The 57,671-nt window shown below is 65.6% G+C and carries 50 protein-coding genes and 1 pseudogene (2 of these 51 cut by a window edge); 23 read left to right on the top strand and 28 right to left on the bottom strand.

Annotation, left to right across the window (positions count from 1 at the left end; genetic code table 11):
* The 3 genes from BST27_RS00625 to BST27_RS00615 all read left to right on the top strand — a co-directional run.
* On the top strand, positions 1 to 2,766 hold the 3' portion of the coding sequence (locus BST27_RS00625) for a DEAD/DEAH box helicase (RefSeq protein WP_069420594.1). It extends 459 nt beyond the left edge of the window; the window shows 2,766 of its 3,225 coding nt (coding positions 460–3,225); its start codon lies off the left edge, out of view; its stop codon occupies positions 2,764 to 2,766.
* 217 nt (positions 2,767 to 2,983) lie between these two features.
* Entirely contained in the window at positions 2,984 to 4,210 is a 1,227-nt protein-coding gene (locus BST27_RS00620; RefSeq protein ID WP_069420595.1) for an FAD-dependent oxidoreductase, read from the top strand.
* A 191-nt stretch (positions 4,211 to 4,401) separates the two neighbouring features.
* Positions 4,402 to 5,781 carry an FAD-binding oxidoreductase gene (locus tag BST27_RS00615; protein WP_069420596.1) on the top strand — a complete coding sequence of 460 codons (1,380 nt, stop codon included), beginning with the start codon at positions 4,402 to 4,404 and terminating at the stop codon, positions 5,779 to 5,781.
* Positions 5,782 to 5,809: 28 nt separating this feature from the next.
* Here BST27_RS00615 and BST27_RS00610 read toward each other — a convergent pair whose 3' ends face one another.
* Both BST27_RS00610 and BST27_RS00605 read right to left on the bottom strand, forming a co-directional pair.
* A complete protein-coding gene (locus tag BST27_RS00610; protein WP_069420597.1) occupies positions 5,810 to 7,270 on the bottom strand; it encodes a serine/threonine-protein kinase in 1,461 nt (486 codons plus the stop codon).
* A 62-nt stretch (positions 7,271 to 7,332) separates the two neighbouring features.
* Positions 7,333 to 8,031 (bottom strand): mycothiol-dependent nitroreductase Rv2466c family protein, encoded by a 699-nt coding sequence (locus BST27_RS00605; RefSeq protein WP_069420598.1) that lies wholly within the window; start codon positions 8,029 to 8,031, stop codon positions 7,333 to 7,335.
* 107 nt (positions 8,032 to 8,138) lie between these two features.
* On the opposite strand from BST27_RS00605, the gene BST27_RS00600 reads away from it, so the two are divergent.
* Positions 8,139 to 9,257: a DUF5685 family protein gene (locus BST27_RS00600; protein ID WP_069420599.1), complete on the top strand. Its 1,119-nt coding sequence runs from the start codon at positions 8,139 to 8,141 to the stop codon at positions 9,255 to 9,257.
* 63 nt (positions 9,258 to 9,320) lie between these two features.
* Positions 9,321 to 10,931: a Na+/H+ antiporter gene (locus BST27_RS00595; RefSeq protein WP_069420600.1), complete on the top strand. Its 1,611-nt coding sequence runs from the start codon at positions 9,321 to 9,323 to the stop codon at positions 10,929 to 10,931.
* Here the strand turns inward: BST27_RS00595 and BST27_RS00590 are convergent.
* Both BST27_RS00590 and BST27_RS00585 read right to left on the bottom strand, forming a co-directional pair.
* The gene (locus tag BST27_RS00590; protein WP_069420601.1) at positions 10,910 to 12,205 is read right to left on the bottom strand and encodes a cytochrome P450; all 1,296 of its coding nucleotides are present in this window, start codon (positions 12,203 to 12,205) and stop codon (positions 10,910 to 10,912) included. The genes BST27_RS00595 and BST27_RS00590 overlap by 22 nt on opposite strands.
* Positions 12,202 to 12,687, bottom strand: coding sequence for a TetR family transcriptional regulator (locus tag BST27_RS00585; RefSeq protein WP_232007350.1), 486 nt, complete (start codon positions 12,685 to 12,687; stop codon positions 12,202 to 12,204). The genes BST27_RS00590 and BST27_RS00585 overlap by 4 nt, the downstream gene beginning before the upstream one ends.
* A gap of 97 nt (positions 12,688 to 12,784) precedes the next feature.
* Here BST27_RS00585 and BST27_RS00580 point away from each other — a divergent pair, with 97 nt between their 5' ends.
* Entirely contained in the window at positions 12,785 to 13,657 is an 873-nt protein-coding gene (locus BST27_RS00580; protein WP_069420603.1) for an LLM class F420-dependent oxidoreductase, read from the top strand.
* On the top strand, positions 13,654 to 14,385 hold the full coding sequence (locus tag BST27_RS00575; RefSeq protein WP_069420604.1) for a hypothetical protein: 732 nt from the start codon (positions 13,654 to 13,656) through the stop codon (positions 14,383 to 14,385). Before BST27_RS00580 ends, BST27_RS00575 begins: the two co-directional genes overlap by 4 nt.
* A gap of 16 nt (positions 14,386 to 14,401) precedes the next feature.
* Here BST27_RS00575 and BST27_RS00570 read toward each other — a convergent pair whose 3' ends face one another.
* The 3 genes from BST27_RS00570 to BST27_RS00560 all read right to left on the bottom strand — a co-directional run bounded on the left by BST27_RS00570 (position 14,402) and on the right by BST27_RS00560 (position 16,634).
* Entirely contained in the window at positions 14,402 to 15,625 is a 1,224-nt protein-coding gene (locus tag BST27_RS00570) for a PE-PPE domain-containing protein (RefSeq protein ID WP_069420605.1), read from the bottom strand.
* Positions 15,626 to 15,732: 107 nt separating this feature from the next.
* Positions 15,733 to 16,008 (bottom strand): DUF4190 domain-containing protein, encoded by a 276-nt coding sequence (locus BST27_RS00565; protein ID WP_069420606.1) that lies wholly within the window; start codon positions 16,006 to 16,008, stop codon positions 15,733 to 15,735.
* 152 nt (positions 16,009 to 16,160) lie between these two features.
* Positions 16,161 to 16,634, bottom strand: a complete 474-nt coding sequence (locus tag BST27_RS00560; RefSeq protein WP_232007351.1) for a hypothetical protein — start codon at positions 16,632 to 16,634, stop codon at positions 16,161 to 16,163.
* A gap of 88 nt (positions 16,635 to 16,722) precedes the next feature.
* On the opposite strand from BST27_RS00560, the pseudogene BST27_RS00555 reads away from it, so the two are divergent.
* Positions 16,723 to 17,469, top strand: a pseudogene (locus BST27_RS00555) (DUF429 domain-containing protein); the annotation flags it as partial.
* A gap of 239 nt (positions 17,470 to 17,708) precedes the next feature.
* Positions 17,709 to 18,551 carry a sulfurtransferase gene (locus BST27_RS00550; protein WP_069420607.1) on the top strand — a complete coding sequence of 281 codons (843 nt, stop codon included), beginning with the start codon at positions 17,709 to 17,711 and terminating at the stop codon, positions 18,549 to 18,551.
* A 2-nt stretch (positions 18,552 to 18,553) separates the two neighbouring features.
* Here BST27_RS00550 and BST27_RS00545 read toward each other — a convergent pair whose 3' ends face one another.
* Positions 18,554 to 19,465 carry a 5'-methylthioadenosine/S-adenosylhomocysteine nucleosidase family protein gene (locus BST27_RS00545; RefSeq protein WP_079219666.1) on the bottom strand — a complete coding sequence of 304 codons (912 nt, stop codon included), beginning with the start codon at positions 19,463 to 19,465 and terminating at the stop codon, positions 18,554 to 18,556.
* A 126-nt stretch (positions 19,466 to 19,591) separates the two neighbouring features.
* Between BST27_RS00545 and BST27_RS33395 the strand changes: the two genes are divergently transcribed.
* Positions 19,592 to 20,923, top strand: coding sequence for a M23 family metallopeptidase (locus tag BST27_RS33395; RefSeq protein ID WP_069420608.1), 1,332 nt, complete (start codon positions 19,592 to 19,594; stop codon positions 20,921 to 20,923).
* Positions 20,924 to 20,933: 10 nt separating this feature from the next.
* On the top strand, positions 20,934 to 21,938 hold the full coding sequence (locus BST27_RS00535; RefSeq protein ID WP_069420609.1) for an alpha/beta hydrolase: 1,005 nt from the start codon (positions 20,934 to 20,936) through the stop codon (positions 21,936 to 21,938).
* Positions 21,939 to 22,234: 296 nt separating this feature from the next.
* Here the strand turns inward: BST27_RS00535 and BST27_RS00530 are convergent, their stop codons facing one another.
* Positions 22,235 to 23,431, bottom strand: coding sequence for a cytochrome P450 (locus tag BST27_RS00530; protein WP_069420610.1), 1,197 nt, complete (start codon positions 23,429 to 23,431; stop codon positions 22,235 to 22,237).
* Positions 23,428 to 24,423 carry an LLM class flavin-dependent oxidoreductase gene (locus BST27_RS00525; protein ID WP_069420611.1) on the bottom strand — a complete coding sequence of 332 codons (996 nt, stop codon included), beginning with the start codon at positions 24,421 to 24,423 and terminating at the stop codon, positions 23,428 to 23,430. The genes BST27_RS00530 and BST27_RS00525 overlap by 4 nt, the downstream gene beginning before the upstream one ends.
* Before the next feature lie 150 nt (positions 24,424 to 24,573).
* On the opposite strand from BST27_RS00525, the gene BST27_RS00520 reads away from it, so the two are divergent.
* The 4 genes from BST27_RS00520 to BST27_RS00505 all read left to right on the top strand — a co-directional run bounded on the left by BST27_RS00520 (position 24,574) and on the right by BST27_RS00505 (position 28,840).
* Positions 24,574 to 25,419: an SDR family oxidoreductase gene (locus tag BST27_RS00520; RefSeq protein WP_069420612.1), complete on the top strand. Its 846-nt coding sequence runs from the start codon at positions 24,574 to 24,576 to the stop codon at positions 25,417 to 25,419.
* A gap of 101 nt (positions 25,420 to 25,520) precedes the next feature.
* The gene (locus BST27_RS00515; RefSeq protein ID WP_069420613.1) at positions 25,521 to 26,636 is read left to right on the top strand and encodes an NAD(P)H-dependent amine dehydrogenase family protein; all 1,116 of its coding nucleotides are present in this window, start codon (positions 25,521 to 25,523) and stop codon (positions 26,634 to 26,636) included.
* 136 nt (positions 26,637 to 26,772) lie between these two features.
* Positions 26,773 to 27,927: a MalY/PatB family protein gene (locus tag BST27_RS00510; protein WP_069420637.1), complete on the top strand. Its 1,155-nt coding sequence runs from the start codon at positions 26,773 to 26,775 to the stop codon at positions 27,925 to 27,927.
* 67 nt (positions 27,928 to 27,994) lie between these two features.
* A complete protein-coding gene (locus BST27_RS00505; protein WP_079219667.1) occupies positions 27,995 to 28,840 on the top strand; it encodes a DUF3159 domain-containing protein in 846 nt (281 codons plus the stop codon).
* A gap of 46 nt (positions 28,841 to 28,886) precedes the next feature.
* Here the strand turns inward: BST27_RS00505 and BST27_RS00500 are convergent, their stop codons facing one another.
* Positions 28,887 to 30,071 carry an acyl-CoA dehydrogenase family protein gene (locus tag BST27_RS00500; protein ID WP_069420614.1) on the bottom strand — a complete coding sequence of 395 codons (1,185 nt, stop codon included), beginning with the start codon at positions 30,069 to 30,071 and terminating at the stop codon, positions 28,887 to 28,889.
* Here BST27_RS00500 and BST27_RS00495 point away from each other — a divergent pair.
* A complete protein-coding gene (locus BST27_RS00495; RefSeq protein ID WP_232007352.1) occupies positions 30,070 to 31,359 on the top strand; it encodes a serine/threonine-protein kinase in 1,290 nt (429 codons plus the stop codon). The two genes, BST27_RS00500 and BST27_RS00495, sit on opposite strands and share 2 nt — an antisense overlap.
* On the opposite strand, the gene BST27_RS00490 is transcribed toward BST27_RS00495, so the two are convergent.
* Both BST27_RS00490 and BST27_RS00485 read right to left on the bottom strand, forming a co-directional pair.
* Positions 31,356 to 32,141: an SDR family NAD(P)-dependent oxidoreductase gene (locus tag BST27_RS00490; RefSeq protein ID WP_069420615.1), complete on the bottom strand. Its 786-nt coding sequence runs from the start codon at positions 32,139 to 32,141 to the stop codon at positions 31,356 to 31,358. The two genes, BST27_RS00495 and BST27_RS00490, sit on opposite strands and share 4 nt — an antisense overlap.
* A complete protein-coding gene (locus BST27_RS00485) occupies positions 32,138 to 32,584 on the bottom strand; it encodes an SRPBCC family protein (RefSeq protein WP_069420616.1) in 447 nt (148 codons plus the stop codon). The genes BST27_RS00490 and BST27_RS00485 overlap by 4 nt, the downstream gene beginning before the upstream one ends.
* Positions 32,585 to 32,629: 45 nt before the next feature.
* Here BST27_RS00485 and BST27_RS00480 point away from each other — a divergent pair, with 45 nt between their 5' ends.
* Positions 32,630 to 33,526: a haloalkane dehalogenase gene (locus BST27_RS00480; protein ID WP_069420640.1), complete on the top strand. Its 897-nt coding sequence runs from the start codon at positions 32,630 to 32,632 to the stop codon at positions 33,524 to 33,526.
* 6 nt (positions 33,527 to 33,532) lie between these two features.
* Here BST27_RS00480 and BST27_RS00475 read toward each other — a convergent pair whose 3' ends face one another.
* Together BST27_RS00475 and BST27_RS00470 are read right to left on the bottom strand one after the other, a co-directional pair.
* The gene (locus BST27_RS00475; protein WP_069420617.1) at positions 33,533 to 34,324 is read right to left on the bottom strand and encodes an MBL fold metallo-hydrolase; all 792 of its coding nucleotides are present in this window, start codon (positions 34,322 to 34,324) and stop codon (positions 33,533 to 33,535) included.
* A complete protein-coding gene (locus tag BST27_RS00470; RefSeq protein WP_069420618.1) occupies positions 34,321 to 35,166 on the bottom strand; it encodes a hypothetical protein in 846 nt (281 codons plus the stop codon). The genes BST27_RS00475 and BST27_RS00470 overlap by 4 nt, the downstream gene beginning before the upstream one ends.
* A 120-nt stretch (positions 35,167 to 35,286) precedes the next feature.
* Here BST27_RS00470 and BST27_RS00465 point away from each other — a divergent pair, with 120 nt between their 5' ends.
* Entirely contained in the window at positions 35,287 to 35,667 is a 381-nt protein-coding gene (locus tag BST27_RS00465) for a DoxX family protein (protein WP_069420619.1), read from the top strand.
* Here BST27_RS00465 and BST27_RS00460 read toward each other — a convergent pair.
* Complete coding sequence (locus BST27_RS00460; protein WP_079219671.1) at positions 35,664 to 36,029, bottom strand: bleomycin resistance protein; 366 nt, start codon at positions 36,027 to 36,029, stop codon at positions 35,664 to 35,666. The genes BST27_RS00465 and BST27_RS00460 overlap by 4 nt on opposite strands.
* A gap of 54 nt (positions 36,030 to 36,083) precedes the next feature.
* Between BST27_RS00460 and BST27_RS00455 the strand changes: the two genes are divergently transcribed.
* Positions 36,084 to 38,768, top strand: coding sequence for an ATP-binding protein (locus BST27_RS00455; RefSeq protein WP_232007353.1), 2,685 nt, complete (start codon positions 36,084 to 36,086; stop codon positions 38,766 to 38,768).
* On the opposite strand, the gene BST27_RS00450 is transcribed toward BST27_RS00455, so the two are convergent.
* The gene (locus BST27_RS00450; RefSeq protein ID WP_232007354.1) at positions 38,765 to 41,932 is read right to left on the bottom strand and encodes an adenylate/guanylate cyclase domain-containing protein; all 3,168 of its coding nucleotides are present in this window, start codon (positions 41,930 to 41,932) and stop codon (positions 38,765 to 38,767) included. The genes BST27_RS00455 and BST27_RS00450 overlap by 4 nt on opposite strands.
* Before the next feature lie 45 nt (positions 41,933 to 41,977).
* Positions 41,978 to 42,505: an NPCBM/NEW2 domain-containing protein gene (locus BST27_RS00445; protein WP_069420622.1), complete on the bottom strand. Its 528-nt coding sequence runs from the start codon at positions 42,503 to 42,505 to the stop codon at positions 41,978 to 41,980.
* A 389-nt stretch (positions 42,506 to 42,894) separates the two neighbouring features.
* Between BST27_RS00445 and BST27_RS00440 the strand changes: the two genes are divergently transcribed.
* Both BST27_RS00440 and BST27_RS00435 read left to right on the top strand, forming a co-directional pair.
* On the top strand, positions 42,895 to 44,841 hold the full coding sequence (locus BST27_RS00440; RefSeq protein ID WP_069420623.1) for a methyltransferase domain-containing protein: 1,947 nt from the start codon (positions 42,895 to 42,897) through the stop codon (positions 44,839 to 44,841).
* Positions 44,841 to 45,653: a glutamate racemase gene (locus BST27_RS00435; RefSeq protein ID WP_069420624.1), complete on the top strand. Its 813-nt coding sequence runs from the start codon at positions 44,841 to 44,843 to the stop codon at positions 45,651 to 45,653. Before BST27_RS00440 ends, BST27_RS00435 begins: the two co-directional genes overlap by 1 nt.
* 5 nt (positions 45,654 to 45,658) lie before the next feature.
* Here the strand turns inward: BST27_RS00435 and BST27_RS00430 are convergent, their stop codons facing one another.
* The gene (locus tag BST27_RS00430) at positions 45,659 to 47,152 is read right to left on the bottom strand and encodes a bifunctional aminoglycoside phosphotransferase/ATP-binding protein (RefSeq protein ID WP_232007355.1); all 1,494 of its coding nucleotides are present in this window, start codon (positions 47,150 to 47,152) and stop codon (positions 45,659 to 45,661) included.
* A gap of 67 nt (positions 47,153 to 47,219) precedes the next feature.
* Positions 47,220 to 48,236, bottom strand: a complete 1,017-nt coding sequence (locus tag BST27_RS00425) for a 1-phosphofructokinase family hexose kinase (RefSeq protein WP_069420643.1) — start codon at positions 48,234 to 48,236, stop codon at positions 47,220 to 47,222.
* Between the two features lie 242 nt (positions 48,237 to 48,478).
* Here BST27_RS00425 and BST27_RS00420 point away from each other — a divergent pair, with 242 nt between their 5' ends.
* Positions 48,479 to 48,913: a pyridoxamine 5'-phosphate oxidase family protein gene (locus tag BST27_RS00420; protein WP_069420625.1), complete on the top strand. Its 435-nt coding sequence runs from the start codon at positions 48,479 to 48,481 to the stop codon at positions 48,911 to 48,913.
* Here BST27_RS00420 and BST27_RS00415 read toward each other — a convergent pair.
* Genes BST27_RS00415 through BST27_RS00395 form a run of 5 tightly spaced genes read right to left on the bottom strand, consistent with a single transcriptional unit; the run spans position 48,910 to position 53,393 of the window.
* The gene (locus BST27_RS00415) at positions 48,910 to 49,395 is read right to left on the bottom strand and encodes a hydrogenase maturation protease (RefSeq protein ID WP_069420626.1); all 486 of its coding nucleotides are present in this window, start codon (positions 49,393 to 49,395) and stop codon (positions 48,910 to 48,912) included. The genes BST27_RS00420 and BST27_RS00415 overlap by 4 nt on opposite strands.
* On the bottom strand, positions 49,392 to 50,684 hold the full coding sequence (locus tag BST27_RS00410; protein WP_069420627.1) for a Ni/Fe hydrogenase subunit alpha: 1,293 nt from the start codon (positions 50,682 to 50,684) through the stop codon (positions 49,392 to 49,394). The genes BST27_RS00415 and BST27_RS00410 overlap by 4 nt, the downstream gene beginning before the upstream one ends.
* On the bottom strand, positions 50,681 to 51,439 hold the full coding sequence (locus tag BST27_RS00405) for an NADH-quinone oxidoreductase subunit B family protein (RefSeq protein WP_069420628.1): 759 nt from the start codon (positions 51,437 to 51,439) through the stop codon (positions 50,681 to 50,683). Before BST27_RS00405 ends, BST27_RS00410 begins: the two co-directional genes overlap by 4 nt.
* On the bottom strand, positions 51,440 to 52,294 hold the full coding sequence (locus BST27_RS00400) for an FAD/NAD(P)-binding protein (RefSeq protein WP_069420629.1): 855 nt from the start codon (positions 52,292 to 52,294) through the stop codon (positions 51,440 to 51,442). It lies immediately after the preceding gene.
* Positions 52,287 to 53,393, bottom strand: coding sequence for a 4Fe-4S dicluster domain-containing protein (locus tag BST27_RS00395; RefSeq protein WP_069420644.1), 1,107 nt, complete (start codon positions 53,391 to 53,393; stop codon positions 52,287 to 52,289). The genes BST27_RS00400 and BST27_RS00395 overlap by 8 nt, the downstream gene beginning before the upstream one ends.
* A 191-nt stretch (positions 53,394 to 53,584) precedes the next feature.
* Between BST27_RS00395 and BST27_RS00390 the strand changes: the two genes are divergently transcribed.
* The gene (locus BST27_RS00390; protein ID WP_083148360.1) at positions 53,585 to 54,457 is read left to right on the top strand and encodes an alpha/beta fold hydrolase; all 873 of its coding nucleotides are present in this window, start codon (positions 53,585 to 53,587) and stop codon (positions 54,455 to 54,457) included.
* Between the two features lie 330 nt (positions 54,458 to 54,787).
* Here BST27_RS00390 and BST27_RS00380 read toward each other — a convergent pair whose 3' ends face one another.
* The 3 genes in view from BST27_RS00380 to BST27_RS00370 are tightly spaced (each overlapping or abutting the next) and all read right to left on the bottom strand, a layout consistent with a single transcriptional unit that may run on beyond the window.
* The gene (locus BST27_RS00380; RefSeq protein WP_069419222.1) at positions 54,788 to 55,621 is read right to left on the bottom strand and encodes a mycofactocin-coupled SDR family oxidoreductase; all 834 of its coding nucleotides are present in this window, start codon (positions 55,619 to 55,621) and stop codon (positions 54,788 to 54,790) included.
* Positions 55,618 to 56,421 (bottom strand): mycofactocin-coupled SDR family oxidoreductase, encoded by an 804-nt coding sequence (locus BST27_RS00375; protein ID WP_079219977.1) that lies wholly within the window; start codon positions 56,419 to 56,421, stop codon positions 55,618 to 55,620. Before BST27_RS00375 ends, BST27_RS00380 begins: the two co-directional genes overlap by 4 nt.
* Positions 56,418 to 57,671, bottom strand: partial view of a flavin-containing monooxygenase gene (locus BST27_RS00370; protein WP_170062250.1) — the 3' portion only. It continues 396 nt past the right edge of the window; the window shows 1,254 of its 1,650 coding nt (coding positions 397–1,650); the start codon falls outside the window, past its right edge — the gene reads right to left on this strand; its stop codon occupies positions 56,418 to 56,420. Before BST27_RS00370 ends, BST27_RS00375 begins: the two co-directional genes overlap by 4 nt.

The raw sequence follows: 57,671 nt of genomic DNA, 5'->3' as shown, positions 1-57,671 counted from the left end.
ATGCGGCCCGCGAAACGAGGCGGTTGGGTGGCCGACCATCTGACTTGGGACAAGGTGCGGACGCTGGAACGCGACGGCTATCTCGGCGCTCACGTCCAGGCGTTGCGTGAGTTATATGTGACCTATCGGGCGTCGATCTCGAACCCTTATGGCGTTTACCACTATTCGGACAGTTACGAGGACGACGTAAAGGTCGTCTCGCTGCTGCGGTTCGGTTCCCCGCAGCTGTGGCCACTGCTCGCCGAGGCGCGCCGAGTGGGGGTCCGACTCATCCAGCGAGAAACCCAACGGGAGGTGCCATCGCCCTGCGACGCCCAGTTATGTCTGGACGTCACCGCCGACCCGATGGGTGATCTCGTGGTTGAACCGATGCTGCGGATAGACGGCGCCACGGCGCGGCCGCTGGCATTCATCGGATCGTCAGGGCATGGGGCGGTCTACGACGACGGCGGACTGCGCCTGGCCCGATTGGACAAGCCCGCGCCCGAAGCGTTGCAGTGCATGGCGCTCGGCGGCCATCCGGTGGTCATCCCCGCATCCGAGGCGGCGCGTTTCACCGCGGAGTACTACCCGAGGTTGCGCCACACCGCCACCGTCACATCGTCAGACGATTCGGTCGCGCTCCCCGAGATCACCGGGCCGACCTTGGTGCTGCGCGCCGACTACCAGGACGGTCATGAACTCGAGGTGAGCTGGGAGTGGGAATACCATCTCGGCGACAAGGACTTTCGCGTACCGATCGGCACGTTGGACCATGTCGGCTACCGCGACCCGGAAGCTGAGAAAATGCTCGCCTCCACCTTGGAAGCGCCGTTGGAAGAAGCCAGACTGCGCGCCGCGGACGGCAGGCTCGTCCCCCGGGTCCGGCTGTCTGGCTTGGACACCATGCGGTTCGCCACCGAAATTCAACCGCTGCTCGCCGAACTCCCCGAGGTAGACATCGAGGTAACGGGCGATCCGGCTGACTACCGAGAGGCCACCCTCGCCGTGGCGGTAACCACGGATGCGGTTGCCGGTCAGACGGACTGGTTCGACCTTGGTGTCACGATCAGCATTGAGGGCAAGCAGATTCCGTTTGTCAGCGTGTTCACCGCGCTGGCTTCCGGCCAGTCCCATCTCCTACTGGCCGACGGCGCCTATTTCTCGCTGGACAAACCGGAGTTGGTCAAGCTGCGCGAACTCATCACCGAAGCCCGCTCCCTCACCGACGCCGAGGACGGGCCAGCCCGGATCAGCCGATTCCAGGTCGGGCTGTTCGACGAACTGTCCGAACTCGGAGTCGTCACGCGCCAGGCCGACGAGTGGCGCCGCCAGGCCGACGGACTTCGCGCCCTGAACGGCGTGGCGCCGGCCGCGGTGCCGGCCGAGTTGCGCGCGGACCTGCGGCCGTATCAGGCCGAAGGTTTCTCCTGGCTTGCGACCCTGTTTGCGCACGGGCTCGGCGGAATTCTCGCCGACGACATGGGACTGGGTAAGACCATCCAGTCGCTGGCGTTGATCTGCCATGTCCGGCAACAGAATCCGAGCATGGCGCCGTTTCTGGTGGTGGCGCCGGCCAGCGTGGTGGCCAACTGGGCCACCGAGGCCGCACGATTCGCACCCGAGCTCAACATTGTGCCCATCACCGACACGCTGCGGCGCGCCCGTACCGACCTCGACGAGCTGACGACCGGCGCCCACATCGTGGTCACCTCGTACACGCTGTTCAGGCTCGACTTCGAGGCTCACGCCGGTAGAACCTGGTCGGGGCTGATTCTGGACGAGGCGCAGTTCGTCAAGAACCACCGCGCCAAGACCTACCAATGTGCACGCAAGCTCGCCACACCATTCAAGCTGGCAATCACCGGTACCCCAATGGAAAACAACCTGATGGAGTTCTGGGCACTGCTGTCAATCACCGCTCCTGGGCTGTTCCCCAGCCCGACGAAGTTCAACGAGTTTTACGCCAAGCCCATCGAAAAGAACCGCGACGCTGAGCTTTTGGCTCTGTTCCGCCGACGCATCAAGCCGTTGGTCAAGCGCCGCACCAAGGAGCACGTCGCCGCCGAGTTGCCCGCCAAGCAAGAGCAGGTCCTCGAAATCGAGTTGCCGCCGCGGCACCGCGCGCTGTACGACAAGCGCCTGCAACGCGAGCGGCAGAAGGTGCTCGGCCTGCTCACTGACATGCAGCGCAACCGCGTGACGATTCTCAGATCCCTCACCGTGCTGCGACAGATGGCCCTGCATCCCGGATTGGTCGACCCCGAACACGACCAGATGGCCAGCGCGAGGATCGACGCGCTGGCCGAGCATCTGCGTGATGTCGTCGCCGGCGGCCACCGCGCGCTGGTGTTCAGCCAGTTCACCCGCTTCCTCGGCCGAGTCCGCGATCGCCTCGACACCGAGGGCATCGCGTATTGCTATCTCGACGGGCAGACCCGCGACCGCGCCAACGTGATACAGCGGTTCAAGGACGGAGACGCCCCGGTATTCCTGATCAGCCTCAAAGCCGGCGGGTTCGGGTTGAACCTCACCGAGGCCGACTACTGCTTTCTGCTCGACCCGTGGTGGAATCCTGCGACCGAGGCGCAGGCGATCGACCGTACCCACCGTATCGGCCAAACTCGCAACGTCATGGTCTACCGGCTGATTGCCCGCGACACCATCGAGGACAAGGTACTGGCCCTCAACGCACGTAAGGCCAAGCTCTTCGCCAGCGTCGTCGACGACGGGAATGCGTTCGGCTCCACCCTCACCGCCGACGACATCCGCAGACTGATCGCCTGAGGTGGACTTGCCTGCGACGCCCGGACTCAGCGGTGGGCAATTCGCGTGGGGGTTCCGCCGCCGGCTGCCCGATTTTGCTCGCCGAATGTGGGTCCTATAGCCCAAACATCTTGGGAAGAGGTACATTTCCCCCACACTCGACGAGCCTTCACGGCCAAGCCGCACGCCGGTAGAGTTCAGACGTGGACTGCCCGTCGGTGAACGTAGACCCGTCGCCATGACAGCCGAGCTGAAAACGCGCTGCTGTATCGCGGGTGGCGGGCCGGCAGGCATGATGCTCGGTTACCTGCTCGCCCGCGCCGGGATCGACGTCATCGTCGTGGAAAAGCACGGTGATTTCCTACGGGATTTCCGTGGTGACACCATCCATCCATCCACCCTCGAGGTGATGAACGAGCTCGGCCTCTATGAGCGGTTACTGCAACGACCGCATTACCCGACACCGACGATCAGCGCCAGTTTCGGTGATTTCAAAGTGACAGTGGCCGATTTCCGCCATCTGCCGGTGCGGGGAAAGTTCATTGCCATGATGCCGCAATGGGACTTTCTGGATTTCGTTGCCAAAGAGGCACAACGCTATCCGACCTTCCAGCTCATGATGGCGGCGGAGGTCAAGGACCTGATCGAGGAGAACGGCCGCATCGCGGGCGTCATCGTCAGCACCCCCGACGGCGAGACGAAGATCTTCAGTGACCTTGTGATCGGCTGTGACGGCAGGTCCTCCACCGTGCGCGCCCGTGCAGCCCTGGCAGTCGTGAACCTCGGAGCACCGATAGACGTGCTCTGGTTCCGGATTCCGCGCCTGCCAAGCGATCCCGACGAATCGATGGGCAGCTTCGGCCAGGGTGTCATCCTGGTCATGATCAACCGCGGCGACTATTGGCAATGCGGCTATGTGATCGCCAAGGACTCCCTGGAACAGGCGCGCGAGCGCGGAATTCACTTCTTTCGCAACCAGATAGCGAAGCTGGCGCCGTTCATCGCACAGCGCACCGAGAAACTCGCCGACTTAGACGATCTGGCGTTGTTGACCGTCAAGGTCGACCGTCTCAAGCAATGGCATCGGCCCGGCTTGCTTTGCATCGGCGATGCCGCTCACGCCATGTCGCCGATCGGCGGAGTAGGTATCAACCTGGCGATCCAGGACGCAGTAGCCGCAGCCAATCTCCTGACCCCACCATTACGTCGAGGCCAGCTAACCGACGACGATCTGCACCGCGTGCAGAAGCGGCGTGAACTCCCCACCCGCGTCACCCAAGCGGCGCAGGTCTTCATCCAAAAGAACGTCATCACCGCTGTGCTGGGCGGCCCGGAACAGATCAGGTCACCGCGGGTGGTACGGCTGGTTGCGCGCTGGCCCCGGCTCGCGCGCATCCCCGCCCGCATGGTCGGCATGGGCGTGCGACCAGAACATCCCGATCTGGCCGTGATCGATGCGTCATGACAGCGTCTGAGCGCTCGGTCGCCGGCACGCCGGCAGCACCTTGATCCCCCGTCGCGCCGGCGACAGTGGCAAGTGCATTTTGCACAACCCTGCACGAAGAGGGGCCCAAGTGACCCTTACCGACCCCCGACGACCAGGTTTAGAGTGAATCGCTGTCCAGTAGCCGAAAGTCGCAGGAAAGGGGAGCTCGGATGAGTGACGCAGCGACGCGGTTCGCCGAGATCGTCGGGAACAACAACCTGCTCACCGGCGAGGCGATCCCTGAGGACTATGGGCACGACGAGGAGCTGGCCCTTCCGCCGCAGTTGCCGGCCTACGTCGCCAAGCCGGCGACCGCGCAAGAGGTCGCCGAACTGCTGAAAATCGCCACCGAATTCGCCGTCCCGGTGACGGCCCGCGGGTCGGGTTGTGGCCTGTCCGGGGCGGCGCGACCCCTCCCGAACGGTCTGCTGATCTCGTTCGAGCGGATGAACAAGGTCCTCGAGGTCGACACCGAAAACCAGGTCGCCGTGGTCCAGCCCGGCGTGACGCTGACCGAACTCGACGCCGCCACCATCGACCACGGGCTCGGCTACATGGTCCATCCAGGCGAGCTGTCCTCCAGCGTCGGCGGCAACGTCGGAACCAATGCCGGCGGCATGCGCGCGGTCAAGTACGGCATCGCCCGACACAACGTGCTCGGCCTGGAGGCGGTGCTGCCGACCGGCGAGATCATCCGCACCGGTGGCAAGATCGCCAAAGTCTCCACCGGCTACGACCTGACCCAGCTGATCGTCGGCTCCGAGGGCACCCTGGCCCTTGCCACCGAGGTGATCGTCAAGCTGCATCCACGCCTGGAACACCAAGCCAGCGTGCTTGCCCCCTTCGCCGACTTCGACCAGGTCATGGAGGCGGTGCCGAAGGTGCTCGCCAGCGGCATCGCGCCCTACATCGTGGAATACATCGACAACATGACGATGGCGGCGCTCATCGCCACCCAGAATCTAGAGTTGGGCATTCCCGACAACATCCGCGACAGCTGCCAGGCATATCTGCTCGTGGCAGTGGAGGACCGCACCAGCGACCGACTGTTCGAGGACGTCGAAGCTGTCGGTGAGATGCTTGCCGAACTGGGCGCGGCCGACGCCTACGTGCTGGAAGGGGGTGCGGCGCGCAAGTTGATCGAGGCCCGCGAGAAGGCATTCTGGGCGGCAAAAGCATTGGGTGCACACGACATCATCGACACCGTCGTCCCCCGCGCGTCGATGCCGAAGTTCCTTTCCACCGCACGGAGTCTGGCGGCAGCCGCGGGCGGCGGCGCCATCGGTTGCGGGCACGCCGGTGACGGCAACGTGCACATGGCCATCGTGTGCGAAGACAACGCGAAGCGCAAGCAACTCATGACCGAAATATTCGGGCTGGCAATGGAATTGGGTGGTGCCATCTCCGGCGAGCACGGCATTGGCCGCGCCAAGACACCGTACTACCGCAAGCTGGAGGATCCGGCCAAAATCGCCCTCATGCGTCGGATCAAGGAGAGCTTCGACCCGGCAGGCATCCTCAACCCCGGCGTGGTATTCGGAGAAGCCTGACCGCGCGTGGCGCGCAGCGCCGGAAGACTTAGTTCGCGGTGGCGTACTGCAGCACCGGTTCCGCCGAATCGACATGACTACCACTGAGAATCGTGAGTTGCTGCGGACGCACTTCATAGCGGACGCCGTTGGCCGGGTTTGTGACGTCAAACCCGCCGTCGGTGCGCACCGCGTTGGCAAGTTCGATGTTGGCGCCATCACGGATCCGCTCGCCCCGATAGTAGTAACTCCCGGTGCCGGTTTGGCATATCACCACGAGCGACTGAGCCGTTCGCACCACCATCGCGGGAGGATTCCCGGGATCGCACCGGGCAGTGTGCCCAACGAAGCCAAGCCCGTCGGCGCCATCCACCGGACGTGACAGCGTGGGCGTGGCCGTGGTCGTCTGCGGCGGCGCCTCCGCCGCAGGGGTCGACTTGAAAAAGGTGTTGCGGACAATCAGGATCGCCACCAAGACCGCTGCGAGCACCAGCATGGTCACGGCCACACCCCCGACGATGACCGTCGTACGCCCGTAACGCGGCCTCCGGGAAGCCCTTTGAGACGCAGGAATGGCCGGCGGATACGGGCTGAAACCCGTGTCATCCGGGTTTTGATACCTCGCCGGGAACGGCCGGGTTTGCGACGGCCGGCTCACCGGGGCCGGGGAATTGGCACCCAACGCCTCGGAGGCCGCCCTGGCCAGCTCGCCCGCGGACGCGAACCTCGCAACGGGCCGCTTGGCCATCCCGATCGCGATGACGTCATCGAACGCCGTTCTGATCCCCCTGCGCATGATGCTCGGCCGCGGCGGCGGCGACATCAGGTGCGCGGTCATCAGCTGCGGGGCCTCCGTGCCCGGGAACGGCGGCTCGCCGGTGAGGCACTCGTACAGCACGCAGGCCAGCGAATAGACGTCGGCCGGCGGCCCGACCGGCACCTTGTCGAACCGTTCGGGCGCCATGTAGGCACACGACCCGAGCAACGCCCCGCTCGCCGTCACGCTGGGATCGTTGCCGGCGCGGGCGATACCGAAATCGACCAGATACGCGAAGTCCTCGGCGGTCAGCAGCACGTTTTCGGGCTTGACGTCGCGGTGCACCAGCCCGTCGGCGTGCGCGGCATCCAGCGCGGACGCCACCTGGGCGATGATCGAGACCGCCCGCGCGGGCTCGAGCGCACCACGCGCGCGCAGCAGGTCTTTCAGACTGCCGCCGTTGACCAGGCGCATATCGATGAAGAGCACCCCATCGATCTGGCCGAAGTCGTGGACCGGGATGACATGGGGTTCCTGCAGCCGCGCCGCCCTCTCCGACTCCAACCGGAACCGTTGCTGGAATGACGGGTCCGCGGCCAGCTCGGAGCGCAACAACTTGAGCGCGACCATCCGACCCTTGCGGGTGTCGTAGGCCTGGTAGACCTCACCCATGCCACCCACACCGAGCAGTGATCGCAGTTCGTACGGGCCGAACCGGGTGCCGACTCGGGAGCCGCCATGCGGCCTAGACATCGATCATGCCATCCGAAATCTACTCGGCGACTTGGTAATTCGATCCATAGCGGTCACCGCGGTCAGGCGCGCCCCACCAGCTTGTCAACATCGACCACCTCCCCGCGGTTGATGCTCACCCAATCACGCCCATCCAGATACGGCCGCAGACTCCGGCCGATCAACTCGGCATCGGCCGCCGACTTCGGCCGCTGCAGCTCGTACACGTGCGGCAGTTCGGCCATACCGGTGACGACGTCCCACAGCTTCAACGACGCCGCGCCGGTGGGTGGGTCCACCAGCACCGGCCCGAACAGGCACTGTCCGTCGGCAAGGAACAACGTCGGCACCCCGAACCCGCCCGCATCGACGACTCGCTGATGCTCGGCGCGTACTTCGTCGTGCGTCGTCGAATCGGCCAGCGCGGCATCCAGAACCCCTGGTTCGGAGCCGATTTCCCCCAGCAGCCGGCGCGCCACCTCCGGGTCGTGGGGTTTGCCACCAAGACCGTGCAGCTCGTGTCCGATCGCGCGATACCACTTGTCCAGCAACGACATATCAGTCCGGCGCAACAGCGCGCCGATGCGCATCAGCGACCAGCCGTAGGACCACTCCCGTTCCCACGGGTGCTTCTTGCCCTCGACCCGGTTGATCTCTTCCAAGCTGAAGAACCGCCAGTTGACGGTGATCCCCAACTGCTCACGCACGTCGCGTATCCAGATCGACGTCTGATATGCAAAGGGGCACATGGGATCAAAGTGAAAATCTACCTCGGTCGCCATGAGCGGACTCCTCTCCCGCGAGTGTTCATTCGACCTTACGTGTTACCTGTGACAGTAGTGCGGCGTTTCCTGACGCCTGACCCCGCACGGTCGGGTAGCTTCGATTCGTGTTTGGCATCATCCGGCCCTGCCGCCATCGTCTGGGCAGCGAACTCACCGCGGCCTGGCGAGCGCAGTTGTGCGGACTGTGCCTGGCTTTGCGCGACGACTACGGACAGGCCGCGCGGATCGCCACCAACTACGACGGCTTGGTGGTTTCCCTGCTCGTCGAAGCGCAGTCCCAGTCGAAGCCGACGCGCCGCACCGCCGGGCCGTGCCCATTGCGCGGCATGAAGCGCGCCGACGTGGCGACCGGCGAGTGCGTCAAGCTGGCCGCGGTGGTGTCGTTGGCGTTGGCCGCGGCACGGGTGCGCGACCACGTGGACGACCGCGACGGCTTGGTCGGCGCCGCCCCGGTGCGGCCCGCTGCGCGGCGGCTCGCCGAACGGTGGGTGCGCCAGGGCACCGAGACGGGGCATTCGCTGGGATTCGACACCGGGGTGCTGGTCGCTGCGATCGACCGTCAGACCGAGCTCGAGGCGGCGGCAGGCCCAGGCAGCTCGCTGTCGGCGGTCACCGAACCCACCGAGACGGCGGTCGCCGCGGCCTTCGCGCACACCGCCGTCTTGGCCGGCCGCCCCGCCAACGCCGAGCCGCTGCGTGAAGTCGGCCGGCTGTTCGGCCGGATCGCGCATCTGCTCGACGCGGTCGAGGACTACCGCGACGACGTGGTCCGCGGGAAGTGGAACCCCTTGGTCGCCACGGAAACCTCCATGGCCCAGGCCCGCGCCCTGTGCGACGACGCGGTACTCGGCATCGAGCTGGCGCTGGCCGACGTGGACTTCACCGACGGTCGGCTCCCGCGACGGCTGCTGACCCGAGAGGTCCGCCGCGCGGTATCCCGCACCTTCGACATGCGGCGCGGCGGCGGAACGCCGCACGGCGAGCAAGAAGGCATCAGCTGGGGCAACGAGGTCATCGGCTCCGGCGCCGTCCCGGGCATTCCTGGTGAGCTGCCACCACCCTCGCCGCAACGCAAGCAGGGCTGCTGGGACAGGTTCACGGACGTCTGCTGCTGTGAGTGCGAAGGTGAGTGTTGCTGCGACTGCTGCGACGACGGCTGCTGCGACTGCGGCGACGGCTGCGACTGCGACTGCGACTGCGGAGACTGCTGCGACTGCAGCTGAGCCCCCGCGCGGGCGGCGGAGGTTGGCGGGCAGCCAATCCCTTGGTACGGCAGGATTGGGCGGGTGTTCGGGCTTGTCGTCATCGTCACGCTGGTCGCCGCCGTGGTTATCGGGACGGTGGTGGGCCGACGTTACCGTGTCGGTCCGCCGGTCCTGCTGATCCTGCTCGGAGCGCTGCTGGGCTTGATCCCCAGCTTCGGAGACGTCGAGATCCACGGCGAGATCGTGCTGCTGTTGTTCCTGCCCGCGATCCTCTACTGGGAGAGCCTGAACACCAGCTTCCGCGAACTTCGCTGGAACATTCGCGCCGTGATCATGTTCAGCATCGGCCTGGTGATCGCCACCGCGTTCGCCGTGTCGACGACGGCACGACTTCTCGGCATGGAACCCCACGCGGCAAGTGTCCTGGGCGCCGTCCTGTCCCCCACCGACGCGGCGGCCGTGGCCGGGCTGGCAAAGAAACTGCCGCGCCGTGCGCTCACCGTCCTACGCGGGGAAAGTCTCATCAATGACGGGACCGCCCTCGTGCTGTTCGGTGTCACCGTCTCCGTCGCGGTCGGCGGTTCGCCGGTCGGCCCCGCCGCGCTGACCGGACGATTCATCCTTTCCTACCTCGGGGGCATCGTGGCCGGGCTGCTGGTCGGCGCGCTCGTGACCTTGTTCCGCCGCGGCATCGATGCTCCGCTGGAGGAGGGTGCGCTCAGTCTGCTGACACCGTTCGCGGCATTCTTGCTCGCCGAAGCCATCGAGTGCAGCGGCGTGGTCGCGGTGTTGGTTTCGGCCCTCGTGCTGACCTATTCCGGGCCGAAGGTGATCCGGGCACGTTCCCGCCTGCAGTCCTACGCCTTCTGGGACATCGCGACGTTCCTGCTCAACGGTTCACTGTGGGTGTTCGTCGGGGTCCAGATTCCCGGCGCAGTGCGCCACCTCTCCGACAGCGAGGGCGGGCTTCGCGACACGCTCGTGATGGCCTTCGCGGTCACCGGCGTCGTCATCGTCACCCGGTTCCTCTGGGTGGAATTCAGTTCGGTGTTGGGCCGCATCATCGACAAGACCTTCAAGAAGCCCAGCCATTACGCGCCCTTCCGCCAACGGTTTGTCACCAGCTGGGCGGGGTTCCGTGGCGCGGTGTCGCTGGCCGCGGCGTTGGCAGTTCCGTTCACCACCCACGGCGGCACCGCGCCGTTCCCGGAACGCAATCGGATCATCTTCATCGTCGTAGTGGTCATCTTGGTGACGGTCCTGGTTCAAGGGAGCACACTGCCGGCAGTCGTTCGGTGGGCAGATATGCCCGAAGACGTCGCCCAGGCTGACGAACTGCACCTGGCCCAAATCCGCAGCGCCGAAGTCGCCCTCGAAGCGCTGCCCGAAGTGGCCGCCGAGGTCGGGGTTGGCCCAGAGGTCCTGAAGCGCCTGAAGAAGGAATACGAGGAACGTGCCGTGCTGGCCAACGGTGACGGCGACGCGGCCAGTGACATGGCCGAGCGCAGCGATCAGATCCGGCGGGTCCGTCTTGCCGTGCTCGATCGCCAGCGACGGGCCATCACTCAGCTGCGTAACCAGAACCTCATCGACGACATCGTGCTGCGCGAGCTGCAGCGCGATATGGATCTCCAGGAAGTGCAGCTGCTCGATCCCAGCGAGACGGAAGCCTACGAAGGGAGCGGGGAGTAGGTAGCGCGGCCGCCGACACCCTGACCAGTACTACACGGCAGCCGCTTGATCCCGTGAAAGAACGAGGACCGCAGCCGATCCGGTGCTCCAATCACGGTCAACTCCGGCACATTCGAATACAACTCCTCAAGCATCACCCGCAGTTCGAGACGGGCGAGCTGGGCACCCAGGCAGAAGTGCACTCCCCCGCCGCCGAACGCCGCATGCCCCGCATCAGTTCGGGTGATGTCGAATTCGTCGGCGCGGTCGAAAACTTCCTCGTCGCGATTAGCCGACAGGTAGTGCATCAGCACCCAATCGCCGGCCGAAACAGCCTGACCGCGGATCACCACATCCCGGGTGGCGGTGCGACGGAAGTGCAGCACCGGCGTGGCCCAGCGCAACAGCTCCTCGACGGCGGCCCTGGATGCCGCGCCTGGGTCGCGCGCCAATGCCGCCTGCTGCTCCGGATGCTCGGACAACGCCAAAATGCCGTGGCTGAGCGTGTTTCGGGTGGTCTCATTGCCGGCGACGGCCAGCAGCAAGAAGAACTCGTTGAGCTGGTCGCGGTTGAGCCGTTCACCGTCGACCTCGGCGGCGAGCAGCGCCGACAGGATGTCGTCAGTCAGCCCGTACTTGCGCCGGTGCTCCACCAATTCACCGCAGTAGGCGAACATTTCGGCCGCGGCCAGGCCGAGGGCTTCGGGCGTGGGGGCGTAATCGGGGTCCTCGATGCCCAGGCTGCCGATCGCGTTGCTCCAACGAAAAACCTCCAGCCGATCTTCGGCCGGCACCCCCAGCACGTCGGCGATCACCTGTAGCGACATCTCCGCGGAAATGTCTAGAACGGCGTCGAATTCGCCCTTCTCGGTGATGGTGGCGACGATGTCGCGGGCAACCTTGCGCATGTGGGGTTCCAGGCGTTGCACATTGCGCACCGTGAAGCCCTGGTTGATCAGCTTGCGGATCTTGACGTGTCGCGGCGGGTCGATGCCCGGGAGCATCGCCGAATTCGGCGCCGCTTCGACCTCGACGAGGGTGTTGCCACGACTGCTGGTGAAGGTTTCCGTGTCACGGCTGACGAGTCGCACGTCGGCGTGCCGGGTGAGCAGCCACGCCCGCGGCAACCCGGAGAACTGCACCGGATGCACCGGGGAGTTGGCCCTCAGGCGGGCCAGCGCATCGAACGGTGCACCGGCCACGAATGTGTCGGGGTCGAGCACCGCCGCAGCGTCGCGGTCGCTGGGACCGTCCTGGTTCGTGACGACGAGTGAGCGAAGCTTCGGGGTGCTCATGACGCCTTTACCCCAGCGATGATCACTTCCAGCCCGGCGCGAAACCGCGCCGTCGTCTGACGCCTGCCGCGCAACTCCTCCATGCCAACCGAACCGAGCAGATAGGTGTACAGCACCGTATGCGTGGCATTGACAACAGGTTTCGCTACCCCGGCTTCGGCGAGCAGTGAGCGGCTGAGCTTGTCGAGGCGCCGGGCGGCTTCTCCTCCGCCGCTGGTCTGCAGGATGTTCACGAGTCCAGGCACTTCAAGCATCACTTCGCGTGCGGCGCAGTACAGTTCGATGATTCGGGCGTCCCACGGCCCCGCCGCCGGGGCGGGGATCTCGGAGAGTACGGTCTCGGCAAGCAGATCAAGCGCGGCTTGTTTTCCCCGGACGTGGTAGTAGACCGACGGCACGGCGGCGCCGAGTTCGGCAGCGAGATCGCGCATCGTCACCCGCTGAACGCCGACGCGCCGCGCCAGGCCGTGCAGCGACGACACCACCTGAGCGCGGTCTAGTTCACCGTACGGACGCCGCGCTGACGCCGTCATTCCAGCCCGGTTCGCATCAATTCGAGCACTGTTAGAATCTAGCCCGATGAGCGATCCCATCGCAAAGCTGTCCATCGCCTCACCCATTGTCACGTCGGTGCCAGGTATGAACGCCGACTGGGAAAAAGACGCCTCGATCGAGGAACTGGCGCAGGTCGCCGAAGCCGCAGACCGACTGGGCTATCACCACCTGACATGCAGCGAGCACGTCGCGCTTCCCGCCGGCGACGGTGAACAAGCCCGCCGCGGGTCGCGCTACTGGGATCCGCTGGCCACGCTGGGGTATCTGGCCGCGCGCACCCGGCGCATCCGGTTGGTCACCAACGTGTTGGTGCTCGGCTACCACCACCCGCTCGAAATCGCCAAGCGTTACGGCACTTTGGACGTCGTGAGCAATGGCCGACTGATCCTCGGCGTGGGCGTGGGCAGCCTCAAGGAAGAGTTCGATCTGCTCGGCGTCCCGTTCGAGGACCGCGGCCCCCGCGGCGACGATGCGCTGCGGGCGCTGCGGGCATCGCTGTCACGCACAGAGCCCGAGTATCACGGCGAGTTCTATTCGTTCGGCGGCATGGTCGTGGACCCCTGCGCCATCCAAGAACACGTCCCCATCTGGGTCGGCGGGCGCACGCTGCGATCGCTGCGGCGGGCGATCAACCTGGCCGACGGCTGGACACCGTTCGGCGTGCCCCTCAAGCAGGCCGGAGACTGGCTGGCTCGTGAAACGATTCCGCCATCATTCGACGTCGTGCTGGCGCCATCGTCTCGTCTAGATCCCATCGGCAACCCCGAGCGCAGCCGCGAACTCATCGCCGACACCGTCGCGCACGGCGCCACGATCGTCAACGCCAACTTCGCCAGCACCTCCCTGCAGCACTACCTGGAGAACTTGCAGGCGCTCGCCGAGCTCAACACAACGTGAACCGCGTCAAGGCAGGCATTTTCAGCCTCACCGCGCCCGAGTCACCCGACGACGACGGTGGCTACCTGCGTTGGCATCTGCTCGACCACATGCCGGAACAGTACCGGCTGCCCGGAATCGTGCACGGCCTACGGTGGATCGCCGACGGCGACTACCTAGACCATCGATTGGTCGCGGAGGGGCCGTTGGGCCAGATCGGCAACGCCGTGCACTACCTGGTCGGCGATCCCGTTCGACAGACCTTCGACGACTTCGTCGCCCTCGGCCGAACCCTGCGCGACGAGGGACGCTTCCCGGTCTGGCGCCCACTACTGCAGATCGCCGGACTGCAACTGCTGCAATGGCATGCCGCCCCACGGGCGCTGGTCTCGGCCGAGGTCGTGCCGTTTCGCCCGCACCGTGGTGTGCTGCTGATCGTCGAGGAGCCAACTGCCGACGCAGCTGCGGAATGGCTGGAATGGCTACGCGCCGAACACTACCCACGACTGCTCGCAACCCACGGTACCGCGGGCGCCTGGACCTTCGGCGCTACAAACGCCTACGACCCCCAACCACGAGGCTGGCGCACCAACCGACAATTCATCACCGTCGTCTACCTCGATGACGACCCGCTCGCCACCACCACCTATCTGGCCCCATTGGTCGAAAAGCGTTGGCAGTCAGGCGCGGTGCGGCCCGTGTTCGCGGGTCCGATGCGGACGATGGCCAGCTGGGAAGTCTGGCCCTAGACCCGAAAACCTGGCGTCACCACAGCAGCCGAGGCAACCCGACCAGCGCTCCACCGGAGAAGTACGGCCCAGCATTGGGATCCAGCGTCGAATAGCCGGCGTTGACAATCGGCTGCAGAATCGAGTTGAGGCCGTTGACAATTGGCTGCGGGACGCCGATATCCTGCAGCGGCAACAACATCGGCAGAATCGGCGACGGGATCATGTACGTGGTGATCGTGCCACCCAAAGGGGTGACCTCGCTGGACAGCATTACCACGTCCGACATGGAGGCCAGTGCCGCGGTGTTGTGGTGGTAGGCCATACCGAATAGCGAGTTCACCACCGAGAGCAGATTCCACGGCCGGTCCGGCGGGTTGGACCAGGCGTCGTATTGTCCGAACACCAAGTTGACGTCGTACTGGGTGTTCGCCAGGGCGTGCACCGTGTAATCGACTATGGGCAGGGTCGCCCCGGTGGGCAGGTAAGTCTTGAACAGGCCGAACTCGGGGCTGGCGAACAGCGTGAACTGCAGGGCATTCGGCGCTGGGGCGTCCGGAGCGGTTGCCAGGTAAGCCAATTCGCGGTTGGCGGCGAGGGTTCCGTGCGACAGCGCGGCGATGTGTACCGGCGTGCCGTTGGCCACCGCGGCCATGATCTGGTCGTGGAGCATCCCCTGCCCGATGGCGACGGCCTCATTGACCGTCGGCGCAGTCAGGCTGCCGCTCACAATGCCCATGCTGGCGGGGAAGTTCACCACTTGCGCGACGGTGCCCGGAAACCAGTTCTGCCCGATGGCGTAATTGAGCAGGTCGTAGGCCTGCACCAGCGAAACCGTGGGCGGCCCTGCCACCCCGCCCTGCAGGAATATCTGTCCCAGATAGGGCAGCCGAGTGATCAGCCCGGGGTAATAGAGCGGGCTCGCCCCCGGGACCGTAATCCTCGTACTGGCCGCCGCCAACGGACCGGCGTTGGTCGCGTTAGCAAATTCGGCACTCAGGTAGGCGTTCGCATTGGCGGTCAAATTGCGCACAAATTGCTCGTTGAACTGCACGAGTTGCGCTTGGACCGCTTGATATTCCAGCGCATGCGCACGGAAAAACGCGGCAATACCGGTGGATACCTCGTCGGCGGCGGCGGCGAGCAGGGACGTGGTGGAGGTTGCCGCCGCCGCGTTGGCAGCCGCGATCGCCGAACCCACCGCGACCAAATCCTCGGCAGCAGTGGTCAGCAGCTCAGCCGCCGCTACGACATAGGACACAGATGACCCCTCCGACTAGGTGTCCATGAGGCTACCGCAGCCCCGGACCCCTATCCGGCGATTGGGACGACTGAAACCACAGTGACACATGTGATTTCAGCCCTAATTCACGGGATATGCGTGAAGAACACCGAGGTGTCGCTCGACGGTACGTAGGACGGCTCGAAGTCGGACTCGTGGGACGCGACGAAGACACCAAAGATGATGAGCAGCACCACCGTGAGGACCCAGACGCCCGTCAGGACGTAGCCGATGATCAAGCCTGCGGTGGCCAGCCCGCGTCCGCCTTCACCGGTGCGCCGTATCTGTCCGCGGGCGATGTGCCCGAAGACGATTCCCAGCGGGGCGAACACGAGGGCACCCACAAGAGCGACGATCGCCATGGTGTTTGTGGTAGCCGCCGGCGAGTAGGCAGGCGCGTACCCCGGCGAATACCCGGGAGGCTGTCCGCCCCACTGCTGGCCTCCATACGGAGGCTGATTAGGGTCCTGCGGATTCATAGCTGAATGTCCTTTCATGCCAGGCGAGTCGCGGCCTAGAAGCCAGCAGCAGCCCACGTGCCTTGCGGATAGGGTGGCACCTTTCCGGCGAAAACGCCGTCCGTGAATGTGCAGAGAGTATCGGACACTGTGCCCGCATTCGCCAACACTTTGGCCTCCTCACCTGGCGTGACGCGCGCAATGACGGCCTGCCAGAAGTAGTCGAAGCCGCCGTGCTCGTACCAGAGGAACCAGTCGGTCCCGCGACTGCCGGCCCGAATCAACCGGCGGAACGGCAGCGTCGGGTGGTTGACCGCGTCCGTCTTGTTGAACGGCGCGCCGATCTCGGCGATGCGCGGTAGAAGCTGGAGCAGCTCGGCCGGCAATTGCGAGGTGCTCTGCACCTCCTGCACCGGCGTCGTCAGGGTGCACTGCGTATTGGGTACCGCCTCAGCCGGTGCCGCCGGAATAGGCGCCAGGACACCCAGTACCCCCACTGCCGGCGCAACGCGCTTGCAGACCCGCCTCACCATGGTCTCCCTACCCCGATCGGTGTTCCCGAGGTTATCGCCTCAACCCTTCGCTCTGAGACTAGGGTGCGTTGCGGGAGGTTCGCAGATGTACTTCGTCGGATTGGACCTGGCCTGGGGTGAACGCAATCCCAGCGGGGTCGCGGTGCTGGACGATCAAGGTCTCTTGCAGTTTGCTGACGCGGCGACAAGCGACGCGGCCGTGCTGGCCGCGTTGGCCCCCTACGTCGACGGGCCGTGCTTGGTCGGGATCGATGCGCCGTTGGTGGTCAACAACCCGACCGGCATGCGGTTGGCTGAAAGTGAACTGAACCCGCACTTCCGACAGTTCCACGCCGGCGCACATTCGGCGAACACCGGCATGGACTGGTTCCGCGACGCTCCGCGCGGCGCCCGGCTCGCCGCACGGCTGGGCTTGGACATCGATCCGTATTCGACCTCCAGACGGCGCGCCATCGAGGTCTACCCGCACCCGGCAACCGTTGTCCTGTTCCGGCTGGGACGCACGTTGAAGTACAAAGGCGCCCGAGGCAGAAGCGTCGCGGACCGCAGGGCCGCGCTGCTCGAGCTCATGCGCCTCATCGAAGGACTGGCCGCTGCGTCACCGCGAATGCAGGTCAGTGCCAGCACCGACTGGGCGCGGCTGCGAGGCGCCGTGGAGCAGGCCGAGCGGCAAGTCGACCTGGACAGGGCGGAGGACCCGATCGATGCCGTGCTCTGCGCCTATATCGCGCTGTATGCCACGCGCCGGCCGGACGACGTCACGATCTACGGCGACCTGGAGCACGGATACATCATCACCCCGTCGCTGCCCTCGGACCTGACACCTACCCCGCGCACACCCGCGCTCGTCGCGAACCTCCTCGGCCCGGAGGCTTCGCGCAGTGCGGCCCTGATGGAGGCGGTGGAGACGGCATGGACCGATGTCCAAGGGAAGCTCGGCGGCGCCCTGCCCGCGACCGATGATGCGGCCCTGATCGACGACTCCTTCCGGCGCCTGGCCGTGCTGCTCGAACTCGCCGAGCAGGAGTTGTCCGCGATCCGCGACCGGCTGCGCTAGTTAGGCTCGTCACTGTGCCGCGACGCAACGAGGTCCTGATCACCGCCGACGAGCTGGCCCAGCTGCTGAACAGCGGCGGCCCGGTGGCCGTGCTGGATGTGCGTTGGCGCCTCGATCAACCCGACGGGCGCGACGCCTATCTACAAGGACACATCCCCGGCGCGGTGTATGTGTCACTCGACGACGAACTCAGCGACCACACCGTCGCCGGTCGCGGCCGCCACCCGTTGCCGTCGGGACGCAGCGTGGCGGCCGCCGCCCGCCGCTGGGGCGTCAACCAGGACACACCGATCGTGACCTACGACGACTGGAACCGCGCCGGTTCCGCTCGGGCCTGGTGGGTGCTGACGGCAGCGGGTCTGCGGGACGTCCGCATCCTCGACGGCGGCCTCGCGGCGTGGCGCTCCGCGGGCGGGCCGCTGGAGAGCGGTCCGGTGCATCGAAAGCCCGGCAATGTTGTTGTGCCGGTAGATGATTTGTACACGGGATGCCAGCCGACCTTGACTGCCGAGCAAACCGGAACCGTGACGCTGCTCGATGCCCGTGCGCCCGAACGCTTCCGTGGCGACGTCGAACCCGTCGACCCCGTGGCCGGCCATATCCCAGGCGCGCGAAACCTGCCCAGCGGTGCCGTCTTGAGCGGCGACGGCAGCTTTCTCGCCGAGGAGGCGCTCGCTCGGCTGTTGTCCGACAACGACATTGATCCCGACGAGCCCGTCGGCGCGTATTGCGGCTCGGGTGTTACCGCGGCGATCGTCGTCGCAGCACTCGCCACCCAAGGCTATGAGGCGGCGCTGTTCCCGGGGTCGTGGTCGGAGTGGAGTTCGGATCCGACCCGTCCCGTTGTGCGCGGCTAGGGTTAGACCCCCGCCCAGTTCTGCAGAAACGCCGCGACCACCCGGGCGGCGTTCTCCGCGGCGATCTGCTTGTAGAAGAAGAACTGAAAGGGGAAGCCCGGCAAGCGAAGCGGGTCGTTGGGCCCGTCGGACATGCCGCGGATGGCCAGGAACGGCGTGCTGTGCGCATCGGCGACCGCCTGCGCGGCGGCGCTCTCCTGGTCGACGGCATCGAACGCCGGATTCTGGACGGGGAAGGGTCTGAGGTTACCGATCAGACCCTTCAACAACCAGGCCGGGGTGTCCTTGAAGAAGTTGCCGGTATAAAACAGTGAGCGATCGGGCGCACTGCATGGTTGGCAGCCAAAGACGTCGCCCGCGTTGGGGACACACGGAAACGCCGTGCCGTTGTTGTTGTCGCTACTGGAGCCGTCACCACCGACGACCAACTGCGGCACCCGGCCCAAGTCGTTGAGGCGCACGACGGGCACCTTCTTGCACAAACACATCGGATTGCCCAGGGTGTTCACGCTGGCCAGCGCGACCGTCACGGACTGGGCGGCGGCGAGCATGCCGGGATCGACGGGACGAAACGTGGTGCCGTTGTCCAACGTCCATCGGGCGGGAATGGCGACGTCGCCCAGGCTGACGCGTCCCGCTCCGCCAGCGACGCCCGAAAAGACCACGGCGCCAACGGCGATGCCGGATGCGCAGGTAAACCGATCAAATGCGGTCTGTGTCACGGTCGTTGCGTTCACCAGCCCGATGCCCGTCATCGCGACGATCACCTTCTTGCCGCTGAGCGTGCCGAGGTAGAAGTGCCTGCGATTGGCGACAACGACCGGGCCGGGGTCAAGCGTGGTGTGGGCCAAGATCGCATCGGCCTCGGCGGGAAAAGCGGTCAACACCAGGGTGCGCAGTTCGCAGGCGCTCACTGCAGAATTGTCGCACCACGCGGGAAGACGCCGAGAATCGTTATCGTTCTTTTTGTTTAGCGACTCCGCTGACGACCCGCGTGTTGATCATGAGCAGCAATCGCGGGCCACCCTAAGCTCACCGGGGTGACGAGACAGCGGGGGCGCAGCGCGCTCAGAAAGACATTGGCCGTCGTCGGGCTGGCGCTCACCGTCGCAGCGTGCACGCCGAAAACGCCGCCCGGCCCGGCCGCATCCGCACCGCCGGGCGCCACAGCGCAGAACAATGCTGTGGCGGGCATCAAGGTGCCCGATGCGTTCACCCCGCTGACGGTCGCACCGATCAGCCAGCCGACGTTTCCGTTCCCGGGCACCGACAATAAGTACCACCTGGCCTTCGACGTACAGCTCACCAACTCCACCGCCATACCCGCCACCCTCTCCGCGGTCGACGTCGTCGACGCCCGCGACCCGGACAAGGTGCTGGCAACGTTCGGCGGAGTCCAACTGGTCGATCCCACCTGCAACTACGGAAACTGCAACCGGCTACGCCAACTCACCCAGCAACCGTCGGCCGACGCGGACATCGCACCCCAGACGTCGCGGACACTGCTCATCGACTTCGCGCTGGACAAGCCCGAACAGTTTCCGAAAGCGGTGATGCTGCGGCTACACGGCACGGGCGCGGCGCATCCGGGCGCCAAGGATGCGGGGCCGTTCGTCACGTTGGGCTATCCGTTCAACATCTCGGCGGGCAAGCCTCGACAGATCGGTCCTCCGCTGCGGGGCAACAACTGGGTCGCGTTCAACGGCTGTTGCGATCCGGGCTGGGGACACCGGGACGCGATTCTGCCGGTCAACATGAAGCTGAACAACAGCCAGCGCTTCGCAATCGACTGGATGCGCACCGATGACCAGGGCAACTTCTACACCGGCGACCGAACCAGGAACGAGAGCTATGTCAGCTTCGGGTCGCCCGTGCACGCGGTTGCCGACGGCACCGTCATCGAGATCTTGGACGATCTGGAAGCCAATGTCCCCGGCATCCTGCCGGCCTCAGATCCCGTCCTCGCCGCCAAGCTGACCGTGGAGAACGTCGACGGCAACCACATCATCCTCGACCTCGGTGACGGCGTGTACGCGATGTACGCCCACCTCGACAAGGGGTCGCTGCTGGTCAAGAAAGGTGACACGGTCAAGAAGGGCCAGCAGATCGCCAAGCTGGGTAACACCGGCAATTCCAACGCGCCGCACCTGCATTTTCAGCTGATGAACGGCCCGTCGCTGCTCGAAGCCGACGGCCTGCCCTACGTCATCGAGGGCTTCAGCTACCAGGGCCAGGTCAGTACCGAGGCGGTCTGGAACGCCGACAACTATCTCAGCGGCGCGTTCCTGGGCGCCGAGCAACTGCCGCTACCGCAACTGCGCCAGGACCAATTACCGTTGCTGCTGGCTACCGTAACCTTCGCTCTGGGATAAGGCTTGCACTGTGGACATTTTTGAGGAGTGGCAAAGCGGCGGAACGGAATTGAGTTGGACGTCGACGACGGCCGCCAACGAGGGCAAAGAAGTCACCGTGTTCACCCGGCGCTGCGGCACCGAAGGAGCGCCCGCCCTGGTGCTGGTGCACGGCTTCCCGACGTCCAGCATCGACTTCTTCGCCCTCGCGCGTGAACTCGAGTCCGAGTTCGAGATCTTCACCTTGGACTTCCCCGGGTATGGGTTGTCCGACAAGCCGCCGGAGCCGTACGTGTATTCGCTGTACGACGACGCGCAGCTGTTGGTGCACATGATCACGTCCGTGTGGGGGCTGACCGAGTACCGGATGCTGACCCATGACCGTGGGAGCAGCATCGGGATGATCGCGCTCGCGCTGTTGGCCGAAGCGGAACAACCTCTGCCGGTCGATCACATCATCACCAACGGCAACGTCTACCTGCCGCTGTCGAATCTGACCGCGTTTCAGACCGCGTTGCTCGACCCGAAGACCGGACGGCGCGCGGCCGCGGAGGTGACGCCGGAGTTGCTGGCCGCCGGCCTCGGACAAACCTGCTTCATGCCACGCCGGGTATTGGAAGACCCTGAGCTGACCGCTTTGGCAAAATGCTTCGCGCACGACGACGGAATACGCGTGCTCCCCGACACCATTCAATACCTGCGCGAGCGCGCAGCCGATGAAAAGAGTTGGCTCGAAAAGCTTTCCAAGCTGCCCATCAACGTCACGTTGATCTGGGGCCTGCACGACTCGGTTTCCCCGCTGCGCGTGGCCAATTATGTCTGGCAGGCGTATCTGCGGGAGAAGCCCGGCCGCAGCCGGTACTGGGTGGTGCCGACCGCCGACCACTATGTGCAGAATGACGCGCCCGCGGAATTGGCCCAGATCATCCGCATCACGGCGCAGGGTGACGGCATCACGTTGCAGCTGCAGACCCTCGGGGACCGGCCCGACGGCGCGGTATTGGTGGACCAGTTGGATACAGCACGTGCGAGCTGACCCCGTCGGGGATGAGCTCGGAAAGCCTTCTGGGAGCAGGAATCCATTTCGTGTGACGCCCGAATAACCTAACGTTTGTTCACCAAGCCGATTAGGTGCGCGTCACCTCGCGGTCACACCTGCCACATGCACCACATCAGCCTCTCGGCCGGACGGCATGCTTTCTGCCCGGTTTTTAGCGACAATTCCTCTGCTGCAACGCTTGTCGCTCCAAGCCGGGCAGAGGTCCACCTTCCCGGCCGAGAGACCAAGTGACGGATGTGACGACGGGCCGGCCACCCACGCCGCGCGGCCTCCTAACCCGTAAAGACCGGCAACTTCGCCCATCCGCGCACACTACTGGTGTGCGCCATTTGCGCATTGGCATAATCGACTTCCCAATCCGGCCAACGCTTGAGCACTTCTTCCAGCGCCACCCGAGCCTGCATGCGTGCCAGCGCCGACCCCATGCAGAAGTGCAGTCCATGGCCAAAGCTGAGATGCGGGGCGCCGCGGTGGATGTCGAACGTCTCACCGTTGGGATACTTGCGCTCGTCCCGGTTCGCGGAACCGTTGAGCAACAACATGACCGAACCCTGGGGAATGGTCACGCCGTGGCTCTCGACGTCGTGCGCGACGTGCCGCGCTTGCACGGGTGAAGGCGCCTGGTAACGCAGCACCTCCTCGATGGCCATCGGAATCAGCGAGGGGTTGGCCACCAGCTCTCGACGCTGGTCGGGGTGCTCGCCCAACAGTTGACCGATGAACCCGATCAAGCGCGTCGTCGTCTCGTTGCCCGCACCGGCGATCATCGTCGTATACATCAACACTTCGGTCCGCGTCAGCTGCCGCAGCACCCCGCCTTCCTCGACCTCGGCGTTGATCAACTGCGTCATCAGATCGTCGGAGGGATGCTCCATCCGCCAATCGATGTAGTCGGAGAAGACCTGGTAGCTCTTCTCGAACAGGTCGTCCGAGACGGCCGTGAACGTCCCCTCCTTGAGGCTGATCGTCCGCCCCCCACGGTCCCGGATGTCGGCCTGAGAGTCCTCGGGAATGCCCAGCAGGTAACCGATAGTGCGCATCGGGACCATCGCGCCCAGATTCTCGATGAAGTCGAACCTGCCCGTGCCCACCAGCGGATCCAGGGCACGCACACAGAAGTCACGCGTCAGCGGCTCGATCGCCTCCATCCGGCGCGGCGTGAAAACCCTTGACAACAAACGCCGATGCAGATCGTGCAGCGGCGGGTCCTCGAAAAGAATGAGGCCGGGCGGAATGTCGATGCCGCTCATGATGATGTCCATGGTGGTGCCGCGGCCCGACCGGTAGGTGTTCCAATTCGTCAGTTCGGGCGCGACATCGTCATAACGGCTCAACGCGTAGAAGTTGTACTTTTCGTTGTAGTACAGCGGCGCTTCATCGCGCATCCGCTTCCAGATCGGGTACGGATCGTCATCGATCTCGAAATCGAATGGATCGTAGTAGATCTCGGTCGTGCCGGCGCCGGTCATGCTGTCTCCGCGGGAGCCAGACGGGCAGCTTCGGGCAATACAACCTCACCCACTCGCTTGAGATACGGCCACGCAATCTCCGGCGGCAATCCACCGCACAGCGGCGACAAGTGCAGCACTTGGCCGGCGCGAACTCGTGAAATCGCTTCCGGAACAGAATAAATCACGTGTGATCCTCCCACTTCGCGCAATTCGTCGACGGTGTCCACATGGGAAAAGCCCGCAGACACTTCGTTGCCGGGGTTCCACGCCGCGTAGGTCCGCACGTCGTGGAGCAGATACTCGCCGATTTCCGCCCAGGCCTGGTCGACGTCGTCTGCGACAAAAATTACCGAGGGCGCGTCACGGTCGGGCAGGAACGTCCCACCGATCGGGTGTCCGTGCTTGCGGCACGCCGCCTCGTACGCCTCCTGCATCCCCGGAACATTGGCGTTGGCCAACAGGTTCAGCCCGTACCGCCCGGCGCGGCGCGCCGCGGCCACGCTGCCGCCGCCCCACGTCAACGCCGGTCCGCCGGCCGTCAGCGGCTTGGGCGTCACGTTGATCCGCCGCCCGTCCTGCACCACTTCCTCCCCGGCCAGCAACCGCCGCAGCAGGGAAAGTTTCTCGTCGGCAAGGCGCCCGCGTTCGCTGAGCGAAACGCCGAACATTTCATATTCTTCCGGCCGGTAACCCAGCGCCAAAATGTAGGACGCGCGTCCGCCGCTGATGATGTCGAGGATCGCCATATCTTCGGCCAACCGCACCGGGTCGTAGAACGGCAGAATCAGGATCAGACTCAGCGCCATCCGTCGGGTGCGCGCGGCGATCGACGACGCCAACATCAGCGGCGCGGGCAGGTAGCCGTCTTCGGATCCATGGTGTTCGCACAACACCGCGGCCAGCCCGCCGTGATCCTCAGACCATGCGCACATCTCTGTCGCCGCGCCATACAGCGCCTCTGGCGGGGCGCCGAATGCCGGTGCCCGCATGTCGAAGCGCAGCATGTACACGGCGACTCCTAGCCGACCTAATATTTGTCTCAGTACGCTACGTGGGACCCGTGGGTGCGGTCAACCGCCACGCCCGCGCAGGGTTGTTAACTTACATCTGGTCCGGATACTGTAACGTCGGCGGACGAATGGCCAGGGAAAAGGGGAACGATGACAACGGCGTCAGACTTATTGGGTTACGAGGGAAAACGCGTTCTGGTGGTCGGCGGCGCGACCGGGATGGGTGCCGCCACGGCGCAGATCGCAAAGTCTCTGGGAGCGCACGTCACCGTGGCGGACTACGCCTCGGTCGACTATGAGGTCGACCGGGTGATCCAGGTCGACTTGAGCGACCAGGATTCGATCGACGGTGCGGTCGACGAACTCGACGGGCCGGTCGACTCGCTGTTCTCGGCCGCGGGCGTCGCCGACGGTCCGAAACTGATGCGGGTCAACTTCATTGGGCACCGCCACCTGATCGACCGGCTGTTCGCCAACAACCTGCTCAACAAAGGCGCAGCCATCTGCTTCATCTCCTCGGTGGCCGGCATGGGCTGGGAGAACAACCTCGAATTACTGCTGGACTTCTTGGCCACACCCGACTACAAGGCGGCCGACGACTGGGTTGCCGAACACGAGGCCCAAGGTTTCATCCACTACGGCTTCAGCAAGCAGGCGATCAACGCCTACGTCGCCTGGCAGGGCTATCACTTCCTGAAGAAGGGCGTGCGCATCAACGCGGTCTGCCCCGGTCCCACCGACACTCCCCTGGCCCGCGCGAACGCCGACCTTTGGCTGAGCTTCGCGCAGGACTTCCGCGACGACACGGGCAGTGCCGTGCTGACTCCCGAGGACATCGGCAAGGCGATGATCATGCTCAACAGCGCCGCCTCGGCGTCCGTCAACGGCATCACCCTCAACGTTGACAACGGGCACGCCAACGCGTCGATCACCGGGTCGTGGGCACCTGGCAAGGCGATCATGGACCTCATCACCGGTCGGGTCCAATTGGCTTAAGCGCCACGCTTATTCGGTTGCGTTGACGGCCCCTACGGCGAGCACTAGCTTCCGGATCAAATATTCGGTACCCATTCGTCACTGCAGCCGAAGGGGCCACGATGGCCACTCCCGAAGAAAAGACATATCGCGTAGTTGTCTGGGCGACGGGGGGCATCGGGTCGATCGCCATCCGCACCGCCCACCAGCGTCCGAACCTGGATCTCGTTGGGGTATGGGTTCACTCGCCGGAAAAGGATGGCAAAGACGCCGGCGAGCTGGCCAACGGCGAGCCGATCGGCCTGAAGGCCACCACCGACACCGAGGCGCTCATCGCTCTCAAACCCGACTGCGTCATCTACGCCGCCAGCGGCCCCGAACGTGACGCGCTGGCCGTCCCGGACTACGTGCGATTGCTCGAATCCGGCATCAACGTCGTCACCACCAGCACCACGCGACTGGTGAATCCGCATGCCTACCAACCGACCGAGTGGCGCGACCAACTGGTGACCGCCGCGAAGCAAGGCCAGGTCTCGCTGTACGCCTCGGGAATCGAACCCGGTTTCGCCGCCGACTATCTGCCCCTCGTGTTGTCCACCCAGTCGTCGTCCGTCGACAAGATTCACGCCTTCGAGATCGGTCTGTACGACGACTACGGGGTGCCCGACATCATGAGCGACGCCCTGGGCTTCGGTCGACCACTCGACTACCAACCTTGGATCGGATTTCCCGGCGCCATCACCGGTGAATGGCAGGGCCAGATCCGGTTGGTCGCGGAGGCACTTGGCATCCCCGTCGACGGATTCCGCGAGACGTTCGATCGCGCGGTCACCGAACGGACGCTCGAAGTCGCGATGGGCACCGTCGAAGCCGGGACGTGTGGCGCGATCCGCATGCAGGCGATCGGCGTCGCCGACGGCCGCGACGTCATCACCATCGAGCACGTCACCCGGCTCGCGCACGACGTCGCCCCCGACTGGCCGCGCGGCATCGGCGACCTGTCCTACCGCGTCCAGATCAGCGGCGACCCCGACATCGACTGCACCTTGGCGGCCACGCTCAAAGATCCCCGCAAGGCCGGCGTCGGCCATATGACGTCGGGCGCGGGTGCGATGGTGGCCACGGCGATGCGCGTCGTCAATGCCATCCCCTACGTCGTCGCCGCCGAACCGGGTCTGCTCAGTGCAGTGGACCTCCCCCTGACCATCCCCAAACACGCGTACGTCGCGGGCCAATAACCCCCGCGAGCAGACACGAACTTGTACCAAATCCCATGGATTCATACGAGTTTGCGTCTGCTCGCGGTAGAAAGGCGGGGTGCCAAATCCACTCGAGGAGCTGACGCTCGAGCAACTGCGCGCCCAGCGCACGAGCATGAAGTGGCGCAGGCACCCCGCCGACGTGCTGCCGCTGTGGGTGGCCGAAATGGATGTGCGGCTGGCGCCGACGGTGGCCGCGGCCCTTCATCGCGCCATCGACGACGGCGACACCGGCTACCCGCACGGCAAGGTGTACGCGAAGGCGGTCCGCGAATTCGCTTCGCGGCGTTGGCAGTGGGACGACATCGCCCTCAGCCGGACGGCCGTCGTTCCCGACGTCATGCTCGGCATCGTCGAAATGCTGCGACTGGTCACCGAGCGCGGTGACACCGTCATCGTGAACAGCCCCGTGTACGCCCCGTTCTACGCCTTCGTGTCCCATGACGGCCGTCGCGTGGCCGAGGCGCCGCTCGGCGAGGACGGCCGGCTCGACCCGGCGGCGCTCGAGGAGGCCTTCGCACAGGCCCGACGGTCGGCCGGCCGGGCAGGCAAGGTCGCCTACCTGCTCTGCAACCCGCACAATCCGACGGGTGCGGTACACACCGCCGACGAACTGCGCAAGGTCGCCGAGCTCGCCCGACGTTTCGACGTCCGCGTGGTTTCCGACGAGATCCACGCCCCGCTGGTGCTGTCCGGCGCACGGTTCACCCCGTATCTGACGGTGCCCGGCGGCGAGAACGGCTTCGCGCTGATATCGGCCTCCAAGGCGTGGAATCTCAGCGGCCTCAAGGCCGCACTGGCCATCGCCGGACCCGAGGCCGCCGACGATCTGCGCCGACTGCCCGAGGAAGTCGGCCACGGGCCCAGCCACCTCGGCATCCTCGCCCACGCCGAAGCCTTCCGCAGCGGCGGCGACTGGCTCGACGCGCTACTGCAGGGACTGGACGCGAACCGCACCCTGCTGGCCGAGCTGACCGCCGAGCACCTACCCGGGATTCGATTGCTCCGACCGCAGGGCACTTACCTGGCCTGGCTGGATTGCCGCGCGCTCGGCATCGAGGAAGCCAAGTCCGAGGGCCTGGCCGTGGTGTCCGATCTCGCCGGTCCGGCCCGGTGGTTCCTGGACCACGCTCGCGTGGCGCTCAGCTCCGGCCACGTGTTCGGAACCGGCGGCAGCGGGCACGTACGCGTCAACTTCGCCACGTCACGGGCCATCCTCACCGAGGCCATCACCCGCATGGGCCAAGCCCTCGCTACATTCCAGTATTGACATGTCATTAACGACATGCCAATATCGACATGTCGAAAAAGGAACGTCGGTACCTCGAGGAGTTGAAATGAACGACACCAGCCGCCCCCAGCACGTGCCGGCGTCCCACAGCGCCGAAACCAACGCAGAGCCGGAACGCCGCAGCATCGGCGCCACGATTGACGGCTTCCTCAAGTCGCCGTTTGCCGGGATCGCCCCCTGGGCGCTGATGGCGATCCTGTCCACGCCGGGCCGCTTCGAAATCGCCGTACTCTCCGCGCTGGGCTTCGCCCTGCTGGTGATGGTTGTCGGCGCCCTCCGCGGCATCAAGATTCACGGCCTGGAGATCTTCGGTGCGACGGTTTTCGCCACCCTTGCCCTGGTCGGCGCGTTGGGCGGCGACAACGTCACCACGTTCCTGGAGACCTGGGCCGGCGAGCTGACCAACCTCTCGCTCGCGGTGTTCGCGTGGTTCACCCTGCTGATCCGAAGGCCGTTCACCCTCTCCTACGCCAAGGACAGCACGCCGCAGGAGCACTGGGACAGCCCGCTGTTCAAGCGGATCAACAGCGTGATCACCGCGGCCTGGGCCAGCGCCTTCACCTTCGCGGCGGCGGTCGGTTTCGTCGGCGACGCCGTCCTGCATGACCCGGGCAACTTCTGGACCGGCTGGATCCTGCAGCTGGCGGCCATCTTCTGCGCGGTCTCCTTCACCGAGTTCTACGCCGACTACGCCACCGCCAAGTTCGCCCTGGCCAATGGCGAGCAGGCGGAGGTGCCCTCGCCGGTGAACATCCTCGAGTGGCTGCCCGAGTTCGTCGTGGTCGCCGGAGTCGCGGGCCTGATCACCGGCGCCGTGGACTTCCTGGTCGGGGTCGGGCTGATCGTGGCCGGCAGCGTCGCCGCGAGCGCCATGGCGAAGTTCGCCAAGTAAACACAACTCGACGTGCCTCCCCGGTCACCCGGCCGGGGAGGCTTTCTCATAACCCGAACTGGTCTTCGATGATGCCCAGCCAGACCTGCGCAGAGTCGATGGCGACCTTCTCGCTGATGAACGCATGCTGGGTTCCGGTGTACATGTCGCGGAACGCGCGCTCGAGGCGACTGCCTTCGCGGATAGAGCTGGTCCCCGCCACCAGATGCGCCCATTCCGCACACCCGCGGGCCGTATCGGTCGCGTAGACGGCGGCCGCACGCATGTCCGCCCGCAGCGTCGGGGTCAGTTCCGCACCGGCGGCGACGGCCGCCTCGGCGGTGGCGAACGCGTCATGCACCAGCAGGCGCGCGGCACGCCACGCCGAGACCTGGTGCGCAAGGCCCTTCTGGAACGTCGGCCGGCTGGCCAATGACGCCATATCGCTCATCCGATATTTCGTCGCCGCCAGTTCGGTGACGTCGTCGAGCATGCTCTTGGCGACCCCGAGGGCCCACGACGCGTGGCCGGCGGCGGTGACCGGCATCAGGCCCATTCGGGTGGCCGGCGAACTCCCCCGGCGCGGCACGCGTTCGAACAGGTTGAACGTCCGGCTGTGCGGCACGAACACGTCCTGGGCGCTGTAGTCGTACGAGCCAGTCCCCTTGAGCCCCTGTACATACCAACCGTCGTTGCAGCTGATTTCGTGCCGCGGCACGATGGCTATCTGCATGTCGGGGATTCCCTCACTGACCCAACGCATTTCGCCGTTGTCCATAGGGAAGAATCCCGCCGCGACGTACTGCGAGTGGCCGATCCCGGAGCCGAAGTTCCACGAGCCGCTCAGCCGGTACCCGCCGTCCACCGCGGTCCCCTGCCCGTTCGGAAAGAATTGCCCGCCCATCGTCACGCGATTGTTGTTGGCGGTGAACACCTCCGCGAAACCCTCGTCAGGTAGGTAGCTGGCTGCCGCGAACGACGACGGCAGGTTCGCTATCCCGATCCAGCCGAAAGACCCGTCCTGCCAGGCCATTTCGATCCACGTCTCGATCATCTCGGCAAACGACGGCTCGACGCCGCCGGCCTCGACGGGATTGAAGGACGACATCAGCCCACTGGCCCACATTTCGTTGACGATCACGTCGGTGAGGGTGCGGATCCGCTCGGATTCGGCGGCCTCGGCGCGCACCACGTCGCGCATGCCGCGCGCCCGTTCGACGACCCCACCACCGACTTCGGTTGTCGACGTCATGGGACGACCGTACGCCAGGAGTTTCGGCGTCGGAATCAGCGGCTATCCCCGTAACGCAGCCATGGGTACCGAACACCAAAGTCCTGAACCTCGCCGGGTCGACAGCGCCGTCGCAGCGCTGTTGGAACCTGGCGGGCGGCTTGGCGACCGCTACGAACTGGGCGTGGTCATCGGTCGTGGCGGCATGGCCGAGGTCCGCGACGGGTGGGACACGAAGCTGGGCCGCCCCGTGGCGATCAAGCTGCTGCATCCCTCGATAGACCGGCCGGAGAACCGGGTGCGGTTCGAGACGGAGGCACGCGCGGCTGCGGCGCTGAGCAGCACCCACATCGTGGTGGTCCACGATATCGGCGAACACCGGGGAGTGCCGTTCATCGTGATGGAACGCCTACCCGGAGTTTCGCTGGCCGACCACATCGCACGCGGTCCGCTGCCCCCGGCGTTCGTGCACGGGGTTCTTGATTCCGTACTCACCGCCCTCGCCGACGCGCACCAGGCGGGCATCCTGCACCGCGACGTCAAGCCCGGCAACATCTTGTTCACCGCCGCGGGCGACGCCAAGCTCGCCGATTTCGGCATCGCCAAGACCACCGGCGGCGCACACACCATGACCGGCCACGTCGTAGGCACCATGGCCTACCTGAGCCCGGACCGGTTGATCGGAAAGCCGGCCACACCTGCGGACGACCTTTACGCCGTAGGGGTGGTCGGCTATGAGGCGTTGACCGGGCGGCGGCCGTTCCCCGAGGAATCACTGGCCGTGCTGTCGCATGCGATCCTGCACGAAACGCCTGCGCCGATCACCGCGCTGCGCCCAGACGTACACCCGGGGCTTGCGGCCGTGATTGCGCGGGCGATGACGCGGGAACCCGCGGAGCGCTTTTATCAGGCCGGCGCGATGCGTGCGGCCTTGAACCGCCCCGATCCGGTCCGGCAATCGCGCCGCACCCGGGTGATGGAGGCGCCACCGATCCCCGTCCCCGACGGGACCTATTCGTACGTCGACGACGATGCCGAGCCGGATCAACCGTGGCGCAAACTTTGGATCGCCGCGGTCATCTCGTTGTTGATCCTGGCGTTGATGTTGATGGCGTTCAACCCGTTTGCCGCACAGTCGCCCTCACCCGCGACCACCAGCACGCCGTTGCCGACACCGACGACGACGATCGAGCCGCCGGCGGTCACCGAGACCACCACCGTTGAGGTGCCGCAACAGGGGCCGCAAAAAGGGCCGCCCCAGGGACCGCCGCAAAAGGGCCCTAAGGGTCCCAAGAAGCCCAAGGACTAGTCGGGGAATCCAAACAGCTCGACCACGCCGTGATCGCGGCCGGCGGTGTAGCCGCCGTCGACGGCGATGGCCTGGCCCGTCACGAACGATGCGTCGGGCGACACCAGGAATGCCGCCACGGCGGCGATCTCTTCGGGACGGCCGAACCGCTGCAGGGCGTGCTCTTTGGTGACCAGCGCCCGCGGGCCCTCCATCCCGGGGATACCGAAAACGCTTTCGGCCAAGGGTGTTTCGATGAAGCCGGGGCAGATCGCGTTGGCCCGGATGCCACTGGGCCCGTAGTCGAGCGCGATGTTCTTGGTCAACAGCACCACGCCGCCCTTGGCGGCGTTGTACGAGCTTCCGCCCGCTGTGCCCTCCAAACCCTCGACGCTGGCCAGCGTCACGATCGAGCCGCGCTCGCCGTCGACCCGGGGCTGCTCGATCATCTTGGCCAGCGCGGCCTTGGCCACCAGGAACGTCGCGGTGAGGTTGACCCCGATCACCCGGTCCCATTCCGATCGCGGCAGCAGATGGACCGGCCCGCCACCGGCGACCCCCGCCGAGTGCACAACCCCGTCCAGGCGGCCCGGCACCGCCTCCATCACCGCCGCGACCGCGGCTTCGTCGGTGACATCGGCCGTCACGAAGCTGAAGCGCGGACCGAGATCGGGCGGTGCCGCGATGTCGGCCCCGATGACGGTCCCACCCTCGTCCAACAGCCGTTGCGCGGTGGCCAATCCGATGCCCGACGCCGCGCCCGTCACCACGAAGGTGCGCGAAGCCGCGCGGTCGGTGCTCACGCCTCGAGCGCCTTGGCGCAGGCCGTCAGGATCGCGTTGAAGCTCGAGCGCAGCAATGGCCGGGTGACCCGCTCCAGGACCTTGCCACCAGCAACCGCCGGGTGGGTGTAGTTGGTCAGCCAGTCCACGTGCGTGCCATCCCCCGCAGGCGTGAACGTCAGCGTGCCGCCCTCGTGCTCGAACGGCGGGAAGGCGCTGACGATGAGATAGGAGTAACTGTGCGGGCGGTCATAGGCGGTGATCTCCTCGCGGAACCAGGCGCCCGCCGCGATGACCTCGCGTACCGGTCTTATCGCACTTGTCTTTTCGGGCGACGGCGAGTCCTTGGCCCATTTGGCTCTCAGGACCGCGGGCGCGGCGGTCAAACTGGCCGGGTCGGCGAGCCAGTCGAAGACCCTTTCCACGGGTGCCGCGATGGTGCGCTCCAAATGAATCTCGACCATGTCCGTACGCTAATGCACCACAGGAGACTCGAAGGAGTGGGCTTCATGGATGTTCTGCGGACCCCGGACTCGCGGTTCGAAAACTTGGTCGGCTATCCGTTCGCACCGCACTACGTCGACGTGACGGCGAGTGACACCCCGCCGCTGCGCATGCACTACGTCGACGAGGGGCCCGCCGACGGGCGCCCGGTCGTGTTGCTACACGGCGAGCCAACGTGGAGTTACCTGTACCGGACGATGATCCCGCCGCTTGCTGACGGCGGATACCGCGTGCTGGCGCCGGATCTGATCGGATTTGGCCGCTCCGACAAGCCGACCCGGGTGGAGGACTACACCTACCTGCGGCACGTCGAGTGGGTGACGTCCTGGTTCGACCGACTCGACCTGAATGACGTCACGCTGGTCGTGCAGGACTGGGGATCGTTGATCGGTCTTCGCGTCGCCGCCGAACAGGGCCACCGGTTCGCACGGTTGGTGGTCGCCAACGGCTTTCTGCCCACCGCAGAGCGTCCCACCCCGCCCGCCTTCTACATCTGGCGCACCTTCGCCCGTTTCTCCCCGATCTTCAACGCGGGTCGCATCGTGGCCACCGGCACCGTCCGCGAGGTTCCCGCCGAGGTGCGTGCCGGCTACAACGCACCCTTCCCCGACAAGAGGTACCAAGCCGGCGCCCGGATCTTCCCGCAGTTGGTGCCGACCTCGCCAGACGATCCGGCCGTGCCGGCCAACCGGGCAGCGTGGGAAGCTTTGGGCCGCTGGGAGAAACCCGTCCTGGCCATCTTCGGCCGCCGGGACCCGATCCTGGGTAAGGCCGATCGCCCCCTGATCCAACACATTCCGGGGGCGGCGGGTCAGCCGCACGCGCGCATCAACGCCAGCCACTTCATCCAGGAGGACAGCGGCCCGGAGTTGGCCGAACGCATCCTCGCCTGGCAAACCTAAGCGGTCCTAGACGGTCCTAGCGGTCGCTTTCGCGTGCGCCAACAGCTCGAGATCGTGCGCGTTGACGATCAGAAGGTCAGGATCGCGGCGTTGGTGCAGCTCCGCGATGCGCTCCTGGTTGGCCCGCAGCTGCTTGCGGTTGAAGGCCGTGAACGACTCCTGAATGCGCAGTGCCCGGGGCGACTGCTTTTTCCCATTGAGCGTGCCGCGGTGGTAGAAGGCGTCGCCGCAGTGCAGGATCCACCGGTTGCCGGCGTCGACCGCGACCGCGGCGTGTCCGCGGCTGTGACCGGGGATCGGCACCAGGACGATGCCGTCACCGATCGCGTCGAGGTGCTTGGCCGCGGCGAATCCGCGCCACTTCTCGCCCGTCGGTGCGTGTTCGACGAGCTTGGGCCCGTGCGTCCACTGCACTTTGCGGTAGCGGAGTCGCTCCCGGAGCGAGGGGGCGTGCACGGCGCCGCGTGCCTCGTCGGCGGTGACGTGAACGGCGGCGTCGGGAAAGTCTGCCAGACCCCCGATGTGGTCGAAGTCGAAGTGCGTCAGCACAATATGGCGCACATCGGACGCGCGAAAGCCGAGTTGTTCGATCTGGTGCAGCGCGGTCTCACTGTGGTCGAACACCGGGTTGAGCAGGTGACGCAATGGGCCGATGCGGGCCGGGTCGCTGCAGTCTCGTGTGCCATATCCGCTGTCCACCAACACAAGTCCGGCATCGGTCTCGATGAGCAGGACGTGGCAAACGAAGTCGGCGCCCAGCGCGTGCATGGTGCCGCAGTTGAGATGGTGAACCTTCAATGTCCGACTCCTATGGGTGTGGCCGTGAAGCGTCTTCGATCGATCGTTTGGACGGTGAAGCAGCGGCGTTCGAGCCGCTCCTGGAAGAATGCAGCGCTTACCTCGCTGCGAAGCCTGGCATCGGTCTCTTGGGAGAACACCCGAGCCTGCGGCAGCACGATGGCGGGATTGCCTTGCACGCTCGGCGTGAATCGGATGGTCGTCCCGTCGGCGGTGATGGCCGAATACTCGTATTCCAGTATCTGGAACCAGCCGCGCGGCCCCTTGACCGTGATCGAGGTGTCCGGGTCGATCCGAAAGGCGCTCCCCCGCTTGACAAATGGAACGAGGTTGTACCAAACCAGGATCAGGCCGGGGAAGATCAGCGCGAAGAGCGCGTAGGCGTGCGTATCTTCCAGGTGGGCGTCGTAGCTCCACCCGGTGACCAGCTCCGCGGTCCAGCCGACCACGAAGTTGCCCATGTCGCTGAGCACCTCCCGGATGGTCGCGCGGCCGGTGGACACGTCGTAGATGATCGCACCGGTGGCGCCGATTCCCCCCACCGTGAGGATCGCGCCCAGCAGCACCAGTCCCCAACTCGTCCGCGACTCGAACGGCCCGCGCACCTCGGACGGCTTCTCAATGTCCACCTTCGGTCCGCCGAGCGGTTTGGCCACACACCAGATGGTCACGCCGATCGCCACCGCAAGCGTCAGGAATTCGAGACCACCGAACGACGGACGATCGGAATGAGCGATCGCTACGCCGAGGAACGTCAGCCACGCCCCCCACCGCAGTGCCCGCTGCCAGCCCGCCAGACGCCGCTCCACGGTCTTCCCGTCGTCGGTGTCACGCGGCTCCACCAGGGGATCCTAACTTTCGTGCGCTAGCTTGCGAGCAGACGCGAACTCGTACGATCTCGGCCGGAACCATGCAACTTCGCGTCTGCTCGGCCCCCTGAAAGACCACAGAGATGAGACCCCATGACCACGAGTAATGACGCCACCCATAAAACCGCCGTCCGGATGGGGGCGGCGCTGACCGGTATGGGCGTGCTGCATTTTGCGGCACCCAAACCGTTCGACGACATCATCCCGGTCGAGCTGCCCGGCACGCCGCGGTTCTACACCTATGCGTCTGGTGTCGGCGAGCTGGCGGTCGGAGCGGCGCTGTTGAACCCGAGCACCCGCAAGCTCGGCGCGCTCGCGGCCGTGGCGTTGTTCGTCGGCGTGTTCCCGGGCAACCTCAACATGGTGCGGCTGTGGTGGGACAAGCCCTGGCACATGCGCGTTATTGCGTTGGCGCGGTTGCCATTACAAATTCCGATGGTCACAACCGCGCTGAAGGTCTACCGCAACCTCTAAGGCCGGTGCAACGGCGAGCCGACGCGGTGCAAGGTGCCGTCCGGGTCGACGTAGGCGAACTCGCGTAGCCCGTACGGGGTGTCCTGTGGCGGCATCAACCGGCCTCCGAGATCGTCGAGCGCTTGCCATTGCGCGTGCAGCGCGTCGGCGTCGCTGACGTAGAAGTACACGCTGGAAGCCGTGGTAAGGGGATCGTGCTCGGCCCACTCGGTGAGGTGTAGTTGCACCGACCCGCGGTCGACGAACCCGTAGCGCTCGGGACCTTCGTAACTCCGAGCCTCAAATCCGAGCCGTCGGTAGCGGTGCAGCGCGGCGTCGAGATTCTTGACCGGGATGATCGGCGAAACCGAGGTGAAAGTGATTTCGGGCACGCCTAGAGTCTGTCACCTGGGAGTTCGCTGTGGCATTCTGCGTGAGTGACCAATGCGCCGGTGGGTGCGCCATCGGGGATTGTGACGTTCCTGTTCACCGATGTGGAGGGTTCTACCCGTCGGTGGGAAGCCGATGCCGAGGCGATGCGGGCCGCGCTGGCTCAACACGACCAAGTGCTCCGCGGGGCGATCGAGGCTCACGGCGGCTGGCTCTTCAAGCACACTGGTGACGGGGTGTGCGCCGCGTTCGCCTCGCCGCGCTGCGCGGTCGACGCGGCGATCACCGCGCAGTTGGCCCTCGAGTTGCCGGTGCGGATGGGATTGGCGACGGGCGAAGCGGAGCTGCGCGACGCGGATTACTTCGGCGCCGCGCTCAACCGCGCCGCGCGCGTGATGGCCGCCGGGCACGGCGGGCAAGTCCTGCTGGCCGATTCGACGGCAGGTTTGCTGAGCGGGGTCGACCTGTTGGACCTAGGCTTGCGCCGGCTGCGGGACATACCGACGCCGGTGGGGGTGTTCCAAGTGCGGGCCCCCGGAATGCGCACTGACTTTCCCGCGTTGCGGGCCTTGGATTCCAGCCTAGGTAATCTGCGTCCCGCTTTGACGAGTTTCGTCGGGCGTGAGGCCGTGGTGGACCAGGTGCGGTCGGCATTGAAGGTCCATCGGCTCGTGACGCTGACCGGCGTCGGCGGGGTCGGCAAGACCCGGTTGGCACTGGAGGTCGCGGCGTCGTTGTCGGACGAATTCGCGGACGGGGTATGGCTTTTCGAGCTGGCCGCGGTGACCGACCCGGGTGCCGTACCCGACGCCGTGGCCGCGGTTCTCGGGATTACCCAGCAGCCGGGTAGGAGCGTGGCCGACAGTGTGGCCGTCGCCCTGGAAGGCAGGGTTCGGTTGTTGGTGTTTGACAACTGCGAGCACGTGCGAGATGCGGCGGCCGACTTGGCCGAGGCGATCCTGGCGCGGTCGGCGAGCGTGCGCATCCTGGCGACCAGTCGGGAGCGGTTGGAGGTTTCCGACGAACAATTGTGGTCGGTGCCCTCACTAGATGTCGGTGACGGCATCGACTCAGCGGCCGCGACCTTGTTCGTCCAACGCGCGCGCAGTGTTGCGGCGGACTTTTCGGTAACCGGCCCAGCAGACGCGGCCGCGGTCGTCGAGATCTGCCGCCGCCTCGATGGGATTCCGCTGGCAATCGAACTGGCCGCCTCGCGCATGTCGTCGATGACGCCGATCGAGGTGCGCGATCGACTCGACCACCGCTTCCGGTTGCTGGTCGGGTCCCGACGCGGCTTGGGCCGCCATCAGACGCTGCGGCACGCCGTGGCGTGGTCCTATGACCACCTCACCGCCACGGAAAAGGCGCTGCTGGAAAGCTGTTCGGTGTTCACCGGCGGCTTCGACTTGCAAAGCGCCTGTGCCGTATCAGGATTAGTCGACGATGACGACGCCGACGCCGACGCCGACTATGCCGTCCTGGACCTGCTGGACGCGTTGGTCGGTAAGTCGCTGCTCGTTGTCGAGCGGCGATCCGGACGCACGAGATATTCGATGTTGGAAACCATTCGGGAATTCGCCGAGGAGCAGCTCGTCACCCGCGGGGCGGCGCCGGAGGTTCGCGACGCCCATGCCCGCCACTTCGCCCGGCGAATCATCGAAATCATGAACGTCTGGGACAGCCCTGAGCAGCGCGAGGCCTACCGGTGGTTCACCGTAGAATTGGCTAACCTGCGCACCGCCTTTCGGTGGTCCGCCGACCACGACGATCTCGACGTCGCCGCCGCAATCGCCACGTACGCGGCCTTTCTCGGCTATTCGATCGACAAGTTTGAACCAATTTCCTGGGCCGAAGAAATTCTGGAGCCGGCCGCGGCGGCCGGTCATCGCAGTCTGACATTCCTGTGTGTGATGGCGTCGATGTGCTATTCAGCCGGGCGGCTCGTGAAGGCCGTGCAGTACGCCGACATGGCTGAGCAGTTGATCAACGATGGCGGCGACCTCCCCTACGGCATCCACGGCTGGCCTAGCGGCGCGTTTACCGTCAGTGGCTCGCAGCGCGGAATTGCTTTGAGCCGTGCTCAGTTGGCCCGCCAACTGGACAGCCACACCATCACGTGGGGATGCCTCGTCATGGCATTGTCAATCGCAGGCCCTAACGACGAAGCGATGGCACTGTGCGACGGACTCGTCGAGGCCGCTGAGGCCACCCGTAACCCCATGGCGTTGTGCTTCGCGTTATTGGCGGATGGCTTCGCCTTCCGTGATACCGAACCTGTCCGTGCCTTGACGGCGATGCGGCGTGGGCTGGTGGTAGCACAGGACACCGGCAACCAAAGCGCCGTCTCACATTTGGCGGCCGTACTGTGCCGCGTCGAATACCAGCACGGCGACCCGTTGGCCGCGCTCGACTACTTCTCCCTGGCGATCCAGAATCATCACGAGGCGGGCAGCACCGCGATGATCAGCACACCGTTGGCAATCCTGGCCGCATTCCTAGAGCGGATGGGACGCCACGAGGCCGCCGCCACCATCGCGGGTTGGGCGTTCAGCCCCGTCACCTCGGCGTCCTTCCCTACCCTCAACACCACGATCGCGCACTTGCGCGAGGTACTGGGTAACGATGCCTATGAACGGTGCGCCGCTGAAGGTGCGGGGATGAACATGGCCGCGATGGCGAACTACGCCTTCGACCAGATCGACCAGGCCCGAGCGGAATTGTGCCCGAATTAGCAGATCGCTGACGCGGCAAGTGGTTCGAAGCCCAGCGCGCTGGCCCTGGCATGCAACTGTGCCATCCAGTCGGCGTGGCCGGTGTGATCCCCGCGGGCCTTGGCGAGTAGGCCGCGGAGGCGCAGCAGCGTCAGTTCGTGTAGCACATAACCGGGATCGGTTGGCACAGCGGCAAAACGATCGATGACCAATTGCGCCTCCCGTAGGTCTGCCTCGGTTCCGCGACCGATTAGCGCTTCCACCAAAGCGGTGACGGCCAACCACAACCAAACCAAGTCACCCGAGGCGTAGTCATCGTCGACAATCTTGCCGGCCAGCTCGATGGCCCGCTCCCAATCTCCCTGCCGCGCCAGTTGTCTCGCCATCTCGTGGTCGACAATCGTGCCGGCTAAACCGACAAAGCGTCCCTTCCTGGCGGAGTCTCGGACCTTGGCCAAGGCCGAAACACCCAACTGCACCTGCGAACCACCATGATGAATCTGCGTCATACCGTGGGTTAGCCGCGCAAGATTCAAGATTGTTTCGTCACCCCGTTCGTCGGCTAGCCGCAATGCTTCGGCCGTGCTCTCCAAAGCACTCGCATCGGCAGGGCACGCACCGAACGGGATCGCCAACACATATTTGAACAAGAGCGTCATCAGATGAACGGTTGCGTCGATCGGGGCAGCCATGGCAACGGCGGCGTCAGAGTCGGCTTGCCATCCCGGGATCCCGAGACGCATCTTGACAAAGCCTCTGAGGCTCAACGTCACTGCCAAGGGTGACGCCAGGACAAAAGCGCCTCTAGCTGCGTCGCCGTCGGCGATCTCCACCGCGTAATCGGCCCATTGCAACGCTTTTCGCGCTTCACCGGCCTCACTCTTTGCATACACACCGGCGTATAGCAGACCGACAGTCAGCGTCGGATCGCCGATCGATTCCAGGAGCGCGGCGAACTCGTCGGATAACTCCGCCGCGTACCGAGGACGACCGTTGGCTGCGACGGCCATCAAGACACCCGCGATGCCCATCGCCAGGGACACGTCATCGTCGGAGGCAGCACAAAGCTCGCGCAGTTCGTCGAAGCCGATATCCCCGGCGCCACCGACCATAAACGCGGTGGCGCACAACAAGGTCCGCGGCTCGATCTGCTTGCGCACCCGGTCCGGGTCGTCGACCGACAAGCGATCAGCGACCTGGCTGGCACGCTGCCAACTCGTTCGGGCGGACGCGAGATCGCGATGGTTCGACCAGGCTCCGGCCCGCATGTGCCAGTCGAAGGCCGCGCGCAGGTCACCAGCGGCTTCCAGATGCTCGGCGATGAGGGCGGCGTTCTGCTCGACCCAATCGGGATCGCGCTCTTGGATGACAGCGGCCACCCGCCGATGCCGTTCGGCACGTTCGGCTTTCAGCTGCGACTCGTAGGCGACCGTACGGACCAGCGGATGCCGGAACGCATATTCGGCATGCGGGGTGAATTGGACCTGATCGATCAGTTCGACCTGCAGCAGGTCCGCAAGGGCGACCGCCACATCGACGCCGCCGCCGATCACCGTGTTGAGCATGTCCGGGGCGAAGCGGGCTCCGATGATCGCCGCGGCATGCAACACCTGCTTGGCGGGTACCGGCAGGCGATCGATGCGGGCGGCAATGGTGGCCTGCAATGTGCTGGGCAGGGTGATGGTGGCCGCCTTCTCGCGACACACGTACTGGCCGCGGTGCCCCGCCAGCACACCACGGCCATCGAGGTCTCGGATGATTTCCTCCGCGAAGAAGGGGTTTCCGAGTGCTTGCTCGGCGACCTGCTCGGCGACGCCGTCCACCGACGGATCGTCACCCAGTAGCTCGCGGACGAGGGCGCGCGTCTGGGCAGTGTTCAACGGCGACAACGAGATCGTCTGCCCTCCCGATGGGCGAGAAAGGGGACCATCGTATTCGGGCCGATAGGTGATCAGCACCAGCGCCGAGGTCTGCGGAACGACGGTCACGAATTCGGCGAACATCGCCTCGCTGGCTTCGTCGATCCAATGCACGTCCTCAATGACGTAGACCGCCGGGCTGCTGCGAGCCAGCGCCGCCGCGTTCAGCAACGCGGTCAGCCGGCGCCCTCGCGCGTCGGGCGTGATGGTGGGCAAGGCAACCGCGGGGTCGCCGATCCCCAGCAAGTCATCGAGCAGCAGCAAGTCTTCTGCATTGGCACCCGGGATGCGAGCGCGCACGATCGTCCGCGCCACATCGGCGCCTACCCCGCCGATTCCGAACACCGCCCGAAGCAGTCGAGTCACCACATGGAAGGGGACATCGCTGGTGTGCGATTCGCAGTAGGTGCTGAAGACTTCCACGCAACGCTCGGCGGCCAAGCGGGTCGCCTCGGAGACCGTGCGGCTCTTGCCGATACCGGGCGCGCCGACCAGAGCGACCACGCAGCCATCGCCACCCATCGACTGATCGAGGATGCCGCTCAAGGTGTTCAGCTCCCAGACCCGGCCCACCAACGTCGGCTCTTGACGTCCTCGTCGCGCTCGCTCGTCGTTCACTGCCAACAACCGACGGGCCGGAATCGGGACGTCAGATCCCTTCACTTTCACCAGTTCGGATTCGCCGAGGACCGCCGCGTGCTCGACGAGTAGCGCGGTGGATTCACTGACCATCACTCCACCCGGTGGCGCCACTGATTCCATGCGCTGAGCCATGCCGACCTGTTCGCCAATCGCCGTATAACCCGCCGAGCCGGAACCGATTTCACCGGCGATCACCTGGCCCGAGTTGAGCCCGACCCGCAGCAGCAGCGAGATACCAAGTTCGCGCTCGAACGACGGGGCCAAACCGTGCATCTCGGCCTGGATGTGCAACGCCGCGAGACAGGCGCGCATGGCATGGTCCTCGAGCGCGGCCGGGGCACCGAACACCGCCATGATGCCGTCGCCGGTGAATTTGTCGACGGTGCCGCCGTAGCGCTGCACCGCACTCGCCGAGAGTTCGAATACCTGCGTCATAACCTCGCGCAACCGTTCCGGGCCCAGCAAGGCGGCCAGCTTCATCGAGCCGACGACGTCCGCGAACAACACGGTGACTTGTTTGTACTCGGCCGGTTGGGCACTCCGCGCGCGTGGCTTGCCGCACTCGCCGCAGAATTTCGCGGTTGCGGTCAGTGGACTCCCGCAGGAGGCGCACAAGTCACCCACGACCGTTATCGTGCCACGCCCGTGCGGGGTTGATAAGAAATCCCGCTATAGACCTATCGGGGTGAGCATGGCATCCCCGAGCGCACCATAAGGGGTCTGCGACGTCGTGCACCGTGAGTTATCGGCTGCGATGGCTGTGACCACTAGCGAATCGGCGCCGCTGACATCCAAATCGATACGTTCGGTGTCCGTTCTGCGAATGGTGAAGACCTTTACTACGTTGCCGTTTACGGCGACGGTCGCCTTCACCGCGAGTTCTGCGGGGGTGTGCGGCTGCAATCCCGCGACCGCCTTGAGCCGCGCAAACATGCCTCGCAACCGGTACGTTGTTGTCGCCGGCCTACCCGAGCAGCCAACCCACATTCCGGTCGAATTCCGGTAATTGGTGCCCGCCAGCGTGGCATTGATGGGTTTGCCGTTCGGTCCGTCGGAGTTCTGGGCTTCGAATTGCTCATAAAGCGGTACGCTCGCTGGACCCGTGCTTGTCAATGTCGTCGACGAGGTGATCGTGGAGCGTTGCGGGGCAGAGCGCCGCTCAGTTGTTTCACATCCGCCCAGCACCGAAATCGCCATGATTGCGATGATTATGCGAGCAGCCAGACGACGAAACACTCGTCAACTGTATCCCTCCGCAGGGCGACGCCAAACCCATCCGTCAAGTTAATTTCCGGCATGCTTTGCGCCCGACGTGTAGCTACAACGCTTGTCCCTCAGAGCTGGGCACAAAGCCACCCGCTCCGATCTTGTGACTCATGTGACGGATGAGATTGCGGCCCACCGCCGATACGCCGCTGACCCGCACACCAAGGATCCTTCAAGGATCCTCCAAGCGCCCAGGGACAGCCTGTGGACTGGCAACAACTACGTAACGGTGCCAATCCAAATCCATCACGACGATCCAACTTTCACCGGTGGTTCAAGTCCGCTGATCCACATCGTGGTCGTCGAAAGGGGGACACATCATGACCGATATTGCGCACAATCTGCCGACGACCACGAGGGACGAATTGGCCTCGTTGAGCCCGCTTTTCGACGCTCTGGCCGAGGTCGCGGTGGCCGGTGAGGTCCCGGGACCCGGCTTGCTGGCACGCGTCAGCGAAGCTCGGTACCTGCTGGCGTCACTGGCTCTCGACCCCAAGGACGGTGAGCCGTATTCGCGGTCCATCCTGCGAGCCGACGACCAGGTCGAGATCATGCTTGCGCGCTGGCGTCCCGGACACAGCTGCGCCCCGCACGACCACGGCGGCGCCAGCGGATTCGTGATCGCGGTCGAAGGAATGTTCCATGAACGTCGATTCCACTGGGAAGGAACGCAACTGGCTGTCACCGAAGGGACCATGCGGCACGAAGGCGAAGCCATCCCGATCTCACCCGAGGACATCCACGACATGGCGGCCGAAACGGCCGGATTGACCCTGCACTTGTACAGCCCACCACCGCCCGGCATGCGCGTTTTCGACCTCGAGCGATCCGAAGTTCTTGAGCTCGTCGGCAATTACGGCGCCTGGATCCCCGACGGTGAGCACGCCCGGGTTCCCTTTGCCGACATCGCACCCCCGACAATCCCCCAAACCCAAGGCAAACCCGTTATTTGGGTCGGTCACACCACTCGATACCGCGGCGGTTCGGCCGAATTCGCCGTGGCGGCGGCCACTATGGGGCGCGAACTCGCCGCCGAGCACCGCGACGCCGAGGTCATTGTCTCCGGAGTGCATCGCAAGGCCGACTTCGAGGCCGAGCTCGGCCGCCTGGCGCGCTCCGGTCGAATGATCAGGCAGCTACATCTGATCAGCCATTCGGGCATGTACGGCCCCATGTTCGGTTCAACGGACTGGCCCGAGCAGTTCTCGCCGCACGAATGGCGCGCCATGACGATTCCGTTCGCTTCCGACGGACGCGCCTACTTCCACGCCTGTCGCACGGCGCGCTGGTTTGCGCCCTTCTTCGCCGAAGTATTCGGGGTGCCGTCGTTCGGCAATTACAACTACACGACCGTGTCGACTCGCAAAGACCGGTTCGCGTGGGCCGGTCGTCGCCCGACGACCCGCCGCAACCTCTACATGATCGCCGCGCCCGGCAGGAAGTCTCATGGCTTGGCCGGCAGCGTCCGCAAGTATCTGGGCTGCGCCGCCGAGCCAATGGTGGAAAGTCACCCCACCGCAACGCAACCGGAACGCTCCTACGATCGCGTGGCCGACCTGTACGATCGCGCGTACTCCGATATTCGCGTCCGCGAAGCCGAATGGCGGTGGCTGGCGGGTCGAGTGGCCGACCTGCGCGGCGACCTAGGCCGGCCCTTGCGTGTGCTGGAAATCGGCTGTGGCAATGGGGCTTTGCTGCGCGCACTGGACGACAACGGCGACATCGACTTCGCCGTCGGTATGGACAGCTCCGCCGGCATGCTCACCCGGGCGCGCGAACACAGCCGAGACCGCGCCCGCCTGCGCTTCGTCAAGGTCAACGGTCCGCTGCTGGACGTACCCGACGATCACGTCGACGTGGTCATTTCGTTCCTGTCGTTCCGCTACCTGGATTGGGACCCGGTCATGGCCGAGATTCGGCGAGTCCTGGCTCCCGGCGGCAGGTTGTGGGTGGTCGACATGGTGCAGCAACCGGCGCGACTTCGCGAACTGCCCGTGCTTACCAGATCGGCTGTCGCGCACCTGCGGACGCGGCGGGCGAGGCCCGAGTTCGTCCGCGATCTGGCCGCCCTGACACGACACCCGGAGTGGTTGAACATGCTGCAGCACAACCCGATCCGAGCTGAGCACGAATACCGCTGGTATTTCGGCAGCCGCTTTCCCGGCACCCAGCCGCAGACATTGACGGCGACCATGTCGGCGCGGGTAATGGCGTTTGATTCCGGACCTCTGGCCAAGGGCCAGACCGCCCCACTCTCCTACCCGTGATGCCCAGGTACCCGAATTCCTGCCTGGGCATTGTCGACTGGGGCATCGGCGGTCTGGGCTTGGTAAAGACCTTGGACCGGTTGGCTCCTGGACTTCCGATCTTGTATTGGTCGGACGCCGGCGCCACCCCATACGGCCTGATGACCGCCGACGAGTTGACCGATCGCTTGATTACGGTGGTCAGCGCCCTCGCCCAGCGTGGGGCCACCGAGGTGGTGCTGGCGTGCAACGCGGCCAGCACCGTCGTCGAACGGCTGAGCGCCGCCCCGGTGCCGGTCGAGGGCATCATCACCCACGGGTTGGCCTCCGTCCCTGAAGACCTCGCGTCGATCGGTGTGGTGGGCGGGCACCGCACCATCGACGCGGGCCGCTACCGGCGCGGGCTCGCCAGACCTGGCCGGAAAGTGCTGTCCCGAGTGGCTCAACCCTTGTCCGCACACATCGAGGCCGGCCGAGCCGGTTCGCCACAGTTCCTCGCCGATCTGACAAGGATTCTCGCCCCGCTGCACGACGTGGACGCGCTGGTGCTGGGCTGCACGCACTACCCGGCCGCGAGCCCTTGGTTCGCGGCTGCGCTGCCGAATGCCCTGTTGATCGACCCCGCCGAACGGATGGCCGCCGCGGTCGCCGAGCGGCATCCTGAGGCCCGCGCGTCAGACTGGCCGCGGTTAGCCGAGCGCAAGTTCCTCACCACCGGCGATCCCGAAGCGATGCGGCGCGGGGCTTTCCACGCCTGGGGCATAGTGTTACCGGCCCATGCGGACCAAGTGCTCGGCGAACATCGCGTTGATCAACGGCGCCTGACCGCATAGGGACATCAAACCGCTTTTCGCCAAACCTCGACCGCCTGTTCCGCCGACGTGGCGAGCGGCTGGGAAGTGTCTATCCGGAACGCCTCGTCCCACCCGCTCGGCCGAGCGGCCAACGCTGCGGCGATCTCGGGTGTTGCGTCGGAGTTGCCCGCCGGCCGGGTCACGATCCTGTCGGCGGTCATGTCGATCCCCGCCGCACACATGATTTCGACTGGCTGAGAATGTGTTTCAGTAGCGATACGCCGCGCTTCTGCACGCCAGTGCGGGTGTCGCCAGGTGCCGTCGAGGATCACCGAGCGGCCGTGGTCCAAGCACATGCGAGCCCGGCGCAGCACGATCTCGTAGACCGTCGCGACATTGTCGGGACTGTACAGTCCCGAGTCCAAAACACCAGGCTCCCCGCTGATGATGCCCGTCTCCAGCAACTCCCGTCGTACGTTGTCGGTCGAAATAACCTGCGCCCCAACCTGTTCGGCAAGTGCACGCGCCACGGTCGACTTGCCGGTGCCGGGGTTACCCCCGACCAGCGCCAACCGCACGGCGCCGGCCTGCAAGTGCCCGGTCGCGAGGCCGAGATGCCGCACCGCGTCCGCCGCGGCGGCCGACCCACCCTGCGTCACCCGCACACACTCGACCTTGGCCCGCACCACGGCGCGGTAGGCGATGTAGAAGTGCCGCAACGACGACGCCGACTCATCCCCCGAGTACGCAATGTAGCGCTCCATAAAGTGGTCACCAAGGTCCCGGCGCCCCAGGAACTCCAGATCCATTGCGAGGAAAGCGGCGTCATCGATCTGATCGACGTAACGAAGTTGGTCGTCGAATTCCATGCAGTCCAATAACGCCGGTTCGCCGTCGACGACGAAGATGTCGTCCGCGAGCAGGTCACCGTGGCCGTCGACAACGCACCGTTCGTCTATCCGGTGCGCGAACAGATGCGCACGACCCGAGATGTATTCGGTAGCAAGACGCTCAATCCGGTCGATCGATTCTTCGGTGACCCCTGGAATCGTTTCCGCGTATCGATGAAGTTCCCACAGGTTGTCTCGCCAACGTTTGCCCACTGCACCGGCCTCGCCCTGAGCGTCGATTGACTCGCCGCGCAGGGCATTCCGGTGAAAATCGGCCAGCACTTCGGCAACGCGGTCCAGCACCCCCTCGACACTCTCGCCGCGGGTGACCATGGACGCCAAGCGATCCTGGTCGCTATAACGTCGCATCACGACGATCGGCTCGGCGGGACCTCCGGTCGGGTCGGTGAGTTGGGCGACGCCAAGGTAACTGCCGGGCGATAACCGGCTGTTCAACTCCACTTCGCGTCGGCAGGCTCGCTCGCGCTGAGCCGCCGTGCGGAAGTCGACGAAGTCCGTGAGGACAGGCTTTTTCACCTTGTACGCCCGGTCGCCGGCGAAGACCACCATCGCCGTGTGGGTTTCCCGCGCATCAAAGTAAGGCACGGCGGCCGTCGCCGTTGACACGCCAGGCGTGTCGGCGGTCATCGTTACCTCCATGGTCTTCATCTTGGCCGGGGCGCCCACCTGACAAAGCGGCCAAAGGGCCGCTCAGCTAATGGCCGAAAGTCCCAACGTCTTCCAACGCAACGGCCGAGGCATCGGCAATCTGAGTCGGTTCGGCAACCTGCTCGAACAGTGTCTCCACGTCCTCGCGCTCGCAGGCCGCCGTCCCGGGCGTCATCAGCATGGCCGCACCCGCTGCGATTCCCAGGCGCACCGCCTCGACATACGACCAGCCGCGACTAAGACCCACTGTAATGGCGGCGACCATCGCGTCACCTGCCCCGACGCCGCTCCCCGGTGGCATGGGAACCGCCGAGAAGCGGTGACTCGCATCTCGTGTCGCCAGTAACGCTCCTTGGTCAGCCAGGGACACCACCACAACCTCGGTACGGCCCGTTTCAATCAGTTCATGCGCCGCGGCCAGTAGCTCCGACTCGGTAGCCAATTCGCATCCGAAGCACTCCCGCAGCTCGCGCGCGCTCGCCTTGAGTAGAAACACCCCCGAAGAGATTTGCTGCAGGCCTTCCCGGGAGGTGTCCAGGATCAGCCGTGCACCCACCTGGACGCAGATGTCGGCCACCCGCTGATAGAAGTCTGCGGGCACACTGGGAGGCAGGCTTCCGCTGGCCACGACGAATTCCGCTGACGATGCCGCCTTCCGAAGCCGGTCCAGGCATTCTGTCTGTTCCGCCACGGTCAAGTGGGGACCCGGTAGCACGAATCGATACTGCTCGCCGGTGCTGGTTTCGTTGACGGTGAAGCTCTCTCGCGTCGACCCAGCGATGGGAACCTCGTCGTAAGGCACTCCGGCCTCCCGGAGCATCCGGGTGATGAGACCGCCGGCCGGTTGGCCAACGGCGAAGACCGCCAACACCGGCGCACCGAGGACGTGGGCGATCCGCGCGACGTTGATGCCGCCGCCGCCCGGGTCGTAGCGGGGGGACTCGCAGCGCAATTTCCGTGTCGGGCGCACAACGTCGACGTTCGAGGTGATGTCGAGCGCTGGATTCATGGTCAAGGTGACAATCCGCGCCAGGTCAGCCCGACCGACGACTGAATGCTCCATCTGCACGCTCCCCGACAGTTTGCGCATGTTGATTTGTGGACCAATTCATCCGATCAGCCAGCCGCGGGGCAAAAATAGGGACCGAAGTCCCCGGTCTGAGAGCCCGTGGTCCGCTCGGGCACGACGTTGGTCCTTCGAAAACGGGACTTTTGGCACGGCCCCTTGCGCGGCCACCTTGATTAGCGTCATTGTCATGCGCATCGGGCTGCACAGCAGGCGCGATGACGATGAGAGGGGTAACGATGTCCGCAGACGATGACGGGGTCACCATCCTGTCCGAGCGCGAATGCTGGGATTTGCTGAAGTCCGTGCCCCTGGGCCGGTTGATCACCAGCGTCGACGATCACCCCGACGTCTTCCCGGTGAACTTCGTCGTTCAGCGCAAGACCGTGTTGTTCCGAACCGCACAGGGCGCCAAGTTGGTCTCCGCCGCGATCAACAAGAACGTCGTGTTCGAAGTCGACGACCACAACGCCTCCGAGGCATGGAGCGTGATCATCAGGGGCAGGGCCCGCTCGCTGCGGTCCGACGAGGAGCTCGAAGACGCCGAGAGCGCCCACCTACAGTCATGGACGGGCAGCGACAAGCCGCACTATGTCCGCATCCTGCCGGACATGGTCACCGGCCGTCGGTTTCAGTTGGGCGCCCCACAACTGGAGCAGTCGGTTCCCACCTAACCGGGCGACGCCACAGTTCGGGTGATTTCCTCCACTGCCGTGCGGACCACCTCGGGCACCGCGGCCGCGACCGGCTGCGTCAGGCCGGGCCCGTGGCCGGTGTCGACCACGTCGACGGTGAACACCACCAGCGCATCGGGCGCTCGACCAAGCGCCTGAGCCAGTGCGTGCGCGCCGACGATATCGACAGTGTGCGAACTCAATCCGGGGGAAGCGGCGATGTCGCTCAATGCGCAGCGACGGATGCGGCCCGCGGTTGCGGGCGTTGCGACCGCGGCGTCGATCACCAAGGCCAACCGCGCACCCGACCAGTGTTCGACCAGACTCATCGGATCCGTGACGTCGGTCAGCACCTGAACGTCGTTCGGCGCCACTGCTTTTAGCGCGCCCCCTAACGCTTCCTTCAGCGCCACGGCCGCGGCAATGCCGACGCCGTCGTCGCGCCGATACGGATTGCCCAGCCCGATGACAACGGTCGTCATCGCCGCTCCACCGTCAGCGTCAAGAAGTGAGTCGAACACGAAATGCAAGGGTCGTAGTTGCGGATCGCGTGTTCACACAGCTTGGTCAGCTCGTCGTCGGAGAGGTCGAGATTGCCGGAAACCAAACGCGCCAAATCGGCCTCGATCGCGGCCTGGTTCTGCGAGGTGGGCGGAACGATCGTCGCCTCGGAAACCAGCCCACCCTCGTCTATGCGATATCGGTGATACAGCAAGCCCCGGGGTGCCTCACTGACGCCGTGTCCCACGCCCGCGCGCGCCGGAACATCGACGAACGGCCTCGCGGGACGCTGGTATTCGGCGATGATCCGCAGCGCCTCTTCGATCGCATAGACGACTTCGACGGCCCGAACAATGATGCTGCGGAACGGGTTTCGACAGCCCGCCCCGAGCCCAGCCCGAGCCGCAGCCTCCGCCGCGATCGGCGACAGCGCCGACGAATTCAGCGTGAACCGCGCCAACGGACCGGTCAGATATCGGTGGCCGTCCAGTGTCGCGTGCAAAGCGGTGGAGTGCGCCACCTGCGACTCCACCACGTGATCGGTGAAATCGGCTACGGCAAACGGCTCGCCGGCGCTGCGCGCGATCACGCCGTTCTCGATCGGATAGCGGTCGCCCTGGCTCAGCGCCAGCATCTGGTGTTCGAATTCGAAGTCGGGGAACTCGAACCCGGCCACCCACTCGACGGTGGCCAGTGCGTCGTCCAGTGCCCGCCGCAGTTGTTCGGTGATCTGACGGAACTCCGAACGCGGTGGCGCCGAATAGAATCCGCCCACCCGGACGTTGATCGGGTGTATCGCGCGTCCTCCGACGAACTCCATCAGCTGGTTGCCCGCCTTTTTCAGCGACAACCCGCGTTCGACCGCTTCCCGGTGGTCACCGGCCATCCCGATAATGTCGTGGTGGCCGAGGAAGTCGGGCGCGTGCAGCAGGTAGATGTGCAGGACATGGCTGTGGATCCATTCGCCGCAGTACAGCAGCCGCCGCAGCGCGAGGATGTCCGCGTCGAGCTCGACGCCGCAGGCGTCCTCGATCGCATTGCACGCACTGATCTGATAGGCGACCGGGCAGATTCCGCAGATTCGCGCCGTCAGGTCGGGTGGCTCGGTATGGGCGCGTCCGCGCAGGAAAGCTTCGAAGAAACGCGGCGGCTCATAGATGTTGAGCTCGACACGTTCCAGCGTTCCGTCCTTCAGCGCGACGTGCAGCGCCCCTTCACCTTCCACGCGGGTCAGCGTCTTGACGCTGAGCGTGCGGTTAGACGGCGTCACTGCTGGCTCCGCTCGGCGGTGAAACTGGCGACGTTGAACGTGGAGAACACCCGATCGACCTCGGCGTCGGACATCCCGTCTCGCCGCAACAGTGGGATCAGGGTGGCGGTTCTCGGTGCGGCGGACGGGCCGAAGCAGCCGAAGCAGCCGCGATTGTGCCTGGGGCACAACGCACCACAGCCAGCGTGGGTGACAGGACCAAGGCACGGGGTGCCCTCGGAGACGACCAGACATGTCACACCGCGCATCTTGCATTCGGTACAAACGGTCTTGTCCGGCAGCTTTGGTTTGCGTCCGATCAGCAGTGCCGCAAGGGTATCGAGTAGTTGCCGGCGGTCGATCGGACAGCCATGTAGCTGGTAGTCCACCTTGACGTGTGCCGCCGCCGGCGTGGACGTCGCCAGCGTGTCGATGTACTCCGGGTGGGCGTACACGACCGAGGTGAATTCCGCGACATCGGCGAAGTTTCGCAGTGCCTGCACTCCCCCGGCCGTGGCGCACGCGCCGATCGTGACCAGCACCTTGGACTGGTCCCGGATCTCGCGGATGCGTTGTTCGTCATGCGCGGTGGTGACCGAGCCCTCGACCAGCGAGACGTCGTAGGGCCCGCCGACCACCGCACTGGAGGCCTCCGCGAAGTTGGCGATCTTCACTTCCTTTGCGATGGTGAGCAATTCGTCCTCGCAGTCGAGCAACGTCAGCTGGCAACCGTCGCAGGAAGCAAATTTCCACACTGCCAACGAGGGCGGGCTCATCTAAAGCTCCTTCACTTGCAGCAGCGGGCCGGCGACGTCGTAGCTGACGACCGGACCGTCGCGGCACAGCAGTAGCGGACCCAATTGGCAGTGCCCGCACCAACCGACGCCGCACTGCATGTTGCGTTCCAGCGAAACCCGAATATCCTTTGGCGCCAGCCCTTTCGCCACCAACACCTCGGCGGCGGAGCGCAGCATCGGCTCCGGCCCGCACAAAAAAGCGGTGGTGCGATCGGGTTGCAACGTCAGTCGTTGCAGCGGCTCGGTGACCAAACCGACCTCTCCAGTCCAGCCGCGGGTCGGGGCGTCGACGATCAGATGCACGTCGATCTGCGGATCGTCGACCCACTTCTCGATTTGCGCGGCAAACACGAAGTCCGACCGGGACCGGGCACCGACCACCAGCTTCAGCTTGCCGTAGCGCGCTCGTTGGGCCAAAGCCCCCAGGATTGCCGGGCGCAACGGACACAACCCCACTCCCCCAGCGACCATCACCAGGTCGCGTCCGGCGGCCTCGTCCAATCCCCAGGTGGTGCCGAACGGGCCGCGCACGCCCACGATGTCGCCGGGTTGCGAATCGTGCAGGGCGCGGCTGACCGCTCCGACCGCACGGATGGTGTGGGTGATCGACCCATCGGTGACCGAGGGATCGCCGCTGATCGAGATCGCCGCCTCGCCGACCCCGAACGCGTAAAGCATCATGAATTCGCCCGGGGCCGGCGGCCGCAACACCTCGCCGACCGGCTCGAGACACAACGTGGCCGAATCGGGGCTTTCGACCAGACGGGTGCGGACGCGATACGGAACCGGCGCCATGCTCACCGGCACGGCGACGCGGGACGCCTGGTCAGTCATCGTCGGCCGTCCCGGCCATCTTGTTCATCTCCTCGGTGATATCGATGCCCGTTGGACACCAGGCGATGCATCGCCCGCAGCCCACGCAGCCCGACATGCCGAACTGGTCGTGCCAGGTGCCCAATTTGTGGGTCAACCAGTGTCGATAGCGCGATGCCCCCGAGCGCCGGACACTGCCGCCGCCGTGAACGTAGGTGAAATCGAACTCGAAGCATGACGCCCAATGCCGCCACCGCTCGGCGTGCTCGCCGGTGAGGTCACTGACGTCTTCGGTGCTGGTGCAGAAGCAGGTGGGGCAAACCATCGTGCAATTGCCGCAGGTGAGGCAACGACTGGCCACCTCCTCCCACTGCGGGGACTCGCGGGCGTCGATCAACAGGTTGCGCAGATCCGTCTGCGGCATCTGCCGACCCATGTGGTGTGCCGCATCCTCCACATCGGCACGGGCACAGTCGATTTCCTCGGCGCTGGCCGCCCGGCGCGGAATCTCGGCGAGCACCTCGGCGCCTTCCGGGGTGCCGACCTCGACGAGGTAGCTCGGCGGCTGTCCCCCGCTGCCGTCGACGCGCTCCGTCAGCGCCAAGTCATAGCCGGGCCCGGCCGCCGGCCCGGTACCCATCGACGCGCAGAAGCACAATCCGCCCGGCTCGGTGCAGTTGACCGCGACCACAAAGATCTGCCGTCGGCGACCGACAAACGCTTGATCCGGGTAGTCGCCGCGGCCGAGCACCCGGTCGAGGGTCGCGATCGCGGCCAGGTCGCATCCGCGCACCCCGATGAATGCGCAGGGCCGTTCGTCCTCGGTGTCGGGCTCGGTGCCGCCATCGCGGGTACCGGCCCACAGCCGCTGCCGCGGCGGATGCAGAAACTGCTTCCACGACTGCGGCCCGGCCGAATGTCCGAAAGCCGCGTCGTCGTCGCGGCGGCGCACCCGATACCGGCCCGGGGCCACGTCGACGCCCCAGCCGTGTGGAAGATCGGCTGCCGACTCGAGTTCGGCGAGCACTATCGCGTTGTCGCGCAACATCGGGCCGATGACCCGATAGCCCCGTTCGATGAGCAGGTCGACGAGGCGAGACAGGCCGGCGGAGTCCAACATCGATGGATCGTCCACGCGATATCCCCTCAGCGCCGTCAGTGAGTACCTGCCAGGACCATCATTGACCTCTGGGCTGCGGGTAGCCAGGGCCATTCGGCCCTGGGATCGGGGGCCGCTGGTACATCGTGCGAACGGACCGGTGAGCGGAACACCTCTCCCCGTCGGCGAGCCGGCGTGGCAAGGTGTTGCTCGTGTCTACATCCTCCGCATGGCTCGCCGACGTCGAACAGGACCTGCGTGAAATCAGCACTCCGGCAGGGTCTTTACGTTATTACGACTGTGGTTCCGGCCCGGTGCTGCTGTTCCTGCACGGCTCCGGCCCCGGGGTGACCGGCTGGCGCAACTTTCGCGGGATATTGCCCACCTTTGCCGAGCACTACCGCTGCCTGATCCTGGAATTCCCCGGTTTCGGGGTCAGTGACGATTTCGGCGGCCACCCGATGGTCACCGCAAATCGCGCGGTGGTCCCCTTCCTCGATGCGCTCGGGGTGGACAAGGCTCACGTCGTCGGCAACTCGATGGGCGGCGGCGTGGGCATCACCTTCGCCATCCACAACCCGGACCGGATCGGCCGGCTGGTGACCATCGGCGGAATCGGCACCAATCTCTTCAGCCCCAGTCCCAGTGAGGGCATCCGGCTGCTGCAGGAGTTCACCGAGGACCCCACCCGGCAACGGCTGGTCGACTGGCTCAAGTCGATGGTGTACGACCAGGCCCTGGTCACCGATGAGTTGGTGGAGGAACGCTGGCAGCTGGCCACCGACCCGGAGACGTTGGCAGCCGCCCGCCGGATGTATAGCAAGGCCGCGTTCGCCGCGATGATGGCGGCCATGAACGCCTCGGATCGGCCGATGCCGTGGGCGCTCATGCACAAGGTGTCCGCGCCGGTGCTGCTGACGTGGGGCCGCGACGATCGGGTGAGTCCGCCCGACATGGCGCTCATCCCGATGCGCACCATTCCGAACGCGGAGCTGCACGTGTTCCCCAACTGCGGCCACTGGGCGATGATCGAGGCCAAGGAGGCGTTCGAAAGTGCGGTCTTGGCGTTCCTGTCCCGGGGCTAGTGGCGATCGCAAGCGCGGCGGAGCCGGGCGAAGCGGGTCGCCACCATTAGGCCGGTGGCGATCGCAAGCGCGGCGGAGCCGGGCGAAGCGGGTCGCCACCATTAGGCCGGTGGCGATCGCAAGCGCGGCGGAGCCGGGCGAAGCGGGTCGCCACCATTAGGCCGGTGGCGATCGCAAGCGCGGCGGAGCCGGGCGAAGCGGGTCGCCACCATTAGGCCGGTGGCGATCGCAAGCGCGGCGGAGCCGGGCGAAGCGGGTCGCCACCATTAGGCCGGTGGCGATCGCAAGCGCGGCGGAGCCGGGCGAAGCGGGTCGCCACCATTAGGCCGCTCAGCGCTGAGTCGCTCCCGCGTCGACGGGCAGCGTAACCGCGGTGATGTAGCGCGCCTCGTCGGAAGCCAGGAACAACGCCGCATTGGCGACATCGACCGGGTTCACCCAGGGGACGCCGAGCATGTTCATCCGGCGCGCCGCCTCGGCGAATTCGTCCCGGGTGGGCGGGCGGTCCAGATCGGGACGAAACGCGCCGCTGACGGCCTCGTTCTGGATCATCGGGGTGTCGACGTTGGTGGGGTGGACACAGTTCACCCGCACGTTGTGCGGGGCCAATTCGTGGGCCAGCGCGCGCATCAGGCCGACCACACCGTGCTTGGCCGCGGTGTAGTGCGCGACGCCGACCAGTCCGCGCAGTCCGGCGATGGAGTTCGTCAGAACCACCGACCCGGCGCCCCGCTCGATCAGATGCGGCGCCGTCGCACGGCAGGTGTGCCAAACCCCGGTGAGATTGACGTCCAGCATTGTGCGCCAGGTGTTTTCGCCCAGCTGCAGTGTCGACCCACGTGAGGTGATCCCAGCCGTCGCACACACCACGTCGAGCCCGCCGAACCGCCGAACGCCGCGATCGGTGGCCGACTGGACTTCGCCGAGATCACGCACGTCCACGATCTCGGTGTGGATTCGCGCGCCGGTCTCGGTGACCAGCCGGGCCGTCTCCTCGAGGTCGTCGGGTGTCGCGGGCGGGATGATCACCGTTTCGATCGGACCGCAGATGTCCAGCGCCACAATGTCGGCGCCTTCTTGCCCGAACCGCACGGCCTGCGCGCGCCCGATCCCCCGCGCCGCGCCGGTGATGAGGGCGATTTTTCCTGCTAGCCGGCCGCTCATGTCGTCTTCTGCGTCAGGCCGGCGTCGACGACGAGTTGCGTCCCGGTGATGTAGCGGGCCAGATCCGAGGCCAGGAACAGCACGGCGTTGGCCACGTCGGTGGGCTCGACCCACGGCACCGGAAGTAGGTTGCGCGCCATCAGCACCTCGGCGGCGTCGGCCGCCGTCGGGTTCTCCAGGTCGGGGCGGAGCCGCCGGAATGTCTTCTCGTTGAGCACCATCGGCGTTGCCACCGCTCCGGGATGCACGGTGTTGACGCGGATGCCGCTGGGGCCCAGCTCGTTAGCCAGGGTGCGCGCCAGCCCGACGACGGCGTGCTTGCTGGCGGTGTAGTGGGCGGCGTTGGCGCTACCGCGAATTCCGTTGGTGGAACTGATGATGATCACCGATCCACCGTCCGGGCCGATATGCGGTACACCCGCCTTGACGGTGCACCACACGCCGGTCAGGTTGATGTCCAGCGTGCGTTGCCACACCGTCGGGTCGAGTTCCCAGACGGGCGCCCCGGGCGTGTGGATGCCGGCGTTGGCCAGGACGACATCTAGGCGTCTCAACTGTGCGACCGCGCCGTCGACGGCGGTGGTGACGGCTTGCAGGTCGGCGATATCGGCCAGTGCCGTCACACAACGGCGGCCGCGGGTTTCGACATCGGCTGCGGTGCTGCGCAACTCGTCGGCAGCCGCTTCCGCGTCCAGGGCGATGACGTCGGCGCCCTCGTCGGCGAATCGCTGGCAGTGCACCCGGCCGGTGCCGCGGGACGCTCCGGTGACGAGTACGACCTTGTCGCGCAACCCGCTCAGCATGGCTTCTTGACGAATTCAAAACCTTTGTAACCGGCGTCGGCGATCTCGGCGCAGATGTCGTTGTAGGCCGCGAAGCCACCGACGAACAACATGAAGCCGCGGGGCTTGCCGGGCACATTGGCGCCCATGTACCAGGAATTGGCCTTGGTGAACAATGACGCGTCGGCACGCCGGGCCAGTTCGACGCCCCAGCCGTCCACCGCGTCCCGAGTTGGTTCCATGGCGGCGTAGCCGTGGTCGTCGAGGTAGGCGATGGCGTCGGCGATCCAATTCACATGCGCCTCAGCGTGTAACACCATGTTCGCCAGCACGGCCGGTGCTCCCGGCCCGGATATGACGAACAGGTTGGGGAAGCCGTCGACGCCGAGGCCCAGGTAGGTGCGCGGTCCATGCGCCCAGTTGTCGCGGAGCAGCTCACCGCCGCGGCCGACGATGTCGATCTTGCCCAGCGCTCCCGTCAGCGCATCGAAACCCGTTGCAAACACGATCATGTCGAGGTCGTAGTGCTGCTCCGTGGTGTTGATGCCGGTGGCGTCGATCGATTCGATCGGGGTGGCGCGCACACTGATCAGTGACACGTTCGGCTTGTTGAAGGTCTCAAAGTAGTTGCTGTCGGTGCAGATTCGCTTGGTGCCGATCGGATGGTCGTTCGGGATGAGCAAGTCGGCCAGGACCGGATCCTTGACGACGGCGCGGATCTTCTCTTCATAGAACGCGCGCGCCTCGTCATTGGCCGCCAGGTCGGTCAGTTGGTCCGGGAACGTCTTGGAGTACAGCACTCCGCCTAGTTGCCAACGCTTCTCGAATGCCGCGCGGCGCTCCTCCGGGCTGTATTCCATGGTCGGCTTCGGCGCGGTGATATGCGGTGAACCGCCTCCGCTGCGCCACGACAGCCGGCGCCGCTCGGCGTAACCGGCCTTGATCTCGGCGAGTTCCTCCGCCGTGAGCTTCCGGTTGCCGGCCGGCACACTGAAATTGGGTGTGCGCTGAAAAACGTAGAGCTGCGCGGCTTGTTCGGCGATGATCGGAATCGATTGGATGCCAGACGATCCGGTGCCGATTACCGCGATCCGCTTGTCGGCGAAATCGACCGGCTCATGCGGCCAGTGCGCGGTGTGGTAGACCTCGCCCGCAAACGTGTTCAGGCCGGGAAATTTCGGGGTGAGCGCGTCGGACAGTGGGCCGGTGGCCATCAGGCAGAACCGCGCCGTGAACGCCTGTCCGTCCCCGGCGGTCAGCGTCCATTG

The sequence above is a fragment of the Mycobacterium intermedium genome, assembly GCF_002086275.1.
Taxonomy (GTDB): domain Bacteria; phylum Actinomycetota; class Actinomycetes; order Mycobacteriales; family Mycobacteriaceae; genus Mycobacterium; species Mycobacterium intermedium.
This window is presented reverse-complemented; position numbering and strand designations above follow the sequence as displayed.

What these genes read in the sequence shown, in the direction of transcription:
- BST27_RS00565 (WP_069420606.1), bottom strand. Translation starts at nt 16,008, where the DNA reads ATGGCGATCGTCGCTCTTGTGGGTGCCCTCGTGTTCGCCCCGCTGGGA.
- BST27_RS00380 (WP_069419222.1), bottom strand. Translation starts at nt 55,621, where the DNA reads ATGAGCGGCCGGCTAGCAGGAAAAATCGCCCTCATCACCGGCGCGGCG.
- BST27_RS00405 (WP_069420628.1), bottom strand. Translation starts at nt 51,439, where the DNA reads ATGAGCCCGCCCTCGTTGGCAGTGTGGAAATTTGCTTCCTGCGACGGT.
- BST27_RS00620 (WP_069420595.1), top strand. Translation starts at nt 2,984, where the DNA reads ATGACAGCCGAGCTGAAAACGCGCTGCTGTATCGCGGGTGGCGGGCCG.
- BST27_RS00530 (WP_069420610.1), bottom strand. Translation starts at nt 23,431, where the DNA reads ATGACCGGCGCCGGCACGACCGAGATCTACTACGATCCATTCGATTTC.
- BST27_RS00515 (WP_069420613.1), top strand. Translation starts at nt 25,521, where the DNA reads ATGGCCACTCCCGAAGAAAAGACATATCGCGTAGTTGTCTGGGCGACG.
- BST27_RS00615 (WP_069420596.1), top strand. Translation starts at nt 4,402, where the DNA reads ATGAGTGACGCAGCGACGCGGTTCGCCGAGATCGTCGGGAACAACAAC.
- BST27_RS00500 (WP_069420614.1), bottom strand. Translation starts at nt 30,071, where the DNA reads ATGACGTCGACAACCGAAGTCGGTGGTGGGGTCGTCGAACGGGCGCGC.
- BST27_RS00480 (WP_069420640.1), top strand. Translation starts at nt 32,630, where the DNA reads ATGGATGTTCTGCGGACCCCGGACTCGCGGTTCGAAAACTTGGTCGGC.
- BST27_RS00425 (WP_069420643.1), bottom strand. Translation starts at nt 48,236, where the DNA reads ATGGAGCATTCAGTCGTCGGTCGGGCTGACCTGGCGCGGATTGTCACC.
- BST27_RS00495 (WP_232007352.1), top strand. Translation starts at nt 30,070, where the DNA reads ATGGGACGACCGTACGCCAGGAGTTTCGGCGTCGGAATCAGCGGCTAT.
- BST27_RS00520 (WP_069420612.1), top strand. Translation starts at nt 24,574, where the DNA reads ATGACAACGGCGTCAGACTTATTGGGTTACGAGGGAAAACGCGTTCTG.
- BST27_RS00445 (WP_069420622.1), bottom strand. Translation starts at nt 42,505, where the DNA reads ATGGCGATTTCGGTGCTGGGCGGATGTGAAACAACTGAGCGGCGCTCT.
- BST27_RS00590 (WP_069420601.1), bottom strand. Translation starts at nt 12,205, where the DNA reads ATGAGCACCCCGAAGCTTCGCTCACTCGTCGTCACGAACCAGGACGGT.
- BST27_RS00435 (WP_069420624.1), top strand. Translation starts at nt 44,841, where the DNA reads ATGCCCAGGTACCCGAATTCCTGCCTGGGCATTGTCGACTGGGGCATC.
- BST27_RS00580 (WP_069420603.1), top strand. Translation starts at nt 12,785, where the DNA reads ATGAGCGATCCCATCGCAAAGCTGTCCATCGCCTCACCCATTGTCACG.
- BST27_RS00430 (WP_232007355.1), bottom strand. Translation starts at nt 47,152, where the DNA reads ATGACCGCCGACACGCCTGGCGTGTCAACGGCGACGGCCGCCGTGCCT.
- BST27_RS00505 (WP_079219667.1), top strand. Translation starts at nt 27,995, where the DNA reads ATGAACGACACCAGCCGCCCCCAGCACGTGCCGGCGTCCCACAGCGCC.
- BST27_RS00465 (WP_069420619.1), top strand. Translation starts at nt 35,287, where the DNA reads ATGACCACGAGTAATGACGCCACCCATAAAACCGCCGTCCGGATGGGG.
- BST27_RS00395 (WP_069420644.1), bottom strand. Translation starts at nt 53,393, where the DNA reads ATGTTGGACTCCGCCGGCCTGTCTCGCCTCGTCGACCTGCTCATCGAA.
- BST27_RS00400 (WP_069420629.1), bottom strand. Translation starts at nt 52,294, where the DNA reads ATGACTGACCAGGCGTCCCGCGTCGCCGTGCCGGTGAGCATGGCGCCG.
- BST27_RS00605 (WP_069420598.1), bottom strand. Translation starts at nt 8,031, where the DNA reads ATGGCGACCGAGGTAGATTTTCACTTTGATCCCATGTGCCCCTTTGCA.
- BST27_RS00485 (WP_069420616.1), bottom strand. Translation starts at nt 32,584, where the DNA reads ATGGTCGAGATTCATTTGGAGCGCACCATCGCGGCACCCGTGGAAAGG.
- BST27_RS00440 (WP_069420623.1), top strand. Translation starts at nt 42,895, where the DNA reads ATGACCGATATTGCGCACAATCTGCCGACGACCACGAGGGACGAATTG.
- BST27_RS00415 (WP_069420626.1), bottom strand. Translation starts at nt 49,395, where the DNA reads ATGACGACCGTTGTCATCGGGCTGGGCAATCCGTATCGGCGCGACGAC.
- BST27_RS00510 (WP_069420637.1), top strand. Translation starts at nt 26,773, where the DNA reads ATGAAGTGGCGCAGGCACCCCGCCGACGTGCTGCCGCTGTGGGTGGCC.
- BST27_RS00610 (WP_069420597.1), bottom strand. Translation starts at nt 7,270, where the DNA reads ATGTCTAGGCCGCATGGCGGCTCCCGAGTCGGCACCCGGTTCGGCCCG.
- BST27_RS00420 (WP_069420625.1), top strand. Translation starts at nt 48,479, where the DNA reads ATGTCCGCAGACGATGACGGGGTCACCATCCTGTCCGAGCGCGAATGC.